41 protein-coding genes are annotated in these 43,541 nt (G+C 67.7%); all 41 read left to right on the forward strand.

Annotated features, from left to right (window positions below; all coding sequences use genetic code 11):
* A partial coding sequence (locus AC5P88_RS19595; protein ID WP_495225831.1) for a flagellin occupies window positions 1–913 on the forward strand: 913 nt, incomplete at its 5' end.
* 440 nt (window positions 914–1,353) lie between these two features.
* Window positions 1,354–2,772 (forward strand): flagellar filament capping protein FliD, encoded by a 1,419-nt coding sequence (gene fliD / locus AC5P88_RS19600; RefSeq protein WP_099552279.1) that lies wholly within the window; start codon window positions 1,354–1,356, stop codon window positions 2,770–2,772.
* Window positions 2,773–2,900: 128 nt separating this feature from the next.
* Window positions 2,901–3,317: a flagellar export chaperone FliS gene (gene fliS / locus AC5P88_RS19605; protein ID WP_049448908.1), complete on the forward strand. Its 417-nt coding sequence runs from the start codon at window positions 2,901–2,903 to the stop codon at window positions 3,315–3,317.
* Entirely contained in the window at window positions 3,314–3,607 is a 294-nt protein-coding gene (locus AC5P88_RS19610; RefSeq protein ID WP_106549942.1) for a hypothetical protein, read from the forward strand. Before fliS ends, AC5P88_RS19610 begins: the two co-directional genes overlap by 4 nt.
* Window positions 3,604–4,182, forward strand: a complete 579-nt coding sequence (locus tag AC5P88_RS19615) for a PilZ domain-containing protein (protein ID WP_106549941.1) — start codon at window positions 3,604–3,606, stop codon at window positions 4,180–4,182. Before AC5P88_RS19610 ends, AC5P88_RS19615 begins: the two co-directional genes overlap by 4 nt.
* A gap of 92 nt (window positions 4,183–4,274) precedes the next feature.
* Window positions 4,275–4,907: a response regulator gene (locus AC5P88_RS19620; RefSeq protein WP_005413261.1), complete on the forward strand. Its 633-nt coding sequence runs from the start codon at window positions 4,275–4,277 to the stop codon at window positions 4,905–4,907.
* 453 nt (window positions 4,908–5,360) lie between these two features.
* Window positions 5,361–6,770, forward strand: a complete 1,410-nt coding sequence (gene rpoN / locus AC5P88_RS19625; protein WP_495225832.1) for an RNA polymerase factor sigma-54 — start codon at window positions 5,361–5,363, stop codon at window positions 6,768–6,770.
* Between the two features lie 14 nt (window positions 6,771–6,784).
* Entirely contained in the window at window positions 6,785–7,162 is a 378-nt protein-coding gene (locus AC5P88_RS19630; RefSeq protein WP_005409556.1) for a response regulator, read from the forward strand.
* Entirely contained in the window at window positions 7,159–8,664 is a 1,506-nt protein-coding gene (locus AC5P88_RS19635; RefSeq protein WP_495225833.1) for a sigma-54 dependent transcriptional regulator, read from the forward strand. The genes AC5P88_RS19630 and AC5P88_RS19635 overlap by 4 nt, the downstream gene beginning before the upstream one ends.
* A gap of 548 nt (window positions 8,665–9,212) precedes the next feature.
* Window positions 9,213–9,578 (forward strand): flagellar hook-basal body complex protein FliE, encoded by a 366-nt coding sequence (gene fliE / locus AC5P88_RS19640; protein WP_014037113.1) that lies wholly within the window; start codon window positions 9,213–9,215, stop codon window positions 9,576–9,578.
* A 13-nt stretch (window positions 9,579–9,591) separates the two neighbouring features.
* Complete coding sequence (fliF, locus tag AC5P88_RS19645; protein WP_099523895.1) at window positions 9,592–11,238, forward strand: flagellar basal-body MS-ring/collar protein FliF; 1,647 nt, start codon at window positions 9,592–9,594, stop codon at window positions 11,236–11,238.
* Window positions 11,239–11,245: 7 nt separating this feature from the next.
* Window positions 11,246–12,232: a flagellar motor switch protein FliG gene (gene fliG, locus AC5P88_RS19650; protein WP_024958226.1), complete on the forward strand. Its 987-nt coding sequence runs from the start codon at window positions 11,246–11,248 to the stop codon at window positions 12,230–12,232.
* The gene (locus tag AC5P88_RS19655) at window positions 12,229–12,870 is read left to right on the forward strand and encodes a FliH/SctL family protein (RefSeq protein ID WP_495225834.1); all 642 of its coding nucleotides are present in this window, start codon (window positions 12,229–12,231) and stop codon (window positions 12,868–12,870) included. The genes fliG and AC5P88_RS19655 overlap by 4 nt, the downstream gene beginning before the upstream one ends.
* Window positions 12,867–14,252 carry a FliI/YscN family ATPase gene (locus AC5P88_RS19660; protein ID WP_106549935.1) on the forward strand — a complete coding sequence of 462 codons (1,386 nt, stop codon included), beginning with the start codon at window positions 12,867–12,869 and terminating at the stop codon, window positions 14,250–14,252. Before AC5P88_RS19655 ends, AC5P88_RS19660 begins: the two co-directional genes overlap by 4 nt.
* 3 nt (window positions 14,253–14,255) lie before the next feature.
* On the forward strand, window positions 14,256–14,723 hold the full coding sequence (gene fliJ, locus AC5P88_RS19665) for a flagellar export protein FliJ (protein WP_005413256.1): 468 nt from the start codon (window positions 14,256–14,258) through the stop codon (window positions 14,721–14,723).
* Window positions 14,723–15,892: a flagellar hook-length control protein FliK gene (locus tag AC5P88_RS19670; protein ID WP_495225835.1), complete on the forward strand. Its 1,170-nt coding sequence runs from the start codon at window positions 14,723–14,725 to the stop codon at window positions 15,890–15,892. The genes fliJ and AC5P88_RS19670 overlap by 1 nt, the downstream gene beginning before the upstream one ends.
* Window positions 15,893–16,083: 191 nt before the next feature.
* Complete coding sequence (locus AC5P88_RS19675; protein ID WP_106549932.1) at window positions 16,084–16,599, forward strand: flagellar basal body-associated FliL family protein; 516 nt, start codon at window positions 16,084–16,086, stop codon at window positions 16,597–16,599.
* A gap of 10 nt (window positions 16,600–16,609) precedes the next feature.
* Complete coding sequence (fliM, locus tag AC5P88_RS19680; RefSeq protein WP_459047699.1) at window positions 16,610–17,614, forward strand: flagellar motor switch protein FliM; 1,005 nt, start codon at window positions 16,610–16,612, stop codon at window positions 17,612–17,614.
* Window positions 17,611–17,946 carry a flagellar motor switch protein FliN gene (gene fliN, locus AC5P88_RS19685; RefSeq protein WP_005409543.1) on the forward strand — a complete coding sequence of 112 codons (336 nt, stop codon included), beginning with the start codon at window positions 17,611–17,613 and terminating at the stop codon, window positions 17,944–17,946. Before fliM ends, fliN begins: the two co-directional genes overlap by 4 nt.
* A 17-nt stretch (window positions 17,947–17,963) precedes the next feature.
* Window positions 17,964–18,362, forward strand: coding sequence for a flagellar biosynthetic protein FliO (gene fliO, locus AC5P88_RS19690; protein ID WP_180848852.1), 399 nt, complete (start codon window positions 17,964–17,966; stop codon window positions 18,360–18,362).
* A gap of 1 nt (window position 18,363) precedes the next feature.
* Window positions 18,364–19,143, forward strand: coding sequence for a flagellar type III secretion system pore protein FliP (fliP, locus tag AC5P88_RS19695; RefSeq protein WP_049431111.1), 780 nt, complete (start codon window positions 18,364–18,366; stop codon window positions 19,141–19,143).
* An 84-nt stretch (window positions 19,144–19,227) separates the two neighbouring features.
* On the forward strand, window positions 19,228–19,497 hold the full coding sequence (locus AC5P88_RS19700; RefSeq protein WP_005413254.1) for a flagellar biosynthetic protein FliQ: 270 nt from the start codon (window positions 19,228–19,230) through the stop codon (window positions 19,495–19,497).
* Window positions 19,498–19,510: 13 nt separating this feature from the next.
* Window positions 19,511–20,302 carry a flagellar biosynthetic protein FliR gene (gene fliR / locus AC5P88_RS19705; RefSeq protein ID WP_099552064.1) on the forward strand — a complete coding sequence of 264 codons (792 nt, stop codon included), beginning with the start codon at window positions 19,511–19,513 and terminating at the stop codon, window positions 20,300–20,302.
* Window positions 20,303–20,577: 275 nt separating this feature from the next.
* Window positions 20,578–22,713: a putative bifunctional diguanylate cyclase/phosphodiesterase gene (locus tag AC5P88_RS19710; RefSeq protein WP_495225836.1), complete on the forward strand. Its 2,136-nt coding sequence runs from the start codon at window positions 20,578–20,580 to the stop codon at window positions 22,711–22,713.
* A 116-nt stretch (window positions 22,714–22,829) separates the two neighbouring features.
* Entirely contained in the window at window positions 22,830–25,076 is a 2,247-nt protein-coding gene (locus AC5P88_RS19715; RefSeq protein ID WP_495225837.1) for a CocE/NonD family hydrolase, read from the forward strand.
* Between the two features lie 204 nt (window positions 25,077–25,280).
* A complete protein-coding gene (gene flhB, locus AC5P88_RS19720) occupies window positions 25,281–26,411 on the forward strand; it encodes a flagellar biosynthesis protein FlhB (protein WP_099479196.1) in 1,131 nt (376 codons plus the stop codon).
* Between the two features lie 44 nt (window positions 26,412–26,455).
* Window positions 26,456–28,516: a flagellar biosynthesis protein FlhA gene (gene flhA / locus AC5P88_RS19725; RefSeq protein ID WP_181358213.1), complete on the forward strand. Its 2,061-nt coding sequence runs from the start codon at window positions 26,456–26,458 to the stop codon at window positions 28,514–28,516.
* A gap of 145 nt (window positions 28,517–28,661) precedes the next feature.
* Window positions 28,662–30,284, forward strand: coding sequence for a flagellar biosynthesis GTPase FlhF (flhF, locus tag AC5P88_RS19730; RefSeq protein ID WP_495225838.1), 1,623 nt, complete (start codon window positions 28,662–28,664; stop codon window positions 30,282–30,284).
* The gene (locus AC5P88_RS19735; RefSeq protein ID WP_008267550.1) at window positions 30,271–31,158 is read left to right on the forward strand and encodes a MinD/ParA family ATP-binding protein; all 888 of its coding nucleotides are present in this window, start codon (window positions 30,271–30,273) and stop codon (window positions 31,156–31,158) included. The genes flhF and AC5P88_RS19735 overlap by 14 nt, the downstream gene beginning before the upstream one ends.
* Window positions 31,155–31,898 (forward strand): RNA polymerase sigma factor FliA, encoded by a 744-nt coding sequence (locus AC5P88_RS19740; protein ID WP_005413248.1) that lies wholly within the window; start codon window positions 31,155–31,157, stop codon window positions 31,896–31,898. Before AC5P88_RS19735 ends, AC5P88_RS19740 begins: the two co-directional genes overlap by 4 nt.
* A 57-nt stretch (window positions 31,899–31,955) precedes the next feature.
* Window positions 31,956–32,348, forward strand: a complete 393-nt coding sequence (gene cheY / locus AC5P88_RS19745; RefSeq protein WP_005413247.1) for a chemotaxis response regulator CheY — start codon at window positions 31,956–31,958, stop codon at window positions 32,346–32,348.
* Window positions 32,348–32,953 carry a protein phosphatase CheZ gene (locus AC5P88_RS19750; protein ID WP_006442968.1) on the forward strand — a complete coding sequence of 202 codons (606 nt, stop codon included), beginning with the start codon at window positions 32,348–32,350 and terminating at the stop codon, window positions 32,951–32,953. The genes cheY and AC5P88_RS19750 overlap by 1 nt, the downstream gene beginning before the upstream one ends.
* Window positions 32,954–32,955: 2 nt before the next feature.
* Window positions 32,956–34,785: a chemotaxis protein CheA gene (locus tag AC5P88_RS19755; RefSeq protein ID WP_106549927.1), complete on the forward strand. Its 1,830-nt coding sequence runs from the start codon at window positions 32,956–32,958 to the stop codon at window positions 34,783–34,785.
* A gap of 101 nt (window positions 34,786–34,886) precedes the next feature.
* Window positions 34,887–35,627, forward strand: coding sequence for a flagellar motor protein (locus AC5P88_RS19760; RefSeq protein WP_005409527.1), 741 nt, complete (start codon window positions 34,887–34,889; stop codon window positions 35,625–35,627).
* 1 nt (window position 35,628) lies between these two features.
* The gene (motD, locus tag AC5P88_RS19765; protein ID WP_495225839.1) at window positions 35,629–36,645 is read left to right on the forward strand and encodes a flagellar motor protein MotD; all 1,017 of its coding nucleotides are present in this window, start codon (window positions 35,629–35,631) and stop codon (window positions 36,643–36,645) included.
* A 4-nt stretch (window positions 36,646–36,649) separates the two neighbouring features.
* Window positions 36,650–37,432 (forward strand): ParA family protein, encoded by a 783-nt coding sequence (locus AC5P88_RS19770; RefSeq protein ID WP_014037094.1) that lies wholly within the window; start codon window positions 36,650–36,652, stop codon window positions 37,430–37,432.
* Window positions 37,429–38,697, forward strand: a complete 1,269-nt coding sequence (locus AC5P88_RS19775; protein ID WP_495225840.1) for a chemotaxis protein CheW — start codon at window positions 37,429–37,431, stop codon at window positions 38,695–38,697. The genes AC5P88_RS19770 and AC5P88_RS19775 overlap by 4 nt, the downstream gene beginning before the upstream one ends.
* Before the next feature lie 312 nt (window positions 38,698–39,009).
* A complete protein-coding gene (locus AC5P88_RS19780; protein ID WP_005409522.1) occupies window positions 39,010–39,318 on the forward strand; it encodes an STAS domain-containing protein in 309 nt (102 codons plus the stop codon).
* A complete protein-coding gene (locus AC5P88_RS19785; protein ID WP_005409521.1) occupies window positions 39,315–39,680 on the forward strand; it encodes a response regulator in 366 nt (121 codons plus the stop codon). The genes AC5P88_RS19780 and AC5P88_RS19785 overlap by 4 nt, the downstream gene beginning before the upstream one ends.
* A 45-nt stretch (window positions 39,681–39,725) precedes the next feature.
* Window positions 39,726–41,717 (forward strand): chemotaxis protein CheA, encoded by a 1,992-nt coding sequence (locus tag AC5P88_RS19790; RefSeq protein ID WP_495225841.1) that lies wholly within the window; start codon window positions 39,726–39,728, stop codon window positions 41,715–41,717.
* Window positions 41,718–42,101: 384 nt separating this feature from the next.
* Window positions 42,102–43,541 (forward strand): MCP four helix bundle domain-containing protein (locus tag AC5P88_RS19795; RefSeq protein WP_495225842.1); only part of this gene is annotated, 1,440 nt, incomplete at its 3' end.

Here is a 43,541-nt window from a genome sequence, read left to right on the forward strand (position 1 = left end):
CAACTCGGCCAGCGACCGCAAGGCCCTGCAGGCCGAAGTGACCCAGCTGGTCTCGGAAATCGACCGCGTCGCCAAGCAGTCGGACTTCAACGGCACCAAGCTGCTGGACGGTTCGTTCTCCAGCCAGCTGTTCCAGGTCGGTGCCAACGCCGGCCAGGCCATCGCCATCGACAAGACCATCGACGCCAAGGCCAATGCCCTGGGCGGTGCGATGTTCGATTCGGTCAGCTTCACCATCGCCGCTCCGGCAGACGCCACGACCGGCGTGAAGATGACCGGCATGAGCATCACCAATGGCGCAGGTTCGGCAATCAGCATCGCCGACATCGACGTGGCCGCCCAGGGCGGTGCCGATGGCACCAAGACCCAGGACGCCGCCACCAAGGCCATGGTCGCTGCGATCAATGCCAAGATCGGTGAAACCGGCGTCCTGGCCGAGGTCGACGCTGCCGGTGGTGGCAAGATCAACCTGAGCTCGGTCAAGGACAGCGTCGACAAGAATGGCGCCTTCCTCGGCATCGCCGTGGAAACCGGCACCTGGACCGGCATCGCCGCCGGCCCGACCGACATCGCCGCCAGCACCACTGCAGTGGGCAAGAGCTTCGCCGACAAGATCGACGTGTCCACCGTGAAGGGTGCACAGCAGGCGATGGAAGTGGTCGACAAGGCCCTGGGTGCCATCAACAGCACCCGCGCCGACCTCGGTGCGATCCAGAACCGCTTCACCTCGGTCGTGGCCAACCTGCAGACCTCCTCGGAAAACCTGTCGGCGTCGCGCAGCCGCATCAAGGACACCGACTTTGCCAAGGAAACCGCAGAGCTGACCCGCACCCAGATCCTGCAGCAGGCCGGTACGGCCATGCTGGCCCAGGCCAACCAGGTGCCGCAGGGCGTGCTCAGCCTGCTGCGCTGATCCACGGCAAGAAGGCGCCGCTACCGTCGGATCGAACCGACGGTAGCGGCAACCCGGAAGCCACGGTGCACGAAGGCGCGGGCCATGCCCGGCCCGGGATCACTCCCGAACCGGCCTGGCATCGCCCGCTCCTGCGGACCTCTCTTTCAGCGCTGTACCTTTGACTGTACGTACCGGGCGGCTTCGTCTCCCCCCGATTGTCAGTAGCCTGATCCCTCCCCTGCCTTGGGGGAGGGTTTTTTGCAGACTCCCGGCAGCCTGCGGTGATTCCACCCGCACCCTGCCCCAACCCTCCTGCAAACCGCGTGCCAGATCCGCCGCCAGACAACTGGCACGGCGCATGCATCATCGAAGTCCTCAAGACCCAGCGGCGCAGGCCGCTATTTTCGTTGACGACGGGCCACCGCACGGCGGCCAGGCCCGGATACCAGGAGAATCACATGGCAAGCTTTGGATACGGTGGCATTGGCTCGGGGCTCAACATCTCGGACATCGTCAACCAGCTGGTCGCGGCCGACCGCAAGCCCGCCGACAATGCGCTGAACCTGCAGCAGTCCAAGGCCAAGATGCAGCTGTCGTCGATCGGCACCGTCACTTCGGCCTTCGACAAGCTGAAGACCGCACTGACCGCACTGAAGGCCACCACGGCCTTCGATACCCGCACGGTGACCGCCACCGGCAAGGCGCAGCCCGCCAACACCGACGACGTACTGACGGCCTCGGTGGCACTGTACGACCTGGGCACGACCAAGGCAGCGGCCTCCAATGGCACGCATCAGGTGGAGGTGAAATCCCTTGCCACCGCGCACAAGCTGATTGCCAATACCTCGGTGGGGAAGACCGACACCTTCGGCGCCGGAACCTTGACGCTGACCGTTGGTGTGGGCGACAAGGCAAAGACGATGAAGGTCGAGGTGGAAGCCGGCGATACGCTGACCACCGTGCGCAACAAGATCGACGCCGCAGGCCGGAAGGAAGGCGTGCAGGCGACCCTGATCGCCTCGGGCGACAACCAGTACCTCTCGATCGCCCAGGAAAAGACCGGCGCCGCCAATGCCATCAAGCTCGAGTACGGCGGCAGCGACCCGAAACTGAGCGCACTGGTTGGCAGCCTCCAGGAAAACACCGCGGCAGCCGATGCCGAGCTGACCATCGATGGCGTCACGGTGGTCAGCGCCAGCAACACCGTGGCCGATGCTGTGCCGGGCCTGACCCTGAACCTCAAGGTCAAGGGCAAGAGCACCGTCGTTATCAGCACCGATACCACTGCAGCCACCAAGGTGATGCAGGAGTTCGTGACCGCCTACAACGCAGCAATCGCGGCGATCAACACCGAGACCAAGTACGACGCCAAGACCAAGGAAGCCGCCACGCTGACCGGCGACGCGCAGATGCGCGGTGCCTCCAGCCAGTTGCGCTCGGTGATGTCGGGCGTGTTGAAGGAACTGTCCGCCGATGGCCTGGACCCGAAGACGCTGGGGCTGCAGACGCGCGGCTATCCCAACGCCGACGGCAGCCTGGTGCTGGACGCCACCAAGTTTGCCGCCGCGCTGGCCAGCCAGCCCGAGAAGATCCGCTCGGCAATCACCGGCGACACCGGCGGTGCCGGCACGCTCTACACCATGGTCGACGGCTACGTCAGCACCACGGTCGGCAAGGAAGGTGCCTTCGTCGCTCGCACCAAGGGCCTCAACACCACGCTGGACAACATCGACAAGCGCCGCAAGGATCTCGACACGCGCATGAAGAACGTGGAGGAGCGCTACAAGAAGCAGTTCATCGCGCTGGACAGCCTGATGGGCAAGCTGCAGCAGAGCAATACGTCGCTGCAGCAGCAGCTGGCACAGCTGAACCGCTAAAGGACGGCGTGCAACGCTCAAGTTTGGCGTGTAACGCACCGATAACGGACGCAACAGCAATCAACGCCGCACCGCCGGCAACGGTCCCCACGACCTGCCGGCGGCACCCAGCGCAAGGAGAATCACGAATGTACGGTTCCAGCCGTCAATATGCCGAGCAGTACCGCCAGGTGGGAGTGACCAGTGCGGTTGCCGACGCAGATCCGCACAAGCTGGTGGCGATGCTGCTGGCCGGCGCGCTGGAGCGCGTGCGGCGCGCACTGGCCAGCCTCGAGCGTGGCGACCAGGCCGGCAAGGGCAAGGCGATCGGTGAGGTCTGCGCAATCGTCGGCCACCTCAATGGCTCGCTGGATCATGAGGCCGGCGGTGAAATCGCCGGAAATCTGTCGGCACTCTACGACTACGTGCTGCAGCGCCTGACCGAGGCCAACCTGCACAACGACCGTGCCGCCCTCGACGAATCCCTGCAGCTGCTGGGCGAGATCGACAGCGCCTGGAATGCGATCCCGATGGAACAGCGCCGCCCGGCCGCGGTGGCGCCATGAGCCTGCACGAACTGCACGCGCAACTGGACGCCTTCGAAAAGGCCCTGGGCGAAGATGCGCTCGATCAGGCCGACAGCCTGCTCGACGGCCACGACAGCACGCTGCATGCCCTGCTCAGCCAGCCGCTGACCATGGACGACCACGCACCACTCAGCGCTCTGTTCGAGCGCCAGCAGAACCTGCTGGGCCTGCTGCGCCAGCGCCGCGATGCAGTGGCTGCACTGATGAATGACGGGCAGCGCTCTCTTCGCGCGGCGCATGCCTACCTGCAGGCAGAATCGCTGGCATGACCCAACTGCCGACAACGTCGCTGCACCATCCTGCCGAAAGCGAGCTGTTCGACGAAACGCTCAGCTGCGAGCTGGCGCTACCTGCCGAGTTCCAGGCAGGCAGTGGCGCCGGCCGTACCGGCAGCGCCGAAGGCCTGCTGCGCAGCCTGGCACTGGTTGAAGACAGCCGCGTTGACGAGCATGACGATCGCAATGAAGCCAGCCTGCAATTGCAGCGGCTGGAGGCGAAGCTGGATCTGGCGATGGTGTTGCTTGGCCGCCTGGTCCGCCAGCAGGGCCAGGAACTGACCCTGCGCCCGGTGCGCTGGTCGCGTCGCGGGATACGCCTGCAGCTGGGCCCGCGCAGTGGCGCCAGCCCCGGCCAGGCGGGCCTGGTGCGCCTGCAGCCCAGCGATTGGCTGCCCGACCATATCGACCTGCCGGTGGAAGTGATTGCCGAAGCGGCCGATGGCGGCGGCGGCCACTATCTGTGGCTGCGCTTCCAGCGCCTTGGCGATGGCCTGGAAATGGCCATGGAGCGCCACCTGTTCCGCCTGCACCGACGCCAGGTGGCCGAGGCACGCCGGGCGCGCTGAAACCTGCCACCATCACGCTTGGCGGGCAAGCCTTGGCGCGCCCGTTCAGCTAAGTTAAGGTGGACTCCCCTACACGGACCTGCTGCGTGCCTGTGCGAGTTCTCATCGTCGACGATCACACCCTGGTCCGCGCCGGCCTGGCGCGGCTTCTGCAGGGGTTTGCCGACGTGCAGCTGGTGGCGGAGGCCAGCAACGCCGAACAGGCGCTGCAGCTGGCCCTGCAGCACGCACCGGACGTGGTGCTGATGGATCTGTCACTGCCGGGCCGCACAGGCCTGGAAGCGCTCAGCGATATCCGGCTGCGCGCGCCCGGTACCCGGGTTGTGATGATGACCATGCATGACGATGCCGCGCACGTGCGCGATGCGCTTGACCGCGGCGCGGTCGGGTTCGTGGTCAAGGATGCGGCGCCGCAGGAACTGGAACTGGCGCTTCGTGCGGCGCATGCCGGCCAGGTGTTCCTGAGCCCGCAGATCTCCGCCAAGATGCTGGCACCGATGCTCGGCCGCGAGAAACCCACCGGCATCGCCGCGCTGTCGCCACGCCAGCGCGAGATCCTGCGCCGCATCGGCAAGGGCGAAAGCAACAAGGAAATCGCCGCCGACCTCGGCATCAGCGTCAAGACGGTGGAAACCCACCGCGCACGCATGATGGAATCACTGGGCTGCCGTCGCGCCAACGATCTCCTGCTGCTGGCCGCGCGCCACCAGCACGAGCTGGAGTGATCCGCGCCCGCGGCGGTCGGCGGGAAAATGCCCGGTAGAGTCGATTGCCGGTAGAGTCGCGATTGCCGGTAGAGTCGACTGTTAGTCGACTTGCGCGCGGAGCGCGGGACTTTCCCAGAGTCTGATCGGAGAGCAGTCGACTAACAGAGCAGTCGACTAACAGTCGACTCTACTACCAACCCGCGGCATCCCGCATCGGCGACGAAATCCCGTCATCCCGACACTCCCTGACAGGAATACGTACACGACGGACGACGGACACGGTGGATCCGGCACTACAAATCAATATCTTAGCCTCGCCCATCGTCAATATCCCGCGTCCATGTAGGGGTTTTCCCTACATCCCGTCAGGATATCCACGAGACGCCTCAGGAACCCCCTGATTCCGCCCCCGCCGGATCAAAAGCAAGATGCGTTCCACAAGGCGCCGGGGAGCGGTGCCGGGGAACCACGATGAAGGCTGCACTCTCGACCCAGCTGGGCCAACAACTTCACCTTACCCCGCAGCTGCTGCAGTCGATCCGGCTGCTGCAGCTCGATGGCCTGCACCTGGAACAGGAAATCCAGCGCCTGCTGGACTCCAATCCCCTGCTGGAAATCGAAGAACCTGAAGCACCGGCCGCCGACGCCACCGAGGTTGCCGCCACGACGCTGGAAACCGCCGCGTTCGATGAGCTGCCAGAGTCCTCGATGTGGGACGTGGCCGGTACCAGCTGGCAGGACGGTGACGACGATCGCATGGCGCGCATCGCCGCCGGCGAATCGACCGACCCGCAGCTGCGCGTGCTGCAGCGCCTGTCGCTCGACATGGATGATCGCCAGCTGGCAGTGGCCGCATTCTGGCTGGACCACTGCGACGAGGCCGGCTATCTGCAGGCCCCGCTGGACCAGCTGCAGCTGCTGGCCAGCGCACAGTTCGACATCGCTGCGGACGGCGTCGAAGCCATCCGCCAGCAGCTGCTGCACGGTGAACCGGCCGGCATGGCCGCGCAGGACCTGCGCGAGGGCCTGCAGGCGCAGCTGCGCAGCCTGCACGGCGTGGTGCCTGCCCGCCACCTGGCCACGCGCATCCTGGACGGCGCGCTCGATGCGCTGGCCGCACATGATTACCCCGCCCTTGCCCGCCAGCACGACGCCGAAATCGACGACGTCCGCGAAGCGGTACGCCTGATCCTGTCGCTGCAGCCACGCCCGGGCGACAGCCTGCTGCCGGAACGCAATGCCGTTGTGGTTCCGGACGTGGTCGCCTGGCACGCCGATGGCCAGTGGAAGGTGGCATTGAACCCGACCACCAGCCGCCGCGTCTCCATCAACAGCCAGTACGAACAGGCGCTGGCAGAGAACAGCGAGGCCGCACCGGCACTGCGCGAAATGCTGCAGGAAGCACGCTGGTTCAGCCGCGGCCTGTCGATGCGCTACGACACCCTGCTGCGCACCGCGCGGGTGATCGTCGAGCGCCAGGCAGCGTTCCTGGTGCGTGGCGAGGAAGCCATGGCGCCGTTGACCCTGAAGGAAGTGGCCGAAGAAATCGGCATGCACGAATCCACCGTTTCGCGCATCACCACCGGCAAGTTCCTGCAGACCCCGCGCGGCACCTTCGAACTGAAGCACTTCTTCGCCGTGCGCCTGGAGGGCGCCAGCGTCTCCGGCCAGGCCGTGAAGGCCATGGTGCGCCGCCTGATCGACGCCGAACCGGCCGGTCGCCCGCTGGCCGACGAGGCCATTGCGGGCCTGCTGTCGCGCCAGGGGGTGAACATTGCCCGTCGAACCGTCGCAAAATACCGAGAACAACTGGACATCGCCCCGGCCCGTGAACGGCGCCGGCTCGGCGCCAGGCAACCGCTGTTGGCCCGGGTGGGCTGAAAAGGATGTTGGACATGAACAAGCTCACGGTCCTGCTGGTCGATGACCACGAGGGCTTCATCAATGCGGCGATGCGCCACTTCCGCAAGATCGACTGGCTGCAGATCGTCGGCAGCGCCGGCAACGGCCTGGAAGCGATCGAGCGTTCGGAAACGCTGCGCCCGCAGGTTGTATTGATGGATCTGGCAATGCCGGAGATGGGTGGCCTGCAGGCCACCCGACTGATCAAGTCGCAGGACGATGCACCGTACATCGTGATCGCCAGCCACTTCGACGACGCCGAGCATCGCGAGCACGCGCTGCGTGCCGGCGCCGACAATTTCGTCAGCAAGCTGTCCTACATCCAGGAAGTCATGCCGATCCTGGAAGGCCTCAGGGAGGAACAGTCGTGAGCGAATCGCGCATCCTGGTGCTGGACAACGACGCCGTGCGTGCAGAGCGCACCGTTGCCCTGCTGGAATTCATGGACTTCAACCCGCGCTGGGTCTCCGACGCGGCCGACTTCGATCTGGGCCGGCAGCGCCAGAACGATTGGATGGCGGTGATCGTCGGCAGCCTGGACGACAACGCGGCCAGCACTGCGCTCTACAACTGGCTTGGCGGCAGCAGCCTGCCACCGCCGGTGCTGCTGGCCGATGGTGATGCCTCTGCATTCGCACAGCAGCACGGCCTGCACGAAGCCAATATCTGGCCGCTTGAAACGCCGCTGCGCCACGCGCAGATGGAAGCCCTTCTGCGCCGCGCCAGCCTCAAGCGCCTGGACGCCGAGCACCAGGCCGGTGCCGCGCAGGACCAGGGACCGACCGGTAACGGCCCGGCGGTGACCGCACTGCGCACCATGATCGAGCAGGTGGCCGCGTTCGATACCACCGTGCTGGTGCTGGGTGAATCCGGTACCGGCAAGGAAGTGGTGTCGCGCGCGATCCATCAGCGCTCGCCGCGTCGTGACGGCCCGTTCGTTGCGATCAACTGTGGCGCCATTCCGGCGGACCTGCTGGAAAGCGAGCTGTTCGGCCACGAAAAAGGTGCCTTCACCGGCGCACTGACCGCCCGCAAGGGTCGTTTCGAAATGGCCGAAGGCGGCACCCTGCTGCTGGATGAAATCGGCGACATGAGCCTGCCGATGCAGGTGAAGCTGCTGCGCGTGCTGCAGGAGCGCAGTTTCGAGCGCGTGGGTGGCAACCAGACCATCCGCTGCAACGTGCGCGTGGTGGCGGCGACCCATCGCGACCTTGAAACACGTATTGCCGAGGGCAAGTTCCGCGAGGATCTGTTCTACCGACTGAACGTGTTCCCGATTGAAGTACCCGCGCTGCGCGAGCGTCGCGAGGACCTGCCGGCACTGGTGGAAACCATCGCCGCACAGCTGGCCCGCACCGGCCGTGGCGAAGTGCGCTTCACCCCGGAAGCCTTGCAGGCACTGGCCGGCTACGAATGGCCGGGCAACGTGCGCGAGCTGACCAATCTGGTCGAACGACTGGCCGTGCTGCATCCGGGTGGCTCGGTGCGCGTACAGGACCTGCCGGCCCGCTATCGTGGCGATGCGGCACTGGCCGCCATCGCTACACCGGCGCCGGCACCGCCCGCCGCCAGCGAAGAGCGACTGGACCTGCGCAGCTTCTCGTTCCACACACCCGGCAGCGGCAACCAGCCGGCGCTGGAGCACGGCATCGCCGTCAATCGCCCGGCGGCACCGGCCGCACTTCCCGACGAAGGCATGGACCTGCGCAACCACATGGCCAGCATCGAACTGGGCCTGATCAACGAAGCACTGGAACGCACCCAGGGCGTGGTCGCCCACGCCGCCCAGCTGCTTGGCCTGCGCCGCACCACCCTGGTGGAAAAGCTGCGCAAGTACGGCATCGAACGCGAGCAGGCCGAACTGGCCGGCTGAACCGCGTCACCAGCATGAAGGGGGCACGAACGCCTGGGCTTGCCCAGGCGTTCGTGTTTCCAGAACCCGGGGCAGATCCCCGCGCGTCTACAGCGCCAGAACGCCGGCCGTTGGCCCCTGCAATCCCAGGCCAAAAAACCGACGCCGGTGAAATGACGCGTCACAGCCCAGAAACGCGCCATCCATCCATGCCGTGGCTCAAGCGTGTCGACCAAGGTCGACACCCACCAGGAGCAGCATGCCGACCAACAGCAGCGTGAAACTGTCGAAGGCGGGGTGGGTCCGGTTGCGGGGGTGTCCGCGGCATGGATGCCGCGGCCAAGCCCCCAAGGACGGGTTTACGGCGTCCCCCGCAACCGGACCCACCCCGCCATCCCACGGACAGCCCGCCTTTTGACGTTGACGCTGCTGTTGCTTCGGCGGGTGCAGGGCGCAGCCCTGCCAGCAAACCCCCAACCCTCATCTCACTGAATCGAAAAGCGGTTTCGGCACGGCACTTGCACTGGCTCCAGCAGACAACCCCATCCCTGTTTCTGGAACCGTTGCAGATGTCCCACTCCGTCACTTCGATCCTTTCGCAGATCCGCTCCTATCAGACCCAGATGGGACAGCCGGCGCTCAACCCGCTGGGCGAAACGCCGCGCAGCAACGCCCTGCCGGGCACGGTGCTGGACGCACCGCAGGTCCAGCCGGCCAGCTTCACCGAAACCCTGCGTGGTGCGATTGCCGGCGTCAACGATGCGCAACAGAAATCCGGCGCGCTGGCCAAGGCCTTCGAAATGGGCGACCCCAGCGCCGACCTGGCCAAGGTGATGGTCGCCTCGCAGCAGTCCCAGATCGCCTTCCGCGCCACCGTGGAAGTCCGCAACCGTCTCGTCCAGGCTTACCAGGACGTGATGAACATGCCGCTGTAAGGAACATTGACGCATGGCACTGACGCTCTCCAAGGACAGCCTGAACGCCGAGAAGGCCGGGCAATGGTTCGACCGCCTGCAGAGTCTGCAGATCACCCGTCGGCTGGGGCTGATGGCGATGATCGCGGTGGCGGTGGCGGCAGGCCTGTCCGTGTTCTTCTGGTCACAGAAGCCGGGCATGGTCCCGCTGTATACCGGCCTGGACCAGAAGGCGACTGCTGAAGCGACCGACCTGCTGCGCGCCGCGCAGATTCCGTTCGCGCTCGATCCCGCCACCGGCGGCATCACCGTGCCGGAAAAGAACCTGCACGACGCCCGCCTGAAGCTGGCCGGCTCCGGCCTGACCGACAGCGGCAAGCTCGGCTTCGAGCTGATGGAGCGCGACCCCGGCTTCGGCGTCAGCCAGTTCGTGGAAAGCGCGCGCTACCAGCACGCGCTGGAAACCGAGCTGTCGCGCACCATCAACACGCTGCGCCCGGTGCGTGATTCGCGCGTGCACTTGGCCATTCCCAAGCCCAGCGCCTTCACCCGCCAGCGCGATGTCGCCAGCGCTTCGGTGACCCTGGAACTGCGCGGCGGCCAGCAGCTGGAACGCAGCCAGGTGGACGCCATCGTGCACATGGTCGCGGCCAGCATCCCGGATCTCGCCCCGGAACGGGTGACCGTGGTCGACCAGAGCGGGCGCATGCTCAGCATCACCGACCCCAACAGCGAGGCGGCAGTCAACGCTGCACAGTTCGAACAGGTGCGCCGCCAGGAAACCTCGTTCAACCAGCGCATCCGCGAGCTGCTTGAACCGATGACCGGCCCCGGCCGCGTCAACCCGGAAGTGAGCGTGGACATGGATTTCTCGGTGACCGAGGAAGCCCGCGAGCTCTATAACGGCGAGCCGCAGAAGCTGCGCAGCGAGCAGATGAGCGAGAACACCACCAGTACCCCGGGCCCGCAGGGTGTGCCGGGTGCGACCAGCAACAGCCCGCCGGGCCAGCAGGCCGCACCGGCCACCGCACAGGCCCCGACCGAAAGCAGCAAGAACGCCACCCGCAATTACGAGCTGGACCGCACCCTGCAGCACACCCGCCAGCCGGCCGGCCGCATCAAGCGCGTCTCGGTAGCGGTGCTGGTCGACAACGTTCCGCGTGCTGGCGCCAATGGCAAGGTTGCGCCGCAGCCGCTGTCGGCCGCCGAACTGACCCGCGTCGAGGCGCTGGTGAAGCAGGCTGTCGGCTTCAACGCCGAGCGTGGCGACACCGTGTCGGTGATGAATGCCCCGTTCGTGCGGGATACCACGCCGGTCGAAGGCCCGGCCTGGTGGGAACTGCCGTGGGTGCACGATGCCGGCCGCATGCTGCTCGGCGCAGTGGTGGTGCTGGCGCTGCTGTTCGGCGTGCTGCGCCCGGCGCTGCGTGCGATCACCGGCCAGAACAAGAAGAACGACGAGCACGCACTGGAACCGCATACCGCGGACGTGCAGCTGGTCGATGACGATGGCACCCCGCTGCCGGCGCTGGGCGCCGACCGGGCAAGCCTGGGCGGGCCGGATGCACTGGCCCTGCCGGTGGATTCATATGAGGAACGACTGCGGATGGCGCGTGAAGCCGTGAAGACCGACTCCAAGCGCGTGGCCCAGGTGGTCAAGGGCTGGGTGGCCAATGACTGAGCCGCAATTGACCGGTGTGCAGCGCGCGGCGGTGCTGCTGCTGTCCCTGGGTGAGCTGGACGCGGCCGAGGTGCTGCGCCACATGGAACCCAAGGAGGTGCAGAAGATCGGCATCGCCATGGCCACCATGACCGACATCACCCGCGAGCAGGTGGAACGGGTGATGGACCAGTTCGGCCAGGAGCTGGGCTCGAAGACCTCGCTGGGCGTGGGCTCGGACGACTACATCCGCAACATGCTGGTGCAGGCGCTGGGCAGCGAGAAGGCCGGCAACCTGATCGACCGCATCCTGCTCGGCCGCAACACCACCGGCCTGGACGCGCTGAAGTGGATGGACCCGCGCGCGGTGGCCGACCTGGTGCGCAACGAGCACCCGCAGATCATCGCCATCGTGATGGCGCACCTGGAAACCGACCAGGCCGCCGACGCGCTGAAGCTGCTGCCCGACCGCACCCGCGTCGACGTACTGCTGCGCATCGCCACCCTCGACGGCATTCCGCCGAACGCGCTGAATGAACTCAACGAGATCATGGAGCGCCAGTTCGCCGGCAACCAGAACCTCAAGTCGTCCAACATCGGCGGCGTGCAGTGTGCGGCCAACATCCTGAACTTCATGGACAGCGGCCAGGACCAGGCCATCCTGGGCGAGATCGCACGCATCGATGCGCCACTGAGCAACCGCATCCAGGACCTGATGTTCGTGTTCGACGATCTGGTCGATCTGGACGATCGCGAAATGCAGCTGGTACTGCGCGAAGTGAGCGGCGAGCGCCTGGGCCTGGCCCTGCGCGGTGCCGACATCAAGGTGCGCGACAAGATCACCCGCAACATGTCGCAGCGCGCGGCCGAGATCCTGCTGGAAGACATGGAAGCCCGTGGCCCGGTGCGCCTGTCCGACGTGGAAGGCGCGCAGCGCGAGATCCTGGCCATCGTCAAGCGCATGGCCGATGAAGGCACCGTCACCATCGGTGGCAGCGCGGAGGCCATGCTGTGAGCAACGTCGTGCGCTGGCTTGCCCCGGACCTGCTGGCCCAGCCCGAACCGGCGCTGGCGCAGGAGGATGCGTTCGAACTCACCGAGCCGGACCCGGAACACGAACCCGAGCCGCCGCTTCACCTGCCGACCCTGGAGGAGATCCAGGCGATCCAGGACAGCGCGGAGAAGGAAGGCTTCCAGCACGGCCATGCCGACGGCTACGGCCAGGGCCAGGCCGAGGTGCGGCGCCTTGCCGCGCAGATCGAAGGCATCCTGGACAATTTCAGCCGACCGCTGGTGCGGCTGGAAAATGAAGTGGTCGGTGCACTCGGCGAGTTGGCCGTGCGCATTGCCGGTGCCCTGGTCGGGCGTGCCTACGAGGCCGACCCTGCGCTGTTGGCGCAGCTGGTCGGCGAGGCCATCGACGCGGTCGGCGGCAGCACCCGCGAAGTCGAAGTGCGCCTGCACCCCGACGACATCGCGGCCCTCGCCCCCTTGCTGAACCTGTCGCCGCAGCAACGACTGGTGCCCGACACCAGCCTCAGCCGCGGCGACCTGCGTGTGCACGCCGAAGCCGTGCGCATCGACGGCACCCTGGAAGCCCGCCTGCGTGGCGCGCTGGATGCGGTGATCCGCCAGACCGGAGCAGGCGCATGACGCTCGAATCGCAGCCGACACCACCGCCCGCCGACTGGGCCATGGCCCGCAACCTGCGCCTGGCCCGTCGCCTCGACGGCCTGCGCGTGGATACCGCGCATGGTCGCGGCCTGATCCGCGAGGGCGTGCTGCGCCGCGCGGTCGGGCTGACCCTGGAAGCGGTTGGCTGCGAGGCGCCGCTGGGCGCCAGCTGCAAAGTGGAAGTGGTCGACGGCGGCTGGGTCGATGCCGAAGTGGTCGGCTTCGCCGGCGAGCGCACCTACCTGATGCCCAGTGCCGAGCTGCACGGCCTGCTGCCCAACGCCCGCGTGGTGCCTTCGGCACGCCGTGGTGGCGTGGAAGTGGGCGAAGGCCTGCTCGGCCGGGTCATCGACAGCGATGGCGTGCCCCTGGACGGCAAGGGGCCGATCCGCGCCGAGGGCCACGTCGGCATGGCCGGTGTCTCGATCAATCCGCTGGCACGTGAACCGATCACCCAGCCGCTGGACGTGGGCGTGCGCGCGATCAACGCGCTGCTGCCGATCGGCCGCGGCCAGCGTGTCGGCCTGTTCGCCGGTTCCGGCGTCGGCAAGTCCACGCTGCTCGGCATGATGACCCGCTACACCGCCGCCGACGTGATCGTGGTCGGCCTGATCGGTGAACGTGGCCGCGAAGTACGTGATTTCGTCGAAACCACGCTGGGCGAGGAAGGCCTGCGCCGCGCTGTGGTGGTGGCCAGCCCGGCCGACCGGCCGCCACTGGCGCGCCTGCACGGCGCCTACCGTGCCACCGCCATCGCCGAATGGTTCCGCGACCAGGGACTGAACGTGCTGCTGCTGATGGATTCGCTGACCCGCTTTGCCCAGGCACAGCGTGAGATCGGCCTGTCGGTCGGCGAGCCGCCGACCACCCGCGGCTACCCGCCGTCGGTGTTCGCCAAGCTGCCGGCGCTGGTCGAACGCGCCGGCAACGGCGCCAAGGGGCGTGGCTCGATCACGGCGTTCTACACCGTGCTGACCGAGGGCGACGATCCGCAGGACCCGATCGCCGATGCGGCACGCGCGATCCTCGATGGTCACATCCTTCTCTCGCGGCGCGTGGCCGACAGCGGCCTGTACCCGGCCATCGACGTTGAATCGTCAGTCAGCCGCGTGGTCACGGAAATCGCCGACGAGCCGTGGCGCCTGCGCATCCGCAAGCTGAAGCGGCTGGTCTCGGCCTACTCGGCCAACCGCGACCTGATCGCCATCGGTGCCTACCAGCGTGGCAACGACGCGGCCACCGACGAAGCCCTGGAACGTTGGCCGGAAATCATGGAGTTCCTCGGCCAGGACGTTGCCAGGGCCGCAGATCTCCCGCACAGCCAGGCGGCACTGCAGCGCCTGGTGGAACAAGAGAGTTAAGCCATGAACCAGTCCAAGCGCATCGACCCCCTGCTCAAGCGGGCCCAGGAACACGAGGACGCGGTCGCCCGCGACCTGGCCGAGCGCCAGCGCGTGCTCGACACCCATCTATCGCGACTGGACGAACTGCGACGTTATGCCGAGGAGTATGCAAACGCGCAGATGGCAGCGACCAGCCCGGCGCAGCTGTTGAACCGGCGCGCTTTCCTGGACCGCCTGGACAGTGCCGTCGAGCAGCAGCAGGCCACGGTCAACGGCAACCGCGAGAAAGTGGAGGCCGAACGTGCCCGCCTGATCCTGGCCAGCCGTGACAAGGCCGTGCTGGAACAGCTTGCCGCCAGCTACCGCGCGCAGGAGAAAGTGGTGACCGACCGCCGCGACCAGCGCGAGATGGACGACATCGGTGCGCGCCGCGCGCGCCTGGTGCAGGCCGAAGACCAGGACGGCACCGAGCAGGGAGGCCGCTCGTGATGCCCTCCCCACTCGCCAGCAGCGCCAGCGCGCAGACCCAGAATGCCGGCGGCGGTGCAACGCGTGCGCCGCGCAGTGAGGGCAACAAGGAATTCAGCCAGCTGCTGCAGGGCGGCACGCCTGCCTCACCGGCACCGGCCACGCCAGCGTCGCCAGGCACGTCCACATCGAGCCCGCCATCGACCGCCGACGGCAATGGCCAGGCGCCGGAAGAGCACAGCGTGGATGCAGACGCTCCCCCTGGCGAAGCCCCCGCCCTGCCGCCGCTGCCGTCGATGGCCGGTGCCCCCGGTACCGACAAGGACAAGCCCAACGCAGCAGAGGACGCGCCGTGGCCCCCGCTGGGCCTGGCGGGCCTGGTGTTGGCCATGCCCACCCCCACCGACCCGGCGGCGGCTCTGCCCGCGGCCGCGGCAGCGGCTGCGCCGGCGCCGGCGCTCGCCAGTGACGGCACGGCGCTGCCCGCCACGACCGGAGCAGCACTGCCCGCCACCGCCCCGGCAACCGTCGCCACAGCAGCGGCTGACAACAAACCGTCGGCCGCCAGCACCGACGATGCCACGACCCTGCCACTGCCGGAGATGATCCTGCCCGGCGGCAAGCGCGGCGACCGCGGCGAGGGCAGCGACCCGGCCACGATCGGCGACCGTGGCGCTGCCCCGCTCCTGCACGCCCCTGCTCCGGCAGCACTGCAGGACCTCAAGGCCGCGCTCACCGCCGGCAATGCAGTCTTCAACGGCGAACCGACGCCGAAGCCGGTGCTCGGCGACGACGGCTTCGACCAGGCCATCGGCGCACGCCTGGGCTGGCTGGCCGACCAGAAGATCGGTCACGCCCACATCCGCCTGAGTCCGGACGACATGGGCCCGGTGGATGTTCGCCTGCAGTTGAACGGCGACAAGGTGCATGCCAGCTTCAGCAGCCCGCATGTGGACGTGCGGCAGGCACTGGAAAGCAGCCTGCCGCGCCTGCGCGAGCTGCTGGGCGAACAGGGCTTCCAGCTGGCACACGCTGATGTCGGCCACCAGGCCCCCGGCGGTGACGGCAATGCGTCGGGGCAATCCGGCGCCGGCGGCATGGCCGGTGACGGAGAACCGTCGCCGGGCGACACCAGCGTGTCGTCCGCGCAGTTGATCCGCCAGCGCGGGTTGTTGGACGCGTACGCCTGACAGGTGTGCCAACCAAGGTTGGCACCCACCAGAGCCATGCCGGCCAAGGTCGGCCCCCATCAGGACAGGGTAGCGCCGGGCCATGCCCGGCGGAACGCCGGCATCCCGACGGAATTCCGTCACCCCCTCGGCCCCATCTTCGGCACACCCCTTGCATATCCCGGTGAAGCAACCCTCAGGAGCTTCACCCCGTGGCCGCAGCCGCTGACAAAACCAAGAAGACCGCCGAGAAGGACAAGGCCGCCAAGCCGCGCAGTCCGATCCTGATCACTGCCCTGGTGGCCGTACTGGCCGCCGCAGCCGCCGGTGGCGGCGTCTGGTTCTTCACCCAGTCCAAGCACGAGGAAAAGGCCGCACAGGCGCCGAAGAAAGCAGCGACGCCGGCTCCGGCCCAGTACTTCGCGCTGGATCCGGCCTTCGTGGTCAATCTCAACGGCCCGGTCGATGGCCCGCGTTACCTGCAGCTGGAAGTGCAGCTGATGACGCGCGACCCGGCCGCACTGGAAGCGATCAAGACCCACGCGCCGGCCATCCGTGCGCGCCTGCTGATGCTGTTCTCGCAGGTCAGCCCCGACCAGATCGCCGATGTCGCCGGCAAGCAGAAGCTGCAGGCCGCCTCGCTGGCCGAAGTGCAGAAGGTGCTCAAGGCCGAGACCGGCAGCAACGGCGCCGACGATCTGCTGTTCACCAGCTTCGTGACCCAGTAAGGGCCCCCCGATGAATGACCTGCTGTCCCAGGACGAGATCGATGCCCTGCTCCACGGCGTGGACAGTGGCGCGGTCGAGACAGATCCGGAACCGCCGTCCGGCGAAGCACGCTCGTACGACTTCGCCAGCCAGGACCGCATCATCCGCGGTCGCATGCCGACCCTGGAAATGGTCCACGAGCGCTTCGCACGCCTGTGGCGGATCGGCCTGTTCAACCTGATCCGCCGCTCGGCCGAGCTGTCGGTGCGCGGCATCGAGCTGATCAAGTTCAACGACTACATGCACTCGCTGTATGTGCCGACCAACCTGAACCTGATCCGCTTCAAGCCGCTGCGCGGCACCGGCCTGATCGTGTTCGAGCCGACCCTTGTGTTCGCCATCGTCGACAACTTCTTCGGTGGCGACGGGCGCTACCCGACCCGCATCGAAGGCCGCGAGTTCACCGCCACCGAAATGCGGGTGATCCACCTGCTGCTGAAGCAGACCTTCGCCGACCTGCGCGAGGCCTGGGCACCGGTGATGGATGTCGACTTCGAGTACATCAACTCGGAGATCAACCCGCACTTCGCCAACATCGTGACGCCGCGCGAGTACGTGGTGGTGTGCCGCCTGCACGTCGAGCTCGATGGCGGTGGCGGCGACATCCACGTGACCCTGCCCTACTCGATGCTGGAGCCGATCCGCGAGCTGCTCGACGCCGGCATCCAGAGCGACCGCAACGACCGCGACGAGAGCTGGGGCCAGACCCTGCGCGAGCAGCTCAACATCGCCGAGGTGACCCTGTCCAGCGTCCTGGCCAGCAAGCGCATGACGCTGCGTGACCTGACCCAGCTGAAGGTCGGCGACATCCTGCCCATCGACCTCAGTCCGCAGGTGCCGTTGTGCGTGGAGAACATCCCGGTGTTCACCGGCGAGTTCGGCATCGCCAACGGCATGAACGCCGTGAAGATCACCGCTACCCATCCGCCGGGCACCCGCCCGCGCGTACCCGTCATCCAGGAAGACCCGCAATGAACGATATCGACGCCCTCGAACCCACCCCGGCCCAGTTCAGCAGCCTGCAGGCCGACGAGGCGAACGGCCCGGACCTGAACCTGGACGTGATCCTGGACGTGCCGGTGACGCTGTCGCTGGAAGTCGGTCGCGCGCGCCTGCCGATCCGCAACCTGCTGCAGCTCAACCAGGGCTCGGTGGTGGAGCTGGAACGCGGCGCCGGCGAATCGCTGGATGTGTTCGTCAACGGCACCCTGATCGCCCACGGCGAAGTGGTGGTGATCAATGACCGCTTCGGCGTGCGCCTGACCGACGTGGTCAGCCCGAGCGAGCGGATCCGGAGACTGCGTTGAGCCTGCTGGCCTCCACCCTGCTGGCGGTCGGCAAGGCCGCCGCCCCGGTTGGCCCGCAGGTCGGCCAGCATGCGGCCGCCGCACCCAGCCTGTTCGGTGCGGTGCTGGCGCTGCTGGCGGTGCTGGCCCTGGTCATCGGCCTGGGCTGGCTGCTCAAGCGCATGCCCGGCAGCGGCTTCCGCCCTGCCGAAGGCATGAAGCTGGTGGCCAGCCTCAGTGTCGGCGCCAAGGAACGCGTGGTGGTGGTCGAGGTCAACGGCCAGCAGCTGCTGCTGGGCGTCACCGCCGGCGGCATCAATACCCTGCATACCCTGCCCGAACCGTTGCCGCCACCGGCGCCGGTACGCGTGCCGGACTTCAAGAACCTGCCGAATTTCGCCCAGCTGCTGCAGCAGCGGCTGCGCAAGGACCCCTGACATGCGTGTCACCCGTACCCGACTTGCCACCCTGATGCCGTGGCTGCTGTTGCTTGCCCTGTGCCTGTTGCCGGCACTGGCGTTCGCCGCGCCCGGCGCACCGACCACGCCGCTGCCGGACATCAACGTCGGCAAGATCGGCGGTGCACCGGTCAGCCTGCCGCTGCAGACCCTGCTGCTGATGACGGCGATCACCCTGATCCCGTCGATGCTGCTGGTGCTGACCTCGTTCACCCGCATCATCATCGTGCTGGGCCTGCTGCGCCAGGCATTGGGCACCGGCCAGACACCGTCCAACCAGGTGCTGCTGGGCCTGGCCCTGTTCCTTACCGCGATGATCATGCTGCCGACCTGGGACAAGGCCTGGAGCACCGGCATGGCGCCCTACCTCAACGGCGACATCGACTTCCAGACCGCCTGGACGCTGACCACCACGCCGCTGCGCGCCTTCATGCTGGCGCAGATCCGCGAGACCGACCTGATGACCTTCGCCGGCATCGCCGGGCACGGCACCTACGCCAGCCCCGATGCGATCCCGTTCCCGGTGCTGGTCGCCTCGTTCGTCACCAGCGAGCTGAAGACCGCCTTCGAGATCGGCTTCCTGATCTTCATCCCGTTCGTGATCATCGATCTGGTGGTGGCCAGCGTGCTGATGTCGATGGGCATGATGATGCTGTCGCCGATGCTGGTGTCGGCGCCGTTCAAGATCCTGCTGTTCGTGCTGGTCGATGGCTGGGTGCTGACCGTGGGCACGCTGGCGGCGAGCTTCAATCCGGCTTGATCCAACCCCGTAACGGCCGTCGAGCATGGCTCGACGCTACATGAGCGCCGCCGGGCACGGCCCGGCGCTACCGATGGAAAGACCATGTCTCCCGAACTTGCCCTGACCGAACTGCGTGGCGGCCTGATCACCGTGTTGTGGGTGGCCGGCCCGTTGCTGCTCACCGTGCTGGTGGTGGGCGTGGTGGTCGGCGTCGTGCAGGCCGCGACCCAGCTCAACGAACCGACCATCGCCTTCGTCGCCAAGGCGGCGGCGCTGACCGCGGTGCTGTTCGCGCTGGGCAGCCTGCTGATCGGCCACCTGGTTGAATTCACCACGCTGTTGTTCCAGCGCATCCCGCACCTGATCGGCTAGGACACACGCTTCGATGGACGCCGCCACCCAGATGGCTGCCGACGGCCTGCAGGCCTTCGGCATGATCGGCACCGTACTGTGGACCATGCTGCGCATCGGTGCGGTGGCCATGGCCATGCCCATGGTCGGCACCCGCGCGGTGCCGGCGCGGATCCGCGTGATCCTGGCCGGCACCCTTGCCATCGCGTTGGCACCGCTGCTGCCGCCGGTACCGGACTGGACCGGCTTCGATGCCGCCACCGTGCTGACCATCGCGCGGGAACTGGCCATCGGCGTGTCCATCGGCTTCCTGCTGCGCCTGGTGTTCGAAGCCGGTGCGCTGGCCGGCGAACTGATCGCCCAGGGCACCGGCCTGGCCTTCGCGCAGATGAGCGACCCACTGCGCGGCGGCACCTCCGGCGTGATCGGGCAGTGGTTCTACCTGATGTTCGGCCTGCTGTTCTTCACCGCCAATGGCCACCTGGCGCTGATCTCGCTGGTGGTGGACAGTTACCGGGCACTGCCGATCGGCGCCCCGCTGCCCGACCCACACGCGTTCTTCAGCATTGCCCCGACCTTCCTGCTGACCGTACTGCGCGGCGCACTGACCCTGGCCATCCCGCTGACGGTGGCGATGCTGGCGGTCAACCTGGCGTTCGGCGTACTGGCCCGCGCCGCGCCGGCGCTGAACCCGATCCAGCTCGGCCTGCCGGTCTCGCTGCTGCTCGGCCTGTTCCTGCTGGCGCTGCTGGCCGGGGAAATGGGCCCGCCGGTACAGCGCCTGTTTGATGCCGCCTTCCAGGCTGCGGACGCGGTCACACACTGACCCGATCATCACGTTTTACTGCTTGCCATGCCTTTGTTTCTGTAGAGCCGAGCCCATGCTCGGCTGTCTTCGGCAGGAGCGGCAGCCGAGCATGGGCTCGGCTCTACAGGGGCGCAATTTCACGTTTTGCTGCTTGCCCTTCCCCCGGGTCTGCGCGCTAGAGTGAATGCGCGGCAACCGGGGGGACGCCGCGTCTGGTCGGCGCACTGCGTCGACCTGCCTCATGCATGCCCCACCGTGGTTTCCGTCGACAGGCAGGTCCGGGAGACTGACGAATGCTGGTAGGCACGTACAATCCGTGGCTGGTGGCGATCTCGTTGCTGGTCGCCGTGATGGCTTCCTACACCGCGCTGGCGATGGCCGGGCGCACCGTCACCGCACCAGGCAAGGGCGCGGCGTGGTGGTGGCGCCTGGGGGGCGGCTTCGCCATGGGCCTGGGCATCTGGTCGATGCACTTCATCGGCATGCTCGCCTTCGACCTGCCCATTCCACTGGGCTACGACCTGCCCATCACCCTGCTCTCGCTGGCGTTGGCGATCGCCTCGTCGGTGTTCGCGCTGTGGCTGGTGTCACTGCGCACCCTGCCGCATCCCCGCCTGGCCGGCGGGGCATTGCTGATGGGTACCGGCATCGCCGGCATGCATTACGTCGGCATGGCCGCCATGCGCATGCAACCCGGCATCGACTATGACCCGGGCTGGCTGCTGTTCTCGCTGATGGTGGCGGTCGCCGCCTCGTGGACTGCGCTGTATGTGGCATTCCGCCTGCGCGCGCAGCGCACCCGTGTCGGCGACCGGCTCGCGGCCGCCGGCCTGCTCGGGCTGGCCATCGTCGGCATGCACTACACCGGCATGGCCGCCGCACGCTTTCCGGAAGGCAGCATCTGCGGCGCGGCGGTCGGCGATGGCCTGCAGAGCGAATGGCTGGCCATGCTGGTGGTGCTGCTGACCGTCGCAATCCTGGCCGTGGTGCTGGTGGTGTCGTGGCTGGACCAGCGGGTCGAGGCCCAGCTGCTGCGCCTGCGCAACTCGATGTTGAGCACCTCGCTGACCGACGCGCAGCAGGAGCTGACCCAGGCTGCACTGCATGATCCGCTCACCCGCCTGCCGAACCGCCTGCTGCTGCAGCGGCGCATCGTGCAGGCGCTGGCCGAGGCCGAACAGGGCGGCAGCCGTTTCGCCGTGATGTTCATGGATCTTGACGGCTTCAAGCAGGTCAACGATGCCTATGGCCACCAGGCCGGCGACGCGCTGCTGGTGGCGGTGGCCGAGCGCACCCGCCAGCTGCTGCGCCCCCATGACATGCTGGCCCGCCTCGGCGGCGATGAGTTCGTGCTGGTGGTGCGCATCGAGCACGACGAGGATCTGCCTACCCTCGCCCGGCGCATCCTGCAGGCGGTCGGCAGCGGACCGCTGCTGCCGGACAACGAACTGCAGGTAACCGCCAGCATCGGCGTGGCGATCTGCCCCGACCACGCCGCCAGCGAGCGGCAGCTGATGGCGTTTGCCGACGCGGCGATGTACCAGGCCAAGGAATCCGGACGCAACGCCTTCGTACTGTTCGCGGACTGGATGAACGACAGTGCCGAGCAGCAGTTCCGGCTGCTGGCCGACCTGCGCCGGGCGATCGGCAGCGACCAGTTGTTCCTGAACTTCCAGCCCAAGATCCGCGTGGCGACGCAGAAGGTGGCCGGCGCCGAGGCGTTGATCCGCTGGCGGCATCCGGAACATGGCCTGATTCCGCCCGATCGATTCATCCGCCTGGCCGAGCGCAGCGGCGCGATCAACGACATCGGGCGCTGGGCGCTGGACCAGGCCTGCCAGCAGCTGCGGCGATGGCACGATGCCGGTCATGAAGGCTGGTCGATGTCGGTGAACCTGTCGCCGGTGCAGTTCAGCTCGCCGCACCTGCTGCAGGACGTGCGCACGGTGATCGAGCGCTACAACATCGCGCCACGGCACCTGGTGCTGGAAATCACCGAAAGCACGGTGATGCGCGATACCGACACCAGCCTGCGCCTGCTGCAGGCACTGTCGGCACTGGGCGTAGGCATTTCCATCGACGACTTCGGCACCGGCTATTCCAGCCTGCTGTACCTGAAGCGGCTGCCGGCCACCGAGATCAAGATCGACCACGCGTTCGTGCGCGACCTGGAGCACAGCGCCGAGGACGTGGTGATCGTCTCGGCGATCGTGGCGCTGGGCCATGCGCTGGACATGGACATCGTCGCCGAAGGCGTGGAAACCGCCGCCCAACGCGCCTACCTGGAGCGTCTGGGCTGCGACTACCTGCAGGGCTACCTGCTGGGCCGGCCGGTCGATGCGGCGCGCTTCATGCAGCTGCACGACCTGCCGCGGCCGCGGGTGGAACTGGCGCAGAGTCCGCCGCCCAGCGACAACGCGCCCCTGTAGTGCCGAGACTGTGCTCGGCTCCCGCCGGGCACGGCCCGGCGCTACCATTGGTTGGCCTTCGGTAGATCCACGCCATGCGTGGATGCGCCGTTCCACTGTCATCCAAGGAAGCGTCCGTGGCCCTACGCACCACCCTTGCTGGCCTGTTGCTGGCCCTTGCTGTTGGCCACGCCACTGCCGCTGATCTGCCGTGGTCATTGCCAGCCGATGCTTCCCCGGCCCAGGTCGACGCTGCCCTGCAGGCCCTTGGCAAGGGCGTGCTGAAGTCCCCCAGCCTGACCGATGCACAGCGCGGCCACGCATTGCTGGCGATGGGCCAGACGGCCGAAGCGCGGCGATCGATCCAGCAGGCACGCGCATCGCTGGCAAGCGACGGTGATACCGCGGCAGCGCAACGCTGGGTGCCGATGCTGCTGCTCGCCACCGCCGGTGAGCAGGACGCAGCGGGGTATGCGCGCGCCTTCCACAGCACCTTCGCTGCCCTCGACGACGTTGCCGCGGTGCAGGCCGATGCCGCGCTCTCGGTCGAGCCCGCCCCGGTGCGCGCGCAGCTGGAGCAGGCCATCGCCGCGCAGGCCGGTACCGCAACCCTGCCCGAGGCCATCGCCCTGGAACTGCTGCGCCTGCGCGCAGTACTGCGCGCACAGACCCTGGCCGCCGCCTTGGCTCCGCCACTGGTCGCGGCCGAAGAACAGCGCCGCTTCGCCATCGACGATGCGTTGCGCATCCCCGCCGGCAATGGCGTCGTACTGTCGGCGCAGCTGGCCCGTCCTCGCGCCGCATCGGTGCCTCTGCCGACAGCAATGCTGTTCACCATCTACACCGATCCACCGAAAAACCGGCTGAAGATGCTGCTGGCGGCCGCGCATGGCTATGCGGGCATCGTGGTGGACGCCCGTGGCAAGGGCCAGGGTACCGGCACCATCGCCCCCTACGAGCACGATGGCGAAGATGCCAACGCGGCGATCGACTGGACCAGCCGCCAGCCGTGGAGCGACGGCCGAGTGGCCATGTACGGCGGCAGCTACGAGGGCTTCACCGCCTGGGCTGCGGCGCGCCACCACCATCCTGCGTTGAAGACCATCGTGCCCTACGTTGCCGCCATCCCCGGCCAGGGCGTGCCGATGGAGAACAACGTGTTCCTCAGTGCCAACTATGGCTGGGCCTTCTACGTGGCCAATGGCCCGATGCTGGACAAGGATACCTACGCGCAGAACCGCCGCTGGTCCCAGCTCGGCCGACGCTGGTATGCATCCGGCCGCCCCTACCGGCAGATCGACCAGGTCGATGGCACACCCAACCCATGGTTGCAGCGCTGGTTGGCCCACCCGTCCTACGATGCCTACTGGCAGGCGATGGTCCCGCATGGCGACCAGTTCAACGACATCCGCATACCGGTGCTGACCATCACGGGCTACTACGACGATGGCCAGATCTCGGCACTGCAGTACTTCAAGGACCACCTGCAGCATCGTCCCGACGCCGACCATGCCCTGCTGATCGGCCCCTACGACCATGGCGGCGCGCAGTCGGCGCTCAAGCCGATGCAGCTGCGTGGATATGAGCTGGACCCTGTCGCGCAGTTCGACACGCCCGCATTGACCTTCCAATGGCTGGACCATGTACTGCGCGGTGCCCCGCGACCAGCGCTGGTGCCCAACCGTGTGAACTATCAGCTGATGGACGCCAACACGTGGGGCCATGCGGCAACGCTGGAGGCGGCCGCAGGCGATCACCGCCGCTACCACCTCTCCGCCGACCAGGCATCGTCCGATGGTTACCACCGGCTGCAGGAACAGCCACCCGTACCGGGCCAGCTACGGCAGACCGTGGACATGGCCGACCGCAATGAAATTCGGCATGGCTATTACCCGTTCCCGATCATCGCCGCGCGGGACGAGGTGGATACCGCGCTGTCCTTCGTCTCCGACCCGTTCACCCGTTCCATGGACATGGTTGGCAGCTTCTCCGGCGACCTGAAGGTCAGGATCAACAAGCGGGATTTCGATTTCACTGTCACCCTGTACGAGCTGCTCGCCGATGGACGTCGGATGCAGCTGTCCTACTACATGGGCCGGGCCAGCCATGTACGCGACCCGACAACGCGCCAGCTGCTGCAACCCGGGCAATGGACCCGCCTGCCCTTCGACCGCACGCGCATGGTGGCGCGCCGACTGGCCGCCGGCAGCCGCCTGCTGGTGAAGGTGGATGTACTGAAGGACGCGATGCACCAGGTGAACCACGGTACCGGGCGCGATGTCAGCGACGAGAGCGTGGCCGATGCGGGCGAACCGCTGCGGGTGGACTGGCACAGCGACAGCATGTTGTCGATTCCGCTGCAGCCGGTGACGCCGGACGGATGATTGCGCCGGGCACGGTCCGGCGTTACCCGTGCCGCCGCCCGCCATCACGGAACGGTTCCTGCGGCACCCTCCTGTAGAGCCGAGCCCACGCTCGGCTCTACAAACCGGCATCCGGTAGATCCACGCCATACGTGGATGCGCCACCCGCCATGCGTGGAACGGTTCTTGCACGCACCCCGGCATCCCCTGCCGTAGTGCCCCGTGATGTCCGAGAACGAATCCGCCGGCGAAAAGACCGAACAACCGACCGAAAAACGCCTGCGTGACGCCCGTGAACAGGGCAACCTGCCGCGCTCGCGCGAACTCGGCACCGCTGCCGTGTTCGGCGCCGGCGTGCTGGCGGTGATGGCGATGAGCGGCTCGATCGGCCGCGGTGCCGCGGCCTGGATGAAGCAGGCGCTGAGCCCGGAACAGAGCCTGCGGCAGAATCCGAAGGAGCTGTTCGGCCACTTCGGCGACCTGTTGCTGCAGTTCATGCTGGTGATCGCACCGCTGGTGCTGGTCTGCCTGCTGGCCAGCTTCGTCGCACCGCTGGTGATGGGGGGCCTGCGCTGGTCGCAGAAAGCGATGTTGCCGGACTTCAACCGCATGAACCCGATGAGCGGGCTCAAGCGCCTGTATGGCCCGGAGGCCATCGCCGAGTTCACCAAATCGCTGCTGCGCGTGGCCTTCGTAGGCGTCGCCGCCGGCCTGGTGGTCTGGACCGGCTTCGACACCCTGCGTGGGCTGATCCATCACCCGCTGGAGACCGCCATCACCGACGGCCTCGGCTTCACCCTGCGCCTGCTGCTGGCCACCGCCGGCGCCATGCTGGTGCTGGCCGCCATCGACGCGCCGTACCAGCGCTGGAACTGGATGCGCAAGCTGAAGATGACCCGTGAAGAGCTGCGCCGGGAAATGAAGGAAAGCGAAGGCAGCCCAGAGGTGAAGGGCCGCATCCGCCAGCTGCAGCAGCAGATGGCCAACCGCCGGATGATGGAAGCGGTGCCCACCGCCGACGTGGTGGTGGTCAACCCCACCCACTACGCGGTGGCCCTGAAGTACGAAGGCGGGGCCATGAACGCCCCCACCGTGGTCGCCCTGGGCGTGGACGAGACTGCCCTCCGCATCCGTGAGGTGGCCGACGGCAACAAGGTTGCGATTGTCTCTGCCCCGCCTTTGGCACGCGCCTTGTATCGGGAAGGCCAACTCGGAAAGGAAATCCCCGTGAGACTGTATTCGGCCGTCGCCCAGGTCCTGTCCTACGTCTACCAGCTGCGCGCCTGGCGCACTGGCCCGATGCCGGACGCCCCGCACATCCAGGTGGATGAATTCGGCAAGGGAGGCCGCCCGTGAGCGCCCAGCCCTCCACCGGATTCAACACCCGCCGCGCCCTGGAAATGATCCGCCAGGGTCTTGGCGCACCGCTGATCGTGCTGGCCCTGCTGGCCATGGTCGTGGTGCCGCTCGCCGCGCCGGTGCTCGATGCCCTGTTCACCTTCAACATCGCCATCTCGCTGATGGTGCTGCTGGCGGTGGTCTACGTGAAGCGCCCGCTGGATTTCACGATCTTCCCGATCGTGCTGCTGATCACCACCATGCTGCGGCTGGCGCTGAACGTGGCGTCCACCCGCGTGATCCTGCTCAACGGGCAGAACGGCCACGACGCCGCGGGCAAGGTCATCGCCGCCTTCGGCGAATTCGTGATCGGCGGCAACTACGCGGTCGGCATCGTGGTCTTCGCGATCCTCACCATCATCAACTTCGTGGTCATCACCAAGGGCGCAGGCCGCGTCTCCGAAGTGACCGCGCGCTTCATCCTGGACGCGATGCCCGGCAAGCAGATGGCGATCGACGCCGACCTCAACGCCGGTTTGCTGACGCGTGAAGAAGCCAAGCTGCGCCGCGAGGAAGTCCGCGAGGAAGCCGACTTCTACGGCGCGATGGATGGTGCCAGCAAGTTCATCCGCGGCGACGCCATCGCCGGCATCCTGATCCTGTTCATCAACATGCTCGGCGGCCTGGCCGTGGGCGTGCTGCAGCATGGCATGCCGTTCGGCGACGCCGCCGCCACCTACACCCTGCTCTCCATCGGTGACGGCCTGGTGGCGCAGCTGCCGGCGCTGCTGGTGTCCAGCGCGGTCGCGATGCTGGTCACCCGCGCCTCGCGTTCGCAGGACATGGCCCAGGCCATGACCGGCCAGGTGTTCGGCCAGTACCGTGCGCTGGCGATCACTGCCGGCATCATCGGCGTGGTCGGCCTGGTGCCGGGCATGCCCAACGTCGCTTTCCTGACGCTGTCCGCGATCCTCGGCTTCATCGCCTGGAAGGTCTACCGCAAGGGGAAGACCGCCGCCACCGATCCGGCAGCGGGAGGCAATGACGCCGCTGCGCTCAATGCACTGGGCCGCCCGGCCGCACCGGCACCGACCGCCGAACTGAGCTGGGACGAGCTGCGCCCGGTCGATCCGCTGGGCCTGGAGGTCGGCTACCGGCTGATCCCGCTTGTGGACAGCAACCAGGGCGGTGAACTGATGGCGCGCATCAAGGGCGTGCGCCGCAAGCTGACCCAGGATGTCGGCTTCCTGATTCCCTCGGTGCACATCCGCGACAACCTGGAGCTGCCGGCCAACGGCTACCGCGTGCTGGTGCATGGCGTGCCGGTGGCCACCGCAGAAATCCATCCGGACCGCGAACTGGCGCTGGACCCCGGCAGTGCCCTCGGCGCACTGGAAGGCATCGCCGGCAAGGACCCCGCGTTCGGCCTGGATGCCACCTGGATCCAGCCGCACCAGCGTGCCCAGGCCGAAACGCTGGGCTACACCGTGGTCGACCCGGCCACCGTGGTCGCCACCCACCTCTCGCACCTGATCCGCGAGCACGCGCCGGAACTGCTCGGCCACGAGGAAGTGCAGCACCTGCTGGCCAACCTGGCCAAGAGCGCGCCCAAGCTCGTCGAAGATCTGACGCCAAAGGCGCTGCCGCTGTCGGCGGTGGTGCGCGTGCTGCAGAACCTGCTGGTGGAGCGCATTCCGATCCGCCAGCTGCGCAAGATCGCCGAGGCACTGGTCGAACACGCGCCCAGCAGCCAGGACCCGGCCGTGCTGACCGCTGCCGTGCGCACCGCGCTGGGCCGCTTCATCGTGCAGGAGATCGCCGGAATGTCGGCGGAGCTTCCGGTGTTCACCCTCAACCCGCAATTGGAACGTGTCTTGCAGGAGTCCACGCAGGGCAACGGCGCCGCGCTGGAACCCGGACTCGCAGAGCGACTGCACCAGAGCCTGGCCGAATGTGTCAGCAAGCAGGAAGCGCGAAACGAGCCGGCGGTCGTGCTGGTACCGGGCCCGGTGCGCGCCGCGCTGGCGCGCCTGGTCCGCCACAGCGTTCCGTCGCTGTCGGTCCTGGCCTACAGCGAGGTGCCGGAGGACAAGCGCCTGAAGCTGGTCGGAACGATCAGCTGACGCCGCCCTCGGATGCGCCAGAAAACAGACACCACTTTCGAACCAACGCAACAGACAGATACCAAGGGGAACCCGCACCGTGCAGACCACCGACCACCCGAGTTCTCCGACCGCCACCCCGCCGTCTTCGTCCCGTGACCACAGCATGAAAATCAAACGATTCGTCGCCGCCGACATGCGCTCGGCCATGAACCTGGTGCGCAAGGAACATGGTCCTGACGCCGTGATCCTGTCCAACCGCCGGATCGAGGAAGGCATCGAGATCGTCGCCGCGGCCAACTACGATGAGAGCGCCGTGCAGCGCGCACTGGAAGCCTCGCGTCGTGACGTCGCCCCTCCGCCGGCACCCAAGCCGCGCACCGCCGCAGACGCGGTGATCGCCGCGGTGACCCGCCGCCGCAGCGCTGCCCCGGCGCCGGAGCCGGTGGCCGCCACCACCTCGGCCGTGGCCGCCCTCGCCCGTGCGGCCGTTGGTGCCACCGGCCGCACCCTGGACAGCGCCGACGAGATCGTGCCGACCCGCGGCAGCACCGGCTTCGCAGCCACTCTGGCGCGCGCCGCCGTCAACGAACCGGCGCTGCCGGAACAGATCTTCGCTCCGTTCGCTGAAGCCATCGTCGCACCGGCACCGGCCGTCAGCGCGCCAGCCAACCGTGCCCGCTTCCAGATCGACCCGCCGCACGACATGCATCACGAAAGCGTGGCGCCGGCGCTGCAGCCGCCGCCGCTGCCGACCACGGCCGTCGCCGAACCGCAGCCGGCCGTCGCCGCCAGCGAACCGGCGTTGGCCGATGCCAGCGTCGAAACCGCGCCGGAGCCCACCCTCGCCCCGGCCCCGGTGCTGACCGTGGTTGCCCAGGACGACGCCGAGATCCGCCAGCTGCGCCAGGAAGTGGCCGGCATGCGCCAGGTGATCGAGCGCGAGATGAACCGCTTCACCGACGAACGCCTGCGCGGCTGCCCGGTGCGTGCCACCGCGCTGGATCTGATGGACGAGTACGGTTTCGACGCCGGGCTGGCCCGCGACGTGGCCATGCAGATCCCGCTGGAGACCGAAGCCCACCGTGGCCGCGGCCTGATGCTGGGGCTGATCTCGCGCAAGCTGCCGATCGCCCCGGTCGACCCGCTGGAAGAAGGCGGCGTGATCGCCCTGGTCGGCCCGACCGGCGCCGGCAAGACCACCACCATCGCCAAGCTGGCCTCGCGCTTCGCCGAGAAGCACGCGCCGCGTGACGTCGCCCTGGTGACCACCGACACCACCCGCATCGGCGCCCGCGAGCAGCTGTACGGCTACGGCCGCCAGCTCGGCATCGCCGTGCACGAGGCCAACAGCGGCACCGACCTGGACCAGCTGCTGGAACGCCTGAAGGACTACAAGCTGGTGCTGATCGATACCGCCGGGCTGGGCCCGCGCGACCGCGCACTGGCCGCCCAGCTGCAGTGGCTGCGCGCCGCCCGCCAGGTGCGCACCCTGCTGGTGCTGCCGGCCAACACCAGCTTCGGCGACATGGACGAGGTGGTCCGCCGCTTCAGCGCCGCCAACCTGCAGGGCTTGGTACTGAGCAAGCTGGACGAGACCGGCCGCTTCGGCAACGCCCTGTCGGTGGCCGTCGACCATGCCCTGCCGATCACCTGGGTGACCGATGGCCAGGATGTTCCGGACGACCTGCACCGGGCCAGTGCAGCCAATCTTGTACTTCGCCTTGAAGATTTGCGCCGAGCGGCCGATATGCCCTGCAACCCGGAGTTGAACCATGCCGTCGCGTGAGTACGCCAAGCTGACCAAGACCTTCCCGCTGTCGGCCACCCGCAGCGAGCCGCTCGGCCCTGTGCGCACCATTGCCGTGACCGGTGGCAAGGGCGGCGTGGGCAAGACGAATGTGTCCGCGAACCTGGCCGTGGCACTGGCCGGCATGGGCAAGCGCACGCTGCTGCTGGACGCCGACCTTGGCCTGGCCAACATCGACGTGATCCTGGGACTGAACCCTACATTTACGCTGGCCGACCTGGTCGCCGGCCGCTGCTCGCTGGAAGATGTCATCGTCGAAGGCCCGAACGGCGTGCTGGTGGTGCCGGCCGCATCCGGCCGCCGGCACATGGCCGAGCTGGCCCCGGCCGAGCACGTCGGCCTGGTCAACGTGTTCTCAGAGCTGGAACGCGAACTGGACATCATGGTGGTCGACACCGCCGCGGGCATCACCGACGGCGTGCTGACCTTCTGCCAGGCCGCGCAGGATACCGTGGTGGTGGTCTGTGACGAACCCGCCTCGATCACCGACGCCTACGCGCTGATCAAGGTGCTCTCGCGCGAACGCGGCGTGGACCGCATCCAGGTGGTGGCCAACATGGTGCGCGACCCCAACGAGGGCCGCGTGCTGTACGAGAAGCTGACCCGCGTCTGCGAGAAGTTCCTCGCCGATGTCTCGCTGAACTACCTGGGCTGCGTGCCGCAGGATGACTGGCTGCGCCTGTCGGTGCAGCGCCAGCAGCCGGTGGTGAAGGCCTATCCGTCCAGCCCGGCGGCGCTGGCGATCACCGAGATCGCGCGTCGCACCGCACGCTGGCAGGCGCCGACCGAACCGCGTGGCGGCGTCGAGTTCTTCCTCGAACGCATTCTCAAGCAGCGCGGGGTGGCCGCATGAAAGGTGCAGCCCAGTACCGGGAGGTCCAGCGCTCGGCGGCCAACGAGGTCATCGCCCAGCACTCGGACCTGGTGCGGCGCATCGCCCACCACCTGGCCGCGCGGTTGCCGGCCAGCGTTGAAGTGGACGACCTGATCCAGGCCGGCATGATGGGCCTGATCGAAGCCTCGCGCAGCTACGACGCCGACCAGGGCGCCTCGTTCGAGACCTATGCCTCGATCCGCATCCGCGGTTCGATGATCGACGAGATCCGCCGTGGCGACTGGGTGCCGCGCTCGGTGCACCGCCGTGCCCGCGATGCCGCTGCCACCATTCGCCGCCTGGAACAGAGCAGCGGCCGCGCCGCCAGCGCCACCGAAGTGGCCGCCGCGATGGAGATGCCGCTGCCCGAATACCTGCGGCTGATGGAAGACGCCGCACGTGGCCAGGTACTGAGCCTGGAATCGCGCATCGAGGACCAGGGCGAGCTGGACACCGTCGCCCAGGGCGGCCCAACCCCGCAGCAGGTGCTGGAGCGCGGCGAGTTCGGCCGCGAGCTGGGCAAGGCCATCGGCCACCTGCCCGAGCGTGAACAGCTGGTGCTCTCGCTCTATTACGAGCAGGAACTGAACCTGAAGGAGATCGGCGCGGTGCTCGGCGTGAGCGAGTCGCGGGTCTGCCAGATCCACGGCCAGGCGGTGCTGCGCCTGCGTGGCCGGCTCAAGATTTTCGAGGCGGCGGACGCCGGCCTGGAAGAATGAACATGCCCGAGGCGGCTGCCCCCGGCCGCCCGGAATGAACAACAAAGGAACTCTGCTTTGAACAAGAACATGCGCATCCTGATCGTCGACGACTTCTCGACCATGCGTCGAATCGTCAAGAACCTGCTGGGCGATCTAGGCTTCACCAACACCGCCGAAGCCGAGGACGGGCATGCCGCGTTGTCGCTGCTGCAGAGCCAGCCGTTCGATTTCGTGGTCACCGACTGGAACATGCCGGTGATGACCGGCATCGAGCTGCTGAAGGCGATCCGCGCCGATGCCAAGCTGAAGACCCTGCCGGTGCTGATGGTCACCGCCGAGGCCAAGCGCGAGCAGATCATCGAAGCCGCCCAGAACGGCGTGAACGGCTACATCATCAAGCCATTCACCGCGCAGACGCTGGAAGAGAAGCTCGGCAAGATCTTCGAACGCCTGGCGGCCAGCGCCTGATGGATACCACGGTCGACAAGAACGCCCTCGCCCTGCGCCTGCAGGAAGCCCTGGACGCACTGGAGTCCGGTGACGAAGCCGCCTGGCGGCAACGCATCGACGGACTGGTCGCGCTGCGTACGCAGCCGATGATGAGCGGCCTCTCGCGGCTGGCCCGCGAGCTGGGACAGGCACTGGGTGAACTGCCGACCGTGCCCAGCGAGGCCGGTGAGCTGGACGACGCCTGCGCACGCCTTGACCACGTGGTTGCGATGACCGAACAGGCCACGCACCGCACCCTGGACCTGGCCGAGGAATGCCGCAGCCTGACCGAACAGCTGCGCGCCGAAGGCCTGCAGCCGGGCCAGGACGCGCAGCTCGAGCGCATCCGCCACAACCTGACCGAGATCGCCCTGACCCAGAGCTACCAGGACCTGACCGGGCAGATCATCCGTCGCGTGGTCGGCATCGTCCGCCGCGTGCACGAGGGCTTTGGCGCACTCGGCCTGCCGCCGGAACAGCATCGCACCGATCCGGAACTGGCCGGGCCGGCACTGAAGGGACTGGACCGCCACGCGGTCTCGCAGAACGACGCCGACGACCTGTTGTCGGATCTGGGGCTGTAAGCATGAGCGCGGTATCCGACGACATCACTGCCGATTTCATCATCGAGGCCCAGGAAATCCTGGATCGCCTGGGCGAACAGCTGGTGTCGCTGGAGCAGGCACCGCAGGACACCGAGCAACTCAACGCGGTGTTCCGCGGCTACCACACGCTCAAGGGCGGCGCCGGCTTCCTTGGCGTCACCGCCATGGTCGAGCTGTGCCACGCCGCTGAAGAAGCACTGGGCATCGCGCGTGCCGGGCAGGCGGTACTGCAGGCCCACCACTTCGACGCCGCCCAGCAATCGCTGGACTACCTGCAGTCGATGCTGGACGCCGTGTCCTCCGGTACCGAGCCAGGCTATGCGCCGCCGGACCTGATCGCGCAGTTCGACATGAACGGTGGCACTGCCGCGCCGGCCGCTGCGGCCGCGCCTGCGGCAGGCGGCAGCGATCTGATCACCGACGACGAATTCGAGGCCCTGCTCGACCAGCTGCACGGCGGCAACGCGCCGACCGCGGTCGCGCCGGCGAAGAAGGCCGACGATGGCCTGATCAGCGAAGACGAGTTCGAAGCCCTGCTGGACCAGCTGCACGGCGGCGCTGCGCCAGGCGCCAAGCCTGCTGCCGCCGTCGCGGCGGCACCCGCCGCAGCACCGCGCCCGGCCCCCGTCCCGGCGCCCGCAGCCAAGCCGGCAGCCAAGCCGATGGCCGAGGCCGAGCACACCGTGCGCGTGGACACCAAGCGCCTGGATGCGATCGTCAACCTGATCGGCGAACTGGTGCTGTCACGCAACCGCCTGAAGACCCTGCGTGCACGCCTGCGCGACGAGGAGCTGGACCGCGCCGTATCGACGCTGGACATCGCCACTGCCCGCCTGCAGTCGGCGGTGATGCGTACCCGCATGCAGCCGGTGGGCAAGGTGTTCTCGCGCTTCCCAAAGGTCGCCCGCGACGTCGCCCGCTCGCTGAAGAAGGAAGTGGACCTCGAGCTGGTCGGCGCCGAGACCGAGCTCGACCGCAACCTGGTCGAAGCGCTGGCCGACCCGCTGGTGCACCTGGTCCGCAACGCCATCGACCACGGCGTGGAAATGCCCGAGCTGCGTGAAGCGCAGGGCAAGCCGCGGATGGGCCATGTGCGCCTGTCGGCGCAACAGGAAGGTGACTACGTCAGCATCGAGGTGCAGGACGATGGCGCCGGCATCGACCCGGAAAAGCTGCGTGCCAAGGCGCGCGAAAAGGGCCTGATCGATCCGGAAGCCGCCGCTCGCCTGAGCAGCGAGGAATGCCTGCACCTGGTGTTCCTGCCCGGCTTCTCGACCAAGCAGCAGGTCACCGATATTTCCGGCCGCGGCGTCGGCATGGACGTGGTGCAGTCGCGCATCCGCGAACTGAGCGGCCAGATCCAGATCCAGTCGGAACTGGGGCGTGGCAGCCGCTTCCTGATCCGCGTGCCGCTCACCCTGGCGATCCTGCCGACCCTGCTGGTGCAGGCCGGCGAGGACGTCTACGCGCTACCGCTGGCGCGTGTGATGGAAGTGCTGCACGCACCGCGCACGTCGCTGGGCTGGTTCGATGGCCGCGCCGTGCTCGACCGCCGCTCGCACACCCTGCCGCTGGTCGACCTGCGCCAGTGGCTGGATGTGACGCCCGCCGCGTCGACCCTGCTGACCATCGTGGTGCTGCAGGCCGGTGAAGCGCGCTTCGGACTGGTCGTGGACCAGGTGCGCGGGCGCGAGGAAGTGGTCATCAAGCCACTGCCGAAAGCGCTGCGCGGCCTGCGCGGTTATGCCGGTGCAACCTTGATCGGCGATGGTCGCATGGCACTGATCCTGGACGTGGACGGCATCCGCTGAACCCCGCCGGGCATGACCCGGCGACCCGAAAACTGTGACTACCGTCTGTACGCGTTCTCCCGGTGTCTCAAGTCCCATTCATACAAGCCGATACCGGAACCATGGATAGACTCAGCCTCATTGGACTCTTTCTCGCCCTGGCCTCGCTGGTCGGTGGCAGCATCCTCAAGGGCGCCGGCCTGGCATCGCTGTGGTCGCCTGCGGCGTTCGTGATCGTCATCGTCGGCACCGTTGCCGCGATCCTGCTGCACACCTCGCCGGCGGTGTTCAAGCATGCGTTCAAGATCGTGCGCTGGGTCGTGCGCCCGCCGCACAGCGATCGCCGCGAACTGATCCAGCAGATCGTCGAGTGGAGCAACATCGCCCGTCGCCAGGGCCTGCTGGGCCTGGAATCGCAGGTGGAAGCGCAGCAGGACCCGTTCCTGCGCAAGGGCCTACAGCTACTGGTGGACGGCGTCGAGCCCGAATCGATGCGGCACATGCTGGAAATCGAACTGGGCAGCCAGGAACACCAGGACCAGGCCGGTGCCAAGGTATTCGAGGCGATGGGCATCTACGCGCCCACGCTGGGCATCATCGGCGCCGTGCTCGGCCTGATCGCGGTGATGAAGAACCTGGCCGACCCGAGCAAGCTGGGCCACGGCATCGCTGCCGCGTTCACCGCCACCATCTACGGCATCGCCTCGGCCAACCTGCTGTTCCTGCCGATCGCCGCCAAGCTCAAGAGTGTGATCTCGCACAACACGCGCGACCGCGAAATGGTCATCGAAGGCCTGATCTCGATCGCCCAGGGCGAGAACCCGCGCAACATCGAAACCAACCTCTCCGGCTTCCTGCACTGACATGGCCCGCCGCAAGCACCACGAAGAGCACGCCAACCATGAAGCATGGGCGATCCCCTATGCCGACCTGATGACGCTGCTGCTCGCCTTCTTCGTGGTCATGTACGCGATCTCTTCGGTCAACGAGGGCAAGTACCGGATCATGGCCGACGCGCTCACCGATGCCTTTGGTGGTGCGCCGCGCACGATCAACCCGGTGCAGGTCGGCAACAAGCAGGTGCAGGGCGGCGGCTGGGACAGCCCGTCGGTGATCAAGTCCGGCACCAAGGTCGGCCCCTCCGCGCCGGCGCCGTCGCACGACCCGACCCTGCTGCCGTCGATGGCGTCGCAGATGCGCATGCCGGTTTCGGTGCACAACCAGGAACAGATCGCCCGGGCCGAGCGCCAGCTCAACAGCATCGCCGACCGCCTCACCGCTGCACTGGCGCCGCTGATCGACCGCGGCATGATCAGCGTGCGCCGCACCGAGCTGTGGATCGAAGTGGAGATCAACAGCGACATCCTGTTCCCCACCGGCTCGGCCGCGCTGGACGTGCATGCACGGCAGACGCTGGCCAGCCTGGCCGAGGTGCTGCGTGACGTGCCCAACAGCGTGCGCGTGGAAGGCCACACCGACAACGTGCCGATCGCCACCGCCACCTTCCCCTCCAACTGGGAGCTGTCAGCCGGACGCGCGGCCAGCGTCGTGCACCTGTTCGCCGACCAGGGCGTGCAGCCGTCGCGGCTGGCGATGGTCGGCTATGGCCAGTTCCGCCCGCGCGAAGACAACGACAGCGCACAGGGGCGCAACCGCAACCGCCGGGTGATGGTCATCATCCTGGCCGACACCTCGCATTCGGTGGATCCACTTGGCCAGCGCCTCAATGCGGCCACCGGCGCCGCCGACAACAGCGCCACCGAACAAGCCGCCGCAACTCCGGCTACCGCCCCCACCTCCCCCATCGCACCGGTGAAGTTGCCGCCGGTGCCGGCTGGCAGCCGTGTCGGCGCCGCCGTTCCCCCGGCAATGAAGGAGTAAACCGATGCGCATCTGGGCAGTCGCCAACCAGAAGGGCGGAGTCGGCAAGACCACCACCACCCTCGCCCTCGGCCGTGGCCTGGCCGCGCTTGGCCATCGCGTGCTGCTGATCGACCTCGATCCGCATGCCTCGCTCAGCCGCGCCTTCGGCGTGCCGGTGGATCCGCCGCCGGCCGGCGTACTGGAACTGTTCGGCGCCCCACCGGCCGACCTCGCCAGCCTGTGCCACGCCAGCAACATCCACGGCCTGGACTATGTCTGCGCGCAATCGGCGCTGGCCACGCTGGAACGCCGCAGCGCCAACCAGCCCGGCCTCGGCCTGGCCCTGCAGAATGCACTGGCACGCCACCAGGGCCAGCACGACTACATCCTGCTGGACTGTGCCCCCACCCTTGGCCTGTTGATGATCAACGCGCTGGCCGCTGCCGACCGCCTGATCATTCCCACCCAGGCCGAGCCGCTGGCCCTGCATGGCCTGGATGGCATGGTCCGCACCGGCGAGATGGTCGAGCGCTCGCGGCGCCGCCCCCTGCCGATCTCGATCCTGCCGACCCTGTTCGACCGCCGCACCCGCGCCGGCAACGAATCGCTGCGCACCATGCAGGATCGTCATGGCAGCCGGGTGTGGGAAGACGCGATTCCGATCGACACCCGCATCAGCAATGCCGCAGGCCTGACCCTGCCCAGCGTCGGCGAGGACTACCCAGGCCGTGGCCTGGCTGCCTACCGCCGTGCACTGAACTGGATCCTCGGCGAGGATGCCCGCGCCCTGGAGCAGGCCGCATGAACAGCACAGGCGTATTGGACGACTACCTGGACGAACTGCTGGGCGAAGCGATTGTGGCGACGCCGCCTGCCACGCCGTCACCCGACAATGCCGGCCCCTGCCCGACGAGCGCGGTAGCGCCCGAGCGTGAGCCGACCTGGGACGACCTGCCCGCCGAAGTCATCTACGAGACGGACGCCGTCGTCGCGCAGCCCGCTGCAGACGACGCAGCCCTGGAGGCCGCCTTCGACGCCGCCTCCACGCCGGCGACCGTGACCGACACGGAACGCGAGCCCACCTGGGACGACCTGCCGGCCGAAGTGATACATGAAACCGGAACCGTCGCCGCAGCCGAGGACACGGCCGCGCTGGAGGCCGCTTTCGAGGCCGCCACCAGCGGTAGCGCCGGGCCGCGCCCGGCGAGCGAAGCGGCCGCCGAACGCGAGCCGACATGGGACGACCTGCCCGATGATGTCGTTCATGAGACCGCACCCGCCCTCGCTCCGGTCACAACCAAGGCCGCCCCAGAGCCCACCTGGGACGACCTGCCCGACGAAGTGATCTACGAGACCGACGCGGCCGACAGCCATCACCTCGCCCACACCGACAGCCCAGGGCTGCAGGCAGCATTCGAAGCCGCCGCCGGCGGCGAGGATGTCCCCACGCCGCCGCCGGCCGTGGTCGCGCCCCCGGCACCGCGCCCCGCACCCGTACCTGCCCCGCCTGCACGCGCTGCAGCCGCGCCGCCCCCGCGCGTTGCCGTGGATGCCCCGGCCACCAGCCGTCCCGGCACGTGGCAGGAGCTGCAGGCACAGGCGCACCAGCCCGCCAGCAGCCCGCACCCGCAGAACCGCCGCGCCGGCGAGCGCACCTCGCGCTGGCTGCGCCTTCGCTGCGGGACCCAGGCGTATGCGCTCGAACTGCTGAAAGTGCAGGAAGTGGTGTTGCCGGTGCCGCTGCTGCCGTTGCGCGGCACCGCACCGGCGATGCTCGGGATCATGAACCTGCGTGGCCAGGTGGTGCCGGTGATGGACCTCGGCCTGCACCTCGGTGCCGCGGCGGCGGAAGACGACGCCCAGACCCGCATCGTGGTGCTGGAAGAGGATGGCGAGACCATCGGCCTGCGTGTGTCGGCAGTGGAAGATGTCGCCAACCTCACCGATTCGCAGATCGAACCCCCGGATACCGCCCGCATCTGCCAGATCTCCAATGATCTGTTCCGCGGCGTCGCCCGGGTCAGCCAGCGCCCGATGATCCTGCTGGACGCCACACGTCTGTTGAGTTGAACGAAAAAAGGGGACGGAGGGGATTAAGTCGCAATTGCCCGCGCCGCTCCGAGGCTACCTGTAGCAACGGCGACCGCGCAGTGGGGACGTAAGGTGTTGATCCAACGGATCAATTTCTTGCGTCCCCGACAGGTAACGTGTCGGCGCAAAGCGCCGACCCGGCTGAAGGCGGGCAGATCGCAGGGGCGTTCGCGACTTAATCCCCTCCGTCCCCTTTTCAGCAGCGCCCGCATCGACGCACCGCGTCGATTCTTCTAAAGAACCCTGCCGGGGTGCCGTTATGGATCACGGAACCGTTTGTCCGGAGCAACGATGAGCACTGTCGAACTGGGTGAGGATCTCGGCATCGAGAGCAGCACCGAGCTCAAGAACCGCCTCGCCCCGCTGGTGGCGCAGGCAGGCGAGCTGACCCTGGATGCAAGCCAGGTCGCCCGCATCCACACGGCCGCCGTGCAGGTGCTGTGTGCGTTCGTGCAGGCCCGCCGCGAGGCAGGCCTGGGCACCGGCTTCCACGGTTGCACCGCAACCTTCCGTGACGCCGCGCGCCTGCTGGGCGTCACCCAGGCCCTGGGCCTGGACGTAACCCATGACAACCTGAAATCTGTGGAGAACGCTGCATGAGCGCACGTATCTTGGTGGTGGACGATTCGGCGTCGATGCGCCAGATGGTTTCCTTCGCCCTCACCTCGGCCGGTTTTGCCGTCGAAGAAGCCGAAGACGGCGCGGTCGCGCTCGGTCGCGCCAAGGGCCAACGCTTCAACGCGGTGGTCACCGACGTCAACATGCCGAACATGGACGGCATCGCGCTGATTCGCGAACTGCGCCAGCTGCCGGACTACAAGTTCACCCCGCTGCTGATGCTGACCACTGAATCGGCCGCCGACAAGAAGTCCGAAGGCAAGGCCGCCGGCGCCACCGGCTGGCTGGTCAAGCCGTTCAATCCGGAACAGCTGGTCGCCACCGTGCAGAAAGTGCTGGGCTGATCGCCCCGCACCGCTCCCCCTCTTCGCTTCCGGACCACCACTGCCATGAGCATGGACCTGCAACGCTTCCACGCCACCTTCTTCGAGGAGAGCCGCGAAGGCCTCGACGCGATGGAGGCTGGCCTGCTGGCCCTGGAATCGGGGCAGCAGGACGCGGAGATCATCAATTCGGTGTTCCGCGCCGCCCACTCCATCAAGGGCGGCGCCGGCACCTTCGGCTTCGATGCCATCGCCGGCCTGACCCACGTGCTGGAAACGCTGCTCGATGAGCTGCGTGCCGGCAAGCGGGCCCTGGAAGGCCACGCTGTCGATGCCATGTTGTCCTCGGTGGACGTGCTGCGCGCGCTGCTGCGCGAGGCCGAGCACGGCCAGGCTGCCGACCCCGCCGCTGTCGCTGCGGTGAAGGCACGCCTGGAAGCCGTTCTCTCCGGCCAGGCCGCACCGAGCGCGCCGGCCGCTGCCGCCGCCAAGGTGGACGATACGCCGGAAGCCTGGCAGATCGGCTTCACCCCGGCACCGTCGCTGTTCATGAGCGGCAACGACCCGTTGCGCATCATCCGCGAACTGGAACACCTCGGTTCGCTGCAGGTGGCCGCGCGCATGGAACGCCTGCCCGGCTTTGCCCAGCTCGACCCGCTCGAGGCCCACCTGGCGTGGGACCTGGGCCTGGTCGGCAAGGTGCCGCGCAGCAAGATCGAAGACACCTTCGCCTGGGTACTGGACGACTGCGAGCTGGACATCCGTCCGGCAGCGCCGCCGAGCCTGGCCACCCAGGCACCCGTTGCAGCAGCCCCTTCCACGCCCGCTGCCGCCGCACCGGCAGCGCCTGCTGCGCCCACCGCCGGCGGTGCTGCCAGCCAGGAAGCCGAGACCTCGATCCGCGTCAGCGTCGACAAGGTCGATGCGCTGATCAACCTGGTCGGCGAACTGGTCATCACCCAGGCCATGCTCAAGCAGGTCTCCCACGCGCTGGACCCGGTCCACGCCGAGAGCCTGTTCGCCGGGCTTGACCAGCTGGAACGCAACACCCGCGACCTGCAGGAAGCAGTGATCGGCGTGCGCATGCTGCCGGTCGATGCGGTGTTCCGCCGCTTCCCGCGCCTGGTCCGCGACCTGTCCAGCCGCCTCGGCAAGCAGGTGCGCCTGCGCACCGTCGGCGAAGGCACCGAGCTGGACAAGGGCCTGATCGAGAAGATCGCCGATCCGCTGGTGCACCTGGTGCGCAACTCGATCGACCACGGCCTGGAAATGCCCGATGTGCGCCGCGGCGCGGGCAAGGACGAGACCGGCACGATCACCCTGGCCGCTTCGCATCAAGGCGGTCATATCGTCATTGAAGTGAGCGACGACGGCCGCGGCCTGGATCGCGCCAAGATCCTGGCCAAGGCCACCGAACGCGGCCTGGCCGTGCCGGACAACCCGACCGATTCGCAGGTCTGGGACCTGATCTTCCAGCCCGGCTTCTCCACCGCCGATGCGGTCACCGACCTGTCCGGGCGTGGCGTCGGCATGGACGTGGTCCGCCGCAACATCCAGGCGCTGGGTGGCGAGGTGCAGATCGAAAGCAGCCTCGGCGCCGGCACCCGCACGCTGATCCGCCTGCCACTCACCCTGGCCATCCTCGACGGCATGACCGTGGCGGTGGCCGGTGAAACCCTGATCCTGCCACTGGCCTATGTGCTTGAGGCGTTGCAGCCGCAGGCCGAGGACATCCGCAGCATGGCCGGCGAAGGCCGCGTGCTGCGCGTGCGTGGCGAGTACCTGCCCATCCTCTCGCTGAGCGAGTACTACGGCTACGGCAACCGTGCACCGGGCAGCGAATCGCTGGTGGTCGTGGTCGAAGGCGATGGCCAGAAGATCGCACTGGAAGTGGACGAGCTGGTCGGCCAGCAGCAGGTGGTGGTGAAGAACATCGAGAACAACTACCGCCGCATCGGCGGGGTGTCCGGTGCCACCATCCTTGGTGACGGCCGCGTGGCACTGATCGTCGACATCGGTGGGCTGGTGCGTTCGCTGCGGATGCCGCAGGCCGCCTGATCCATCCTGCATGCGTTCATGAAACCGCCGCCCTCCGGGGTGGCGGTTTTTGTTTGCGCGCGTTCTGCCATGGGGGTCAGATCCCTTTCCTGCGGAAAGGGATCTGACCCCGACAAGCGGCGCCGCCCATTCCGTGAACTTCGTCGCCACGATGGTTTCGCGCGCAACCACGCCACTCAAGCGAAAGCCCCGCCGCTACGCCACTTTCGCGCCCTCATCCCTACGCATCCGAATGTGATCTGCGTCCATAAAGTCCGCGCAGGTCGCGCCGTTATTCCGCAATGACGGCCGTCACCGAACCCCCACCGGGCACCACCGTTCGCTCTGCAACCACCCCCAGCCGACGCAACAGCGCCGGCGCCCTGCCCACCTGGAGCACCCTGCATGAAGTGGTTCCAAGATCTGCCCATCGCCCGCAAGCTGGCCGTGGGGTTCACCCTCACCACGCTGATGACCCTGATCCTCGGCGCGTTCGCCCTGTTGCGCCTGAGCGAGGCCAACAAGCAGCTGGGCGAGATGGCCGGCAACGATATCCCCTCGGTACAGCACCTCGGCGAGGCGCGCTCGCAGCTGGGTGAGTTCCGCACCTATGAACTGGCCCTGCTGAGCATGCTCGACCAGCCGGACAAGGTGACCGATTACAACAAGCGCATGGACGACACGGCCAAGGCCGTGCATGACGAGCTGGCCGCGTACTCGGCACTGCCGGCGCTGGCCAAGGAACGTGAACTGTATCGCGCGGCGAACGTGCAGCTGGAACGCTACTTTGCCGCCAACAAGGCGATGCGCGCTGCCGTGGCCGCTGGTGACGGCGCCCTCGCACAGCAGATCTCCGACGAGCAGTCGCGCCCGGCACGCCGCGACCTGTTCGCCGCGATGAAGACCCTCGGCACCCACATCGCCGGCCTGATGGACAGCAAGATCGCCGATGCCAATGCCACCCACCGCACCAGCATGATCGCCATCATCGCCTGCATCGTGCTGCTTTCGCTGGTGGCCGCGGCACTGGCCACGGTCATCTCGCGCGCAGTGACCGGTCCCCTGGGCAAGGCAGTTCATGCCATCCAGGCGGTTGCCCGTGGCGACCTCAGCGTCAGCACCCAGGCCACCAGCAAGGACGAAGCCGGCAAGATGCTGGCCGCCACCGCCGACATGACCGCGATGCTGCGCCGCTTCAGCGAGCAGACCCAGCTGATGGCACAGATGCATGCCGGCCCGGACATCAGCCACCGCATTCCGGAAGACTTCCCGGGCGTCTACGGCCAGCTGGCCGGCGGCATCAACACTGTGATCTTCGAGCATCTCGATGCGATCCGAGACGCCATCGACGTGCTCAACCAGTACGCCATCGGCAATCTCACCCCGGATGCACGCCGCCTGCCCGGCAGCCGCGCGATCCTGCACGAGTCGATGGATGCAGCCAAGGCCAGCCTGCTGGCAATCAATACGCAGATCCAGCAGCTGGCTGCAGCAGCGGCGGCAGGTGACTTCAGCCAACGCGGCGACGCCCAGCGTTTCCAGCACGACTTCAAACTGATGATCGAGCACCTCAACACCATGATGCAGGTGGCTGACGGCAACCTCGGCCAGCTCTCGCAGCTGCTGCAGTCCATTGCTGCCGGCGACCTGACCGCGCGCATGGACGGCCAGTTCAATGGCGTGTTCGCGCGCATGCGTGACGACGCCAACACCACGGTCGCGCAGCTGACCCAGATCGTCGGCCAGATCCAGGCCAGTGCCTCCAGCATCACCCTTGCCGCCGGCGAGATCGCCTCCGGCAACAGCGACCTGTCGCGCCGTACCGAGCAGCAGGCCGCCAACCTG

This window comes from Stenotrophomonas sp. YJH_SMC_8 (assembly GCF_059371315.1).

What these genes read in the sequence shown, in the direction of transcription:
- flhA (WP_181358213.1), top strand. Translation starts at nt 26,456, where the DNA reads ATGATCCGCCAGGGTCTTGGCGCACCGCTGATCGTGCTGGCCCTGCTG.
- AC5P88_RS19700 (WP_005413254.1), top strand. Translation starts at nt 19,228, where the DNA reads ATGTCTCCCGAACTTGCCCTGACCGAACTGCGTGGCGGCCTGATCACC.
- AC5P88_RS19780 (WP_005409522.1), top strand. Translation starts at nt 39,010, where the DNA reads ATGAGCACTGTCGAACTGGGTGAGGATCTCGGCATCGAGAGCAGCACC.
- fliF (WP_099523895.1), top strand. Translation starts at nt 9,592, where the DNA reads ATGGCACTGACGCTCTCCAAGGACAGCCTGAACGCCGAGAAGGCCGGG.
- AC5P88_RS19785 (WP_005409521.1), top strand. Translation starts at nt 39,315, where the DNA reads ATGAGCGCACGTATCTTGGTGGTGGACGATTCGGCGTCGATGCGCCAG.
- fliM (WP_459047699.1), top strand. Translation starts at nt 16,610, where the DNA reads ATGAATGACCTGCTGTCCCAGGACGAGATCGATGCCCTGCTCCACGGC.
- flhB (WP_099479196.1), top strand. Translation starts at nt 25,281, where the DNA reads ATGTCCGAGAACGAATCCGCCGGCGAAAAGACCGAACAACCGACCGAA.
- fliJ (WP_005413256.1), top strand. Translation starts at nt 14,256, where the DNA reads ATGAACCAGTCCAAGCGCATCGACCCCCTGCTCAAGCGGGCCCAGGAA.
- AC5P88_RS19770 (WP_014037094.1), top strand. Translation starts at nt 36,650, where the DNA reads ATGCGCATCTGGGCAGTCGCCAACCAGAAGGGCGGAGTCGGCAAGACC.
- fliS (WP_049448908.1), top strand. Translation starts at nt 2,901, where the DNA reads ATGTACGGTTCCAGCCGTCAATATGCCGAGCAGTACCGCCAGGTGGGA.
- fliR (WP_099552064.1), top strand. Translation starts at nt 19,511, where the DNA reads ATGGACGCCGCCACCCAGATGGCTGCCGACGGCCTGCAGGCCTTCGGC.
- fliP (WP_049431111.1), top strand. Translation starts at nt 18,364, where the DNA reads ATGCGTGTCACCCGTACCCGACTTGCCACCCTGATGCCGTGGCTGCTG.
- AC5P88_RS19750 (WP_006442968.1), top strand. Translation starts at nt 32,348, where the DNA reads ATGGATACCACGGTCGACAAGAACGCCCTCGCCCTGCGCCTGCAGGAA.
- fliN (WP_005409543.1), top strand. Translation starts at nt 17,611, where the DNA reads ATGAACGATATCGACGCCCTCGAACCCACCCCGGCCCAGTTCAGCAGC.
- AC5P88_RS19610 (WP_106549942.1), top strand. Translation starts at nt 3,314, where the DNA reads ATGAGCCTGCACGAACTGCACGCGCAACTGGACGCCTTCGAAAAGGCC.
- AC5P88_RS19660 (WP_106549935.1), top strand. Translation starts at nt 12,867, where the DNA reads ATGACGCTCGAATCGCAGCCGACACCACCGCCCGCCGACTGGGCCATG.
- fliD (WP_099552279.1), top strand. Translation starts at nt 1,354, where the DNA reads ATGGCAAGCTTTGGATACGGTGGCATTGGCTCGGGGCTCAACATCTCG.
- flhF (WP_495225838.1), top strand. Translation starts at nt 28,662, where the DNA reads ATGAAAATCAAACGATTCGTCGCCGCCGACATGCGCTCGGCCATGAAC.
- AC5P88_RS19630 (WP_005409556.1), top strand. Translation starts at nt 6,785, where the DNA reads ATGAACAAGCTCACGGTCCTGCTGGTCGATGACCACGAGGGCTTCATC.
- AC5P88_RS19615 (WP_106549941.1), top strand. Translation starts at nt 3,604, where the DNA reads ATGACCCAACTGCCGACAACGTCGCTGCACCATCCTGCCGAAAGCGAG.
- AC5P88_RS19670 (WP_495225835.1), top strand. Translation starts at nt 14,723, where the DNA reads ATGCCCTCCCCACTCGCCAGCAGCGCCAGCGCGCAGACCCAGAATGCC.
- AC5P88_RS19710 (WP_495225836.1), top strand. Translation starts at nt 20,578, where the DNA reads ATGCTGGTAGGCACGTACAATCCGTGGCTGGTGGCGATCTCGTTGCTG.
- AC5P88_RS19735 (WP_008267550.1), top strand. Translation starts at nt 30,271, where the DNA reads ATGCCGTCGCGTGAGTACGCCAAGCTGACCAAGACCTTCCCGCTGTCG.
- AC5P88_RS19775 (WP_495225840.1), top strand. Translation starts at nt 37,429, where the DNA reads ATGAACAGCACAGGCGTATTGGACGACTACCTGGACGAACTGCTGGGC.
- AC5P88_RS19755 (WP_106549927.1), top strand. Translation starts at nt 32,956, where the DNA reads ATGAGCGCGGTATCCGACGACATCACTGCCGATTTCATCATCGAGGCC.
- fliE (WP_014037113.1), top strand. Translation starts at nt 9,213, where the DNA reads ATGTCCCACTCCGTCACTTCGATCCTTTCGCAGATCCGCTCCTATCAG.
- AC5P88_RS19790 (WP_495225841.1), top strand. Translation starts at nt 39,726, where the DNA reads ATGAGCATGGACCTGCAACGCTTCCACGCCACCTTCTTCGAGGAGAGC.
- AC5P88_RS19740 (WP_005413248.1), top strand. Translation starts at nt 31,155, where the DNA reads ATGAAAGGTGCAGCCCAGTACCGGGAGGTCCAGCGCTCGGCGGCCAAC.
- rpoN (WP_495225832.1), top strand. Translation starts at nt 5,361, where the DNA reads ATGAAGGCTGCACTCTCGACCCAGCTGGGCCAACAACTTCACCTTACC.
- motD (WP_495225839.1), top strand. Translation starts at nt 35,629, where the DNA reads ATGGCCCGCCGCAAGCACCACGAAGAGCACGCCAACCATGAAGCATGG.
- AC5P88_RS19760 (WP_005409527.1), top strand. Translation starts at nt 34,887, where the DNA reads ATGGATAGACTCAGCCTCATTGGACTCTTTCTCGCCCTGGCCTCGCTG.